General features: G+C 66.8%; 55 protein-coding genes and 2 tRNA genes (2 of these 57 cut by a window edge). 25 read left to right on the forward strand and 32 right to left on the reverse strand.

Annotation, left to right across the window (positions count from 1 at the left end; genetic code table 11):
• Window positions 1–182, forward strand: the final stretch of a protein-coding gene (pgi, locus tag JAN5088_RS08110; RefSeq protein ID WP_074962551.1) for a glucose-6-phosphate isomerase. The gene continues 1,408 nt to the left of window position 1, outside the view; 182 of the gene's 1,590 nt are visible here — the last part of the coding sequence; the start codon falls outside the window, past its left edge; its stop codon occupies window positions 180–182.
• Window positions 183–186: 4 nt separating this feature from the next.
• Here the strand turns inward: pgi and JAN5088_RS08115 are convergent, their stop codons facing one another.
• The 11 genes from JAN5088_RS08115 to JAN5088_RS08165 all read right to left on the reverse strand — a co-directional run bounded on the left by JAN5088_RS08115 (window position 187) and on the right by JAN5088_RS08165 (window position 10,622).
• Window positions 187–669: an acyl-CoA thioesterase gene (locus JAN5088_RS08115; RefSeq protein WP_055682328.1), complete on the reverse strand. Its 483-nt coding sequence runs from the start codon at window positions 667–669 to the stop codon at window positions 187–189.
• Between the two features lie 70 nt (window positions 670–739).
• Window positions 740–813: transfer RNA gene (locus JAN5088_RS08120), tRNA-Gly, on the reverse strand.
• A 43-nt stretch (window positions 814–856) separates the two neighbouring features.
• Entirely contained in the window at window positions 857–1,705 is an 849-nt protein-coding gene (locus JAN5088_RS08125) for a metal ABC transporter permease (RefSeq protein ID WP_055682329.1), read from the reverse strand.
• Window positions 1,702–2,592, reverse strand: coding sequence for a metal ABC transporter permease (locus JAN5088_RS08130; protein ID WP_055682330.1), 891 nt, complete (start codon window positions 2,590–2,592; stop codon window positions 1,702–1,704). The genes JAN5088_RS08125 and JAN5088_RS08130 overlap by 4 nt, the downstream gene beginning before the upstream one ends.
• The gene (locus JAN5088_RS08135; RefSeq protein ID WP_055682331.1) at window positions 2,589–3,500 is read right to left on the reverse strand and encodes a manganese/iron ABC transporter ATP-binding protein; all 912 of its coding nucleotides are present in this window, start codon (window positions 3,498–3,500) and stop codon (window positions 2,589–2,591) included. Before JAN5088_RS08135 ends, JAN5088_RS08130 begins: the two co-directional genes overlap by 4 nt.
• 77 nt (window positions 3,501–3,577) lie before the next feature.
• Window positions 3,578–4,486 carry a metal ABC transporter substrate-binding protein gene (locus JAN5088_RS08140; RefSeq protein ID WP_055682332.1) on the reverse strand — a complete coding sequence of 303 codons (909 nt, stop codon included), beginning with the start codon at window positions 4,484–4,486 and terminating at the stop codon, window positions 3,578–3,580.
• A gap of 84 nt (window positions 4,487–4,570) precedes the next feature.
• On the reverse strand, window positions 4,571–5,491 hold the full coding sequence (locus JAN5088_RS08145; RefSeq protein WP_233489741.1) for a DMT family transporter: 921 nt from the start codon (window positions 5,489–5,491) through the stop codon (window positions 4,571–4,573).
• Window positions 5,492–5,509: 18 nt separating this feature from the next.
• Window positions 5,510–7,012: a UxaA family hydrolase gene (locus tag JAN5088_RS08150; RefSeq protein WP_055682333.1), complete on the reverse strand. Its 1,503-nt coding sequence runs from the start codon at window positions 7,010–7,012 to the stop codon at window positions 5,510–5,512.
• Between the two features lie 15 nt (window positions 7,013–7,027).
• Window positions 7,028–8,656 (reverse strand): TRAP transporter large permease, encoded by a 1,629-nt coding sequence (locus JAN5088_RS08155; RefSeq protein WP_055682334.1) that lies wholly within the window; start codon window positions 8,654–8,656, stop codon window positions 7,028–7,030.
• Window positions 8,657–8,679: 23 nt separating this feature from the next.
• Entirely contained in the window at window positions 8,680–9,528 is an 849-nt protein-coding gene (locus JAN5088_RS08160; RefSeq protein ID WP_233489742.1) for a TRAP transporter small permease subunit, read from the reverse strand.
• A gap of 74 nt (window positions 9,529–9,602) precedes the next feature.
• Window positions 9,603–10,622, reverse strand: a complete 1,020-nt coding sequence (locus JAN5088_RS08165) for a TRAP transporter substrate-binding protein (protein ID WP_055682335.1) — start codon at window positions 10,620–10,622, stop codon at window positions 9,603–9,605.
• Between the two features lie 166 nt (window positions 10,623–10,788).
• Between JAN5088_RS08165 and JAN5088_RS08170 the strand changes: the two genes are divergently transcribed.
• Window positions 10,789–11,448 carry a GntR family transcriptional regulator gene (locus JAN5088_RS08170; protein ID WP_055682336.1) on the forward strand — a complete coding sequence of 220 codons (660 nt, stop codon included), beginning with the start codon at window positions 10,789–10,791 and terminating at the stop codon, window positions 11,446–11,448.
• 11 nt (window positions 11,449–11,459) lie between these two features.
• Here the strand turns inward: JAN5088_RS08170 and JAN5088_RS08175 are convergent, their stop codons facing one another.
• Window positions 11,460–12,341 carry an NAD(P)-dependent oxidoreductase gene (locus JAN5088_RS08175; RefSeq protein ID WP_055682337.1) on the reverse strand — a complete coding sequence of 294 codons (882 nt, stop codon included), beginning with the start codon at window positions 12,339–12,341 and terminating at the stop codon, window positions 11,460–11,462.
• A gap of 68 nt (window positions 12,342–12,409) precedes the next feature.
• On the opposite strand from JAN5088_RS08175, the gene JAN5088_RS08180 reads away from it, so the two are divergent.
• From JAN5088_RS08180 to JAN5088_RS08200, 5 genes are read left to right on the forward strand one after another with little or no spacing between them, the layout of a single operon-like run.
• Window positions 12,410–13,150: an SDR family oxidoreductase gene (locus JAN5088_RS08180; RefSeq protein ID WP_055682338.1), complete on the forward strand. Its 741-nt coding sequence runs from the start codon at window positions 12,410–12,412 to the stop codon at window positions 13,148–13,150.
• Window positions 13,151–13,192: 42 nt separating this feature from the next.
• On the forward strand, window positions 13,193–14,968 hold the full coding sequence (locus tag JAN5088_RS08185) for an IlvD/Edd family dehydratase (protein WP_055682339.1): 1,776 nt from the start codon (window positions 13,193–13,195) through the stop codon (window positions 14,966–14,968).
• Window positions 14,969–14,986: 18 nt separating this feature from the next.
• On the forward strand, window positions 14,987–15,835 hold the full coding sequence (locus JAN5088_RS08190; protein ID WP_055682340.1) for a fumarylacetoacetate hydrolase family protein: 849 nt from the start codon (window positions 14,987–14,989) through the stop codon (window positions 15,833–15,835).
• On the forward strand, window positions 15,828–16,784 hold the full coding sequence (locus JAN5088_RS08195) for a 2-hydroxyacid dehydrogenase (protein WP_074962549.1): 957 nt from the start codon (window positions 15,828–15,830) through the stop codon (window positions 16,782–16,784). Before JAN5088_RS08190 ends, JAN5088_RS08195 begins: the two co-directional genes overlap by 8 nt.
• Window positions 16,769–17,854, forward strand: coding sequence for a mandelate racemase/muconate lactonizing enzyme family protein (locus tag JAN5088_RS08200; protein WP_055682341.1), 1,086 nt, complete (start codon window positions 16,769–16,771; stop codon window positions 17,852–17,854). The genes JAN5088_RS08195 and JAN5088_RS08200 overlap by 16 nt, the downstream gene beginning before the upstream one ends.
• On the opposite strand, the gene JAN5088_RS08205 is transcribed toward JAN5088_RS08200, so the two are convergent.
• Window positions 17,851–18,981 carry an acetoin utilization protein AcuC gene (locus tag JAN5088_RS08205; RefSeq protein ID WP_055682342.1) on the reverse strand — a complete coding sequence of 377 codons (1,131 nt, stop codon included), beginning with the start codon at window positions 18,979–18,981 and terminating at the stop codon, window positions 17,851–17,853. The genes JAN5088_RS08200 and JAN5088_RS08205 overlap by 4 nt on opposite strands.
• Window positions 18,982–18,983: 2 nt before the next feature.
• Entirely contained in the window at window positions 18,984–19,484 is a 501-nt protein-coding gene (locus tag JAN5088_RS08210) for a glutathione peroxidase (protein WP_055682343.1), read from the reverse strand.
• 99 nt (window positions 19,485–19,583) lie between these two features.
• Between JAN5088_RS08210 and JAN5088_RS08215 the strand changes: the two genes are divergently transcribed.
• On the forward strand, window positions 19,584–19,982 hold the full coding sequence (locus JAN5088_RS08215) for a DUF1178 family protein (RefSeq protein ID WP_055682344.1): 399 nt from the start codon (window positions 19,584–19,586) through the stop codon (window positions 19,980–19,982).
• The gene (locus JAN5088_RS08220; protein WP_055682345.1) at window positions 19,982–20,608 is read left to right on the forward strand and encodes an SDR family NAD(P)-dependent oxidoreductase; all 627 of its coding nucleotides are present in this window, start codon (window positions 19,982–19,984) and stop codon (window positions 20,606–20,608) included. Before JAN5088_RS08215 ends, JAN5088_RS08220 begins: the two co-directional genes overlap by 1 nt.
• Before the next feature lie 13 nt (window positions 20,609–20,621).
• Here the strand turns inward: JAN5088_RS08220 and JAN5088_RS08225 are convergent, their stop codons facing one another.
• The 4 genes from JAN5088_RS08225 to JAN5088_RS08240 form a co-directional block, all read right to left on the reverse strand.
• Window positions 20,622–21,137, reverse strand: a complete 516-nt coding sequence (locus JAN5088_RS08225; RefSeq protein ID WP_055682346.1) for a DUF2244 domain-containing protein — start codon at window positions 21,135–21,137, stop codon at window positions 20,622–20,624.
• On the reverse strand, window positions 21,137–22,810 hold the full coding sequence (gene ctaD, locus JAN5088_RS08230) for a cytochrome c oxidase subunit I (protein WP_055682347.1): 1,674 nt from the start codon (window positions 22,808–22,810) through the stop codon (window positions 21,137–21,139). Before ctaD ends, JAN5088_RS08225 begins: the two co-directional genes overlap by 1 nt.
• Before the next feature lie 183 nt (window positions 22,811–22,993).
• On the reverse strand, window positions 22,994–23,644 hold the full coding sequence (lipB, locus tag JAN5088_RS08235) for a lipoyl(octanoyl) transferase LipB (protein ID WP_055682348.1): 651 nt from the start codon (window positions 23,642–23,644) through the stop codon (window positions 22,994–22,996).
• Window positions 23,645–23,685: 41 nt separating this feature from the next.
• Entirely contained in the window at window positions 23,686–23,901 is a 216-nt protein-coding gene (locus JAN5088_RS08240) for a hypothetical protein (RefSeq protein WP_055682349.1), read from the reverse strand.
• A 201-nt stretch (window positions 23,902–24,102) separates the two neighbouring features.
• Between JAN5088_RS08240 and JAN5088_RS08245 the strand changes: the two genes are divergently transcribed.
• Window positions 24,103–24,189 (forward strand) — tRNA-Leu (locus JAN5088_RS08245).
• A gap of 78 nt (window positions 24,190–24,267) precedes the next feature.
• Here the strand turns inward: JAN5088_RS08245 and JAN5088_RS08250 are convergent.
• Both JAN5088_RS08250 and pepN read right to left on the reverse strand, forming a co-directional pair.
• The gene (locus JAN5088_RS08250; protein WP_055682350.1) at window positions 24,268–25,140 is read right to left on the reverse strand and encodes a 1-acyl-sn-glycerol-3-phosphate acyltransferase; all 873 of its coding nucleotides are present in this window, start codon (window positions 25,138–25,140) and stop codon (window positions 24,268–24,270) included.
• A gap of 134 nt (window positions 25,141–25,274) precedes the next feature.
• Window positions 25,275–27,821 (reverse strand): aminopeptidase N, encoded by a 2,547-nt coding sequence (pepN, locus tag JAN5088_RS08255; RefSeq protein ID WP_055682351.1) that lies wholly within the window; start codon window positions 27,819–27,821, stop codon window positions 25,275–25,277.
• A 113-nt stretch (window positions 27,822–27,934) separates the two neighbouring features.
• On the opposite strand from pepN, the gene JAN5088_RS18240 reads away from it, so the two are divergent.
• From JAN5088_RS18240 to JAN5088_RS08275, 5 genes are all read left to right on the forward strand, one after another.
• A complete protein-coding gene (locus JAN5088_RS18240) occupies window positions 27,935–28,117 on the forward strand; it encodes a DUF2256 domain-containing protein (protein ID WP_074962547.1) in 183 nt (60 codons plus the stop codon).
• Window positions 28,118–28,149: 32 nt separating this feature from the next.
• A complete protein-coding gene (locus tag JAN5088_RS08260; protein WP_233489744.1) occupies window positions 28,150–30,312 on the forward strand; it encodes a malate synthase G in 2,163 nt (720 codons plus the stop codon).
• A gap of 4 nt (window positions 30,313–30,316) precedes the next feature.
• Window positions 30,317–30,772, forward strand: coding sequence for a methyltransferase family protein (locus tag JAN5088_RS08265; RefSeq protein ID WP_055682352.1), 456 nt, complete (start codon window positions 30,317–30,319; stop codon window positions 30,770–30,772).
• 39 nt (window positions 30,773–30,811) lie between these two features.
• On the forward strand, window positions 30,812–31,240 hold the full coding sequence (locus JAN5088_RS08270) for a GlcG/HbpS family heme-binding protein (RefSeq protein ID WP_055682353.1): 429 nt from the start codon (window positions 30,812–30,814) through the stop codon (window positions 31,238–31,240).
• A 107-nt stretch (window positions 31,241–31,347) separates the two neighbouring features.
• The gene (locus JAN5088_RS08275; RefSeq protein ID WP_055682354.1) at window positions 31,348–32,118 is read left to right on the forward strand and encodes a gamma-glutamyl-gamma-aminobutyrate hydrolase family protein; all 771 of its coding nucleotides are present in this window, start codon (window positions 31,348–31,350) and stop codon (window positions 32,116–32,118) included.
• Here JAN5088_RS08275 and JAN5088_RS18595 read toward each other — a convergent pair.
• Genes JAN5088_RS18595 through JAN5088_RS08300 form a run of 5 tightly spaced genes read right to left on the reverse strand, consistent with a single transcriptional unit; the run spans window position 32,052 to window position 36,960 of the window.
• Window positions 32,052–32,582 carry an NUDIX domain-containing protein gene (locus tag JAN5088_RS18595; protein WP_143114730.1) on the reverse strand — a complete coding sequence of 177 codons (531 nt, stop codon included), beginning with the start codon at window positions 32,580–32,582 and terminating at the stop codon, window positions 32,052–32,054. The genes JAN5088_RS08275 and JAN5088_RS18595 overlap by 67 nt on opposite strands.
• On the reverse strand, window positions 32,582–33,460 hold the full coding sequence (locus tag JAN5088_RS08285; protein ID WP_055682356.1) for an amidohydrolase family protein: 879 nt from the start codon (window positions 33,458–33,460) through the stop codon (window positions 32,582–32,584). Before JAN5088_RS08285 ends, JAN5088_RS18595 begins: the two co-directional genes overlap by 1 nt.
• Before the next feature lie 37 nt (window positions 33,461–33,497).
• Window positions 33,498–35,096, reverse strand: a complete 1,599-nt coding sequence (locus JAN5088_RS08290; RefSeq protein ID WP_055682357.1) for an ATP-dependent DNA ligase — start codon at window positions 35,094–35,096, stop codon at window positions 33,498–33,500.
• Window positions 35,093–35,950 carry an alpha/beta hydrolase gene (locus tag JAN5088_RS08295; protein ID WP_055682358.1) on the reverse strand — a complete coding sequence of 286 codons (858 nt, stop codon included), beginning with the start codon at window positions 35,948–35,950 and terminating at the stop codon, window positions 35,093–35,095. The genes JAN5088_RS08290 and JAN5088_RS08295 overlap by 4 nt, the downstream gene beginning before the upstream one ends.
• Window positions 35,947–36,960: a ligase-associated DNA damage response exonuclease gene (locus JAN5088_RS08300; protein ID WP_055682359.1), complete on the reverse strand. Its 1,014-nt coding sequence runs from the start codon at window positions 36,958–36,960 to the stop codon at window positions 35,947–35,949. Before JAN5088_RS08300 ends, JAN5088_RS08295 begins: the two co-directional genes overlap by 4 nt.
• A gap of 240 nt (window positions 36,961–37,200) precedes the next feature.
• On the opposite strand from JAN5088_RS08300, the gene JAN5088_RS18880 reads away from it, so the two are divergent.
• On the forward strand, window positions 37,201–37,362 hold the full coding sequence (locus JAN5088_RS18880; protein ID WP_158448473.1) for a hypothetical protein: 162 nt from the start codon (window positions 37,201–37,203) through the stop codon (window positions 37,360–37,362).
• A 76-nt stretch (window positions 37,363–37,438) separates the two neighbouring features.
• Here the strand turns inward: JAN5088_RS18880 and JAN5088_RS08305 are convergent, their stop codons facing one another.
• The 4 genes from JAN5088_RS08305 to JAN5088_RS08320 form a co-directional block, all read right to left on the reverse strand.
• Complete coding sequence (locus tag JAN5088_RS08305) at window positions 37,439–38,473, reverse strand: FliG C-terminal domain-containing protein (protein ID WP_074962545.1); 1,035 nt, start codon at window positions 38,471–38,473, stop codon at window positions 37,439–37,441.
• Window positions 38,474–38,581: 108 nt separating this feature from the next.
• A complete protein-coding gene (locus tag JAN5088_RS08310; RefSeq protein WP_143114726.1) occupies window positions 38,582–39,019 on the reverse strand; it encodes a hypothetical protein in 438 nt (145 codons plus the stop codon).
• A 95-nt stretch (window positions 39,020–39,114) separates the two neighbouring features.
• Complete coding sequence (argC, locus tag JAN5088_RS08315) at window positions 39,115–40,026, reverse strand: N-acetyl-gamma-glutamyl-phosphate reductase (RefSeq protein ID WP_055682362.1); 912 nt, start codon at window positions 40,024–40,026, stop codon at window positions 39,115–39,117.
• A gap of 70 nt (window positions 40,027–40,096) precedes the next feature.
• Window positions 40,097–41,062, reverse strand: coding sequence for a nuclear transport factor 2 family protein (locus JAN5088_RS08320; RefSeq protein ID WP_055682363.1), 966 nt, complete (start codon window positions 41,060–41,062; stop codon window positions 40,097–40,099).
• Between the two features lie 197 nt (window positions 41,063–41,259).
• Here JAN5088_RS08320 and JAN5088_RS08325 point away from each other — a divergent pair, with 197 nt between their 5' ends.
• The 6 genes from JAN5088_RS08325 (at window position 41,260) to JAN5088_RS08350 (ending at window position 47,823) form a co-directional block, all read left to right on the forward strand.
• Window positions 41,260–42,477: an ABC transporter substrate-binding protein gene (locus JAN5088_RS08325; RefSeq protein WP_055682405.1), complete on the forward strand. Its 1,218-nt coding sequence runs from the start codon at window positions 41,260–41,262 to the stop codon at window positions 42,475–42,477.
• Between the two features lie 54 nt (window positions 42,478–42,531).
• Window positions 42,532–43,551: a carbohydrate ABC transporter permease gene (locus tag JAN5088_RS08330; RefSeq protein WP_055682364.1), complete on the forward strand. Its 1,020-nt coding sequence runs from the start codon at window positions 42,532–42,534 to the stop codon at window positions 43,549–43,551.
• Between the two features lies 1 nt (window position 43,552).
• A complete protein-coding gene (locus JAN5088_RS08335) occupies window positions 43,553–44,707 on the forward strand; it encodes a carbohydrate ABC transporter permease (protein WP_055682365.1) in 1,155 nt (384 codons plus the stop codon).
• A gap of 74 nt (window positions 44,708–44,781) precedes the next feature.
• The gene (locus JAN5088_RS08340) at window positions 44,782–45,594 is read left to right on the forward strand and encodes a TIGR00282 family metallophosphoesterase (RefSeq protein ID WP_055682366.1); all 813 of its coding nucleotides are present in this window, start codon (window positions 44,782–44,784) and stop codon (window positions 45,592–45,594) included.
• Window positions 45,591–47,369, forward strand: a complete 1,779-nt coding sequence (locus tag JAN5088_RS08345) for an SLC13 family permease (protein WP_055682367.1) — start codon at window positions 45,591–45,593, stop codon at window positions 47,367–47,369. Before JAN5088_RS08340 ends, JAN5088_RS08345 begins: the two co-directional genes overlap by 4 nt.
• A 19-nt stretch (window positions 47,370–47,388) precedes the next feature.
• Window positions 47,389–47,823 (forward strand): hypothetical protein, encoded by a 435-nt coding sequence (locus tag JAN5088_RS08350; protein ID WP_055682368.1) that lies wholly within the window; start codon window positions 47,389–47,391, stop codon window positions 47,821–47,823.
• 7 nt (window positions 47,824–47,830) lie between these two features.
• Here the strand turns inward: JAN5088_RS08350 and JAN5088_RS08355 are convergent, their stop codons facing one another.
• Window positions 47,831–48,814, reverse strand: a complete 984-nt coding sequence (locus JAN5088_RS08355; protein WP_143114724.1) for a phosphoadenosine phosphosulfate reductase — start codon at window positions 48,812–48,814, stop codon at window positions 47,831–47,833.
• A gap of 368 nt (window positions 48,815–49,182) precedes the next feature.
• Between JAN5088_RS08355 and JAN5088_RS18250 the strand changes: the two genes are divergently transcribed.
• On the forward strand, window positions 49,183–51,411 hold the full coding sequence (locus JAN5088_RS18250; RefSeq protein WP_082429899.1) for a glycosyltransferase family 2 protein: 2,229 nt from the start codon (window positions 49,183–49,185) through the stop codon (window positions 51,409–51,411).
• Window positions 51,412–51,425: 14 nt separating this feature from the next.
• Here JAN5088_RS18250 and JAN5088_RS08365 read toward each other — a convergent pair whose 3' ends face one another.
• Both JAN5088_RS08365 and JAN5088_RS08370 read right to left on the reverse strand, forming a co-directional pair.
• Window positions 51,426–52,415: a M48 family metalloprotease gene (locus JAN5088_RS08365; RefSeq protein WP_055682370.1), complete on the reverse strand. Its 990-nt coding sequence runs from the start codon at window positions 52,413–52,415 to the stop codon at window positions 51,426–51,428.
• Window positions 52,412–54,040 (reverse strand): AMP-binding protein, encoded by a 1,629-nt coding sequence (locus tag JAN5088_RS08370; protein WP_055682371.1) that lies wholly within the window; start codon window positions 54,038–54,040, stop codon window positions 52,412–52,414. Before JAN5088_RS08370 ends, JAN5088_RS08365 begins: the two co-directional genes overlap by 4 nt.
• Window positions 54,041–54,126: 86 nt before the next feature.
• Between JAN5088_RS08370 and JAN5088_RS08375 the strand changes: the two genes are divergently transcribed.
• Window positions 54,127–55,029 (forward strand): DMT family transporter, encoded by a 903-nt coding sequence (locus tag JAN5088_RS08375; protein ID WP_055682372.1) that lies wholly within the window; start codon window positions 54,127–54,129, stop codon window positions 55,027–55,029.
• A gap of 142 nt (window positions 55,030–55,171) precedes the next feature.
• A protein-coding gene (locus JAN5088_RS08380; protein ID WP_055682373.1) for a Hint domain-containing protein crosses the window boundary here: on the forward strand, window positions 55,172–55,510 show its 5' portion. Its footprint extends 237 nt past the window's final position; 339 of the gene's 576 nt are visible here — the first part of the coding sequence; its start codon is at window positions 55,172–55,174; its stop codon lies beyond the right edge, outside the window.

The raw sequence follows: 55,510 nt of genomic DNA on the forward strand, positions 1-55,510 counted from the left end.
ACGAACACCGGGTGTTCGTCGAAGGCGTGATGTTGGGCATCAACAGCTTCGACCAATGGGGCGTTGAGTTGGGAAAGGAGCTTGCCACCTCGCTCGGCCCGCTGGTCGAGGGAGAGGACGCAAGCGCCAAGGACGCTTCCACGCAGGCGCTGCTTGGGCAGTTGCTCGACTGGCGGGCCTGAGAGGTCAACCTTCGAATACTGCGCCGTCGCGGTCGCGGAAGGCCGCGACATAGGTGTCGGGCAAACGCTTGCGGGTGACGAAATCGCGCTCCATCAGCACGATCACCGCCTCAGACGTGGCGCAAAGACGGCCAGCGGAGAAGACGGCATATTCCATCGTCCAGGATGTGTTGCGATAGGCGCGCGTGCGGCCGGTGACGATGTAGACGTCTTCCAGGTAAAGCGGCGCGCGATAGTCCACGGCGACCGAGCGGAGCACGAGCACGGGGCGCCCCGCCGCGTCGGCGTAGTCGCTGATGCCGTAGCTGCGGAGATAGGCGATGCGGAACGTCTCGAACCACGACAGATAGCGGGCGTTGTTCACATGATCGAGCGCGTCGAGTTCGTGAAATCGCACGCGATCCGCCTGACCGAAGGCGAAGGGCGCAGGCACGCCTTGGGCCCGCAGGGTGGGAACGTCGAGGGGGGTAAGGAAGGGAAGCGTCATGCGATGCTTCTAGCCCGTGGCCGCGGCGGCGCAAGCACCTGAAGATCGACCTGCATACATCTAAAATCGTTGGAGCGGGTAACGGGAATCGAACCCGTAACTAAAGCTTGGGAAGCTGCCGTGATACCTTTTCACCATACCCGCCACGCCAACGCGAACCGATCTTTGCCACAGGCCGCGCGCGACCTCAAGTCTGTTCCGCAATGGCCGCGCGGGATGCGCGACGGGCCTGACGGGTGCGCCGCAGGAACGCCAGCACGAAGATCGCAGTCAGGATCAGGACGATGGTGGCCGCCGGTGCGCTGTCGATGAAGAAGCTCGCGTAGGTGCCCGACAGCATGGCGAACAGACATACCCCCACCGATACGAACAGCATCGGCCCGAAGCTGCGGACGGTCAGGAAGGCGATGGCCCCCGGCGTCACGAGAAGGGCGACCGCGAGGATCAGGCCCGTGGCCGAGAGGGTCGAGACGATGGAGAGCGACAGGACCGAAAGCAGGGCGTAGTGCAGGAAGCCGGTGTGAAGCCCGCTCGCCTGCGCCTGCGCCGGGTCGAAGGCGTGCAGCAGCAGGTCCTTCCACTTGAGGATGAGAAAGGCGCAGACAACGACTGAGATGATCCCTGCGGTCAGCAGGTCTTCGTTACCCACGCCAAGCATGTTCCCGAACAGGACATGGTCGAGGTGCTCATTCGTCGTGATCGAGGTGTACATGATGAGGCCCACCCCGAACATGCCGGAGAAGACCACGCCCATCACCGTATCCTGCTTGACCCGGCTGTTGTGCGACAGATAACCGGTCAGCAGCGCGCAAGTCATGCCCGCGCCAAAGGCCCCCACGATCAGCGGCAACCCGGTGATCCAGGCCAGCACGACACCCGGCAGGACGGCATGGCTGACCGCATCGCCCATCAGCGCCCAACCCTTGAGGACGAGGAAGCAGGACAGCAAGGCCGTCGGCGGAGCGATCAGCAACGCGATGTAGAACGCGTTCTGCATGAACGGAAAACCGAAGGGTTGCAGCAAGGCGTCGATCACGGGCCGACCTCCGTCGCGGGCGGAGCGGTGCGCGTCCGGCCGAGCGCGGCCTGCGCCTTGCGGCGGGCGGCCAGCGTGCCGTGCTTGGGCGCGAAGACGAAGGCCAGCAGGAAGATCACGGTCTGCAACGTGACGATGATGCCGCCCGTCGCCCCGTCGAGAAAATAGCTGGCATAGGCGCCGAGGAAGCTCGTGACGGTGCCGATCAGCACCGACACGACGATCAGGCGCGGAAACCGGTCGCAGAGCAGATATGCGGTGGCCCCCGGCGTGACGACCAGCGCGATGACCAGGAACGCTCCCACTGTCATCATGGCGGCGACGATGGCGGCCGACAGCAGGACGAAGAACACTCCGCGCAGAACCTCCGGGCGCAGGCCGATGGTACGGGCGTGCGTCTCATCGAAGAAGACGACCATCAGATCCTTCCATTTCGCCAGCAGCACGACCAGCGAAACGACGCCGATGATGGCCAGCTGCAGGATGTCCCCCGGCGCGATCGCCAGGATGTTGCCCATCACGATGGTCTGGATGCTGACCGACATGGGCGAAAGCGACACCATGAACAGGCCCAGCCCGAAGAAGGACGTGAAGATGATGCCGATGATGACGTCGATCTTGAGGCCCGACCGCTCCGACAGGAACAGCATGGCCCCGGCGGCAAGGCCGCCCGCCACGAAGGCGCCGAGTGCGAAGGGCAGCCCGAGGATGTAGGCGCCCGCGACGCCCGGCACGACCGAATGGGACAACGCGTCGCCGATCAGGGACCACCCCTTGAGCATGAGGTAGCACGACAAAAAGGCGCAGACGGCGCCGACAAGTGCCGACACCCACATGGCGTTGAGCATGTATTGATAGGTGAACGGCTGGAGCAGCGTCTCGATCACGACCGGTTTCCCTTGTCCGCGGCCTTGCGCGCGCGGCGTTCGCCATACTGAACGAAGGGGCGTTCGTCGTCGGTTATGATGCGCACCTCGCGCCGGTCGTCGTCGTCGTGCAGGTCTGTCCCGCCCAGGGTGAAGTGCCGCAGCACGCCGCCGAAGGCGTGTTCCAGGTTGTCGTGGGTGAAGGTCGTGGCGGTGAGGCCGTATGCCAGCACCGTGCCCTTGACCAGGATGGTACGGTCGCAGAACTCCGGCACGGACCCGAGGTTGTGGGTCGAGACCAGCATCACGCGCCCTTCGTCGCGCAGCTCACGCAGAAGGGCGACGATCTGCTCCTCCGTCCTGACGTCCACGCCTGTGAACGGCTCGTCCAGCAGGATGACCTGACCGTCCTGCGCCAGGCTGCGAGCCAGGAACACGCGCTTGCGCTGGCCACCGGACAACTCCCCGATCTGGCGGTGGCGATAGTCCTGCATGTTGACGCGGCGAAGCGCCTCGGCCACCGCGTCGCGGTCTGCCTGTCGGGGGCGGCGCAGGAAGCTCATGTGCCCATAACGGCCCATCATCACGACATCTTCCACGAGAACCGGAAAGGACCAGTCGACCTCCTCCGCCTGGGGAACGTAGGCCACGAGGTTTTCGCTAAGCGCCTGCTTCACCGTTCGGCCCAGCAGGCGGATCTCGCCGCGCGCGGTCGGAACGAACCCCATGATCGCCTTGAACAGCGTCGATTTTCCTGCGCCGTTGACGCCCACCAGCGCCGTGATCGTGCCGCGCGGGATCTCGAAGCTCGCATCGTGCAGGGCGGTGTGGCCGTTGCGATAGGTGACGGTCACGTCGCGCACCATGATGCCGCCCGCCGGTCCATCCGCGCGGTTGGCGTCGATCGCGTCGGGAGATCGGTCGAGCATGTGGGGTTCCTTGCTTCGATGTGCGGGCACCGGAAACGGTTCGGGGCGTCACCTTGTTCTACGCGTGCGGCGCCGGATCAGTTCGTCTGCGGCGCCAGCGCGTCGGCAATGGTTTCGGCATCGACCCGCAGCAGGTCGAGGTAGGTCGGCACGGGGCCGCTCGCCTCGGTGAGCGAGTCGACGTAAAGGACGCCGCCGTATTCGGCCCCGGTCTCGCGTGCGACCTGTTTGGCGGGGGACTGGTTGACGGTGCTTTCGCAGAAAACCGCCGGAATGTCATTTTCGCGCACGGTGTCGATGACACGGCGGACCTGTTGCGGCGTGCCGGTCTGATCGGCGTTGATCGGCCAGAGATAGGCTTCCTTCAAGCCGAAGTCGCGGGTCAGATAGCTGAACGCGCCTTCGCAGGTGACAAGCCAGCGGCGGTCTTCGGGCAGGGACTGGATGCGCGCGCGCAGCGGCTCGATCGTGTCGCGGATCTGCTGTTTGTAGCGTTCGGCATTGGCAGAATAGGTCTCGGCGCTATCAGGGTCATGCTCCGAAAGGGCGTCGCGAATGTTGTCGACGTAGATCAAGGCGTTATCCAGGCCCATCCAGCCATGCGGGTTTGGCAGCCCCTCGTATTCCCCGGCCGAGATCGACACGGGCTCGATTCCCTCGGTCAGGACGGCGGAGGGCATGTCGCCCAGGTTGTTCACGAACTGCTCGAACCAACGCTCCAGGTTCAGGCCGTTCCACAGGATCAGGTCGGCATCCGAGGCGCGTACGATGTCCTGCGGCGTCGGCTCATAGCCGTGGATCTCGGCGCCGGCCTTGGTGATCGACACGACCTCGGCCGCGTCACCGGCCACGTTTTGCGCCATGTCCTGCAGGATGGTGAAGGTCGTCACCACCTTGAAGAGCGCGTCGTCCTGTCGTGCCGCAGCACCGAGCGGAAGGAGCGAGGCCGAAGCGATCGTGGCTGCCAGAAGGGCGGAACGTATCATCGTCGAAACTCCTGATCTATCGATGTCAGGTAGTGTGAATGCGAAGCAATCGCAAGTGTCAAAGGAGATGCGAGTAGACCGCAATCAAGATCGTGCCGCCCTGCGAACCGGCCGTTCCCGCCACCAGATCGTTAGTCCGGCCAGCGCGATCACTGCCGCGCCCGTGAGCGTCATGACGTCAGGGACGGTGCCGAACACCAGAAAGCCGCTGATGGCGAGGTAGATCAGGAAGGAATAGCTGAAGGGCATCAGGACGCTGGCCGGAGCATAGCCGTGCGCGCGGCTGAAGAAGTGATGCCCCGACCACGCGAACAGCCCCACCGCGAACATCAGCCCCCAGTCGATCGGCGTCACCGGCGCCTGCCAGACCCAGATCGCCACCGGCAGCAGGACGACCGTGCCGACCAGCCCGCCATAAAGCTGCATCGTGCGCGGCGCGGCGACCCCGGCCAGCCGCCGTGTCAGGATCGAGAACAGCGCCAGCGACGTGGCAGAGATGACCGAGAGCATGGCGGCGGGGTGGAACTCCGCCGACCAGGGCCGCACCACGATCAGCACACCAAGGAAGCCGAGCACGATCGCTCCCCACCTCCATGGCCCTACCCGCTCGCCCAGCAGCGGAACGGACAGGGCGCAGACGAGGATGGGGGAGGAGAACTGGATGGCAGCCACGACGGTCAGGTCGAGATACCGCAGCGCAATGAAGTTGGTGGAGGTCGACACGAGCAGCAGCCCGCCCCGCAGCAGCATCAGCGCCGCCTGCGCGCGCGGCGCGGTCCAGCCGGAGTGGTCGCGGCCGAGCATCGGCCCGGTGGACAGCGCCAGATGAACGCCGAAGCGCATGAAGGCGAGTTGCATCGCCGGGATGCCCGCAAGGCTGAGCCATTTGACCGAGGTGTCGGTGAAGGAGAACAGCAGATAGGCCGTCAGCATCAGCGCAATGCCCTTGCCCGCGTTGTCCTCGCGCGGGCGGGCCAGGTGCGACACGGGGGCGGGGTTTGCCACGGGGTCAGCCTGTGGCCGTCACATCACCGCGCCGATCTGCCAAGGCACGAATTCATGGTCGCCCAACCCCTGTGCCTCGGACTTCGTCGCCTCGCCCGAAGCGACGCGCAGGAACATTTCGTAGATCTCGCGCCCCTTTTCCTCGACCGTGCTGCCGCCCGTCAGGATATCGCCTGCGTTGACGTCCATGTCCTCCGGCATCCGGTCGAACAGCGTCTGGTTGGTCGCCACCTTGATCGTCGGCGCCGGCTTCGATCCGAAAGCCGACCCGCGCCCGGTGGTGAAGCACACGATCTGGCACCCGCCCGCGATCTGGCCCGTGACGGAGGCGGGGTCGTATCCGGGGGAATCCATGAAGGTGAAGCCCTTGGCCGTCACCTGTTCGGCGTATCTGTAGACCCCGGTCAGGGGTGTCGTCCCCCCCTTGGCTGCCGCGCCGAGCGACTTTTCAAGAATGGTCGTCAGCCCGCCCTTCTTGTTGCCGGGGCTCGGGTTGTTGTCCATGGAGCCCTTGTTCCGGCGGGTATAATCCTCCCACCAGTCGATCAGACCAACGAGCCGGTCGCCCACCTCGCGCGTGGCAGCGCGGCGGGTCAACAGGTGTTCGGCGCCATAGATCTCGGGCGTCTCGGCCAGGACGCCCGTGCCGCCCTGCGCGACCAGAAGGTCGCAGGCATGGCCGAGCGCGGGGTTCGCCGTGATCCCCGACCAGGCATCCGACCCGCCGCATTGCAGCGCCACCTTCAGCTTCGACGCGGGGCAGGGCGTCCGCCGGGCCTCGTTGGCGATGGGCAGCATGGCGCGGACCTTCTCGATGCCAAGCTCGACCGTGCGGCGCAGGCCGGCGACGTTCTGGATGTTCATCGTCTGGAACGTCGGCCCCTGCTTCAGGCCCCAGGCGTCGAGCAGCCAGTCGATCTGGTTCATCTCGCATCCCAGCCCGACCATCAGGACGGCGGCGTGGTTCGGATGGCGGGCATAGCCCCACATGACGCGCTGCAACGCTTCGAACCCGTCCCCGTCGCCCGCCATGCCGCAGCCGGTGCCGTGGACGAAGGCGCAGACGCCATCGACGTTGGGATAGGCGGCCAGCTCCTCCGGGCCGAAGGCATCCGCGATACGCCGCGCCGCCGTTGCCGAACAGTTCACCGAGGTGACGATGGCGACGTAGTTCCGCGTCCCGACGTCGCCGTTGTCGCGCTGATAACCCATGAAGGTGTCGCCCGCTGCGGGGGCAACGGGCCGCAGATCGGTGCCGAATTCATAGGCGTGGTCGGTCGCCGCGAAGGCGCAGTTCTGCGTATGGACATGGTCGCCGGGTGCCACGTCGCCGCTGGCATAGCCGATGACCTGACCGTATTTAAGGATCGCTTCGCCACGCGCTATGGGCGCGATGGCGATCTTGTGCCCCGAGGGGATCAGCGTCGCCGTCGCCACGCCGTCGACGGTCGTTCCCGCCTCCAGCGGCCGTGTTGCGGTGACGACGTTGTCGCGCGGGCTCAGTCTGATGGTGTGGTGCATGGGGGACTCGCGGGGTCAGTCGAGCAGCAGTTCGACGATGGGGGGCCAGATCAGCAGGACGGAGAGCGCGCAGAGCTGGATGCAGATGAAGGGCAGGAACCCTTTGAAGATGTCGGTCAAGGAAATATGCGGCGGCGCCACGGATTTCAGGTAGAACGCCGCCGGGCCAAAGGGCGGCGACAGGAAGCTGACCTGCATGTTCATGCAGAAGAGCACCCCGAACCAGACCGAAAGGTGCTGCGGGCTGGGCGAGCCGAGGAACCCGATCTCCTCGATCGGCAGGCGCTGCACGATGGGCAGGAAGACGGGGATGATGAGGAGGACGATGCCGACCCAGTCCATGAAGGCGCCCATGAACAGCAGGATCAGCATCATCACCAGCATGATGCCCATGGTCGGAAGGTCGGCCGAGACGATCAGGTTCGCCACATAGGTCGGCCCCCCGGCGATGGTGTAGGCCCCGGCCAGCGTCGCCGCGCCGATGGTGACCCAGATGATCGTGCCCGTGGATTTCAGGGTCCGCATCAGGCTGTCCCAGACCAGTTCCACCGACGCCTCGCCCCGCAGGATCGAGATGACGAAGACGGCGACCACGCCCATGGCGGCCGCTTCGGTGATGCCCGAGATGCCGCCGTAGATCGACCCGAGCACGACGCCGATGACGACGATGGGCGCGACCAATCCCTTGCCCATCGACCAGGCGCGGGCGGAGCGGGCGCGACCGAAGGCGAAGAAGATCAGGCCCAGGAACACGACCGCCGCGATGCCGAAGATCAGCGCATGGCGCGGTTCGCCGTAGGCGATGGGATCGACGTTCTCGATTGCGACGTTCTGGCCCGTGACGGTGAAGAAAGCGGCCCGCACGAACAGCGCGGTCGAGAAGCCGGCACCCAGGATGGACAGGAAGGCGGCGAACAGCGCGCCCTTTTCGCGGCTGGGCGGATCGTTCGGACCGGGTGGGGGCAGGGGGGCGAGCGAGGGGTTCATCTGGGTACGGATGATGATGTAGACGATGATGAACGACGCCAGCATGAACCCGGGCACGAAGGCCGCCGTGAACAGCGCCTTGATCGACGTCTCGGTGATGAGGCCGTAAATGATGAGGACGATGGACGGCGGGATCATCGTGCCCAGCGACCCTGACGCGCAGATCGTGCCGATGGCGAGGTTCTGGTCATACCCCAACCGGAGCATCTGCGGCAGCGCGATCAGGCCCAGTAGGACGACCTCGCCCCCGATGATGCCCGACATGGCCGCCATGATGACCGCCATGATCGACGTCACGATGGCGATGCCGCCGCGCATCCGGCTCATCCAGACGTTGAGGGAGGAATACATGTCCTTGGCGATGCCCGAGCGTTCCAGAAGCGCGGCCATGAAGATGAACAGGGGAATCGAGATCAGGACGTAGTCGGTAAGCAGCCCGTAGATCTTCTGCGCGAGAATGTTGAGCGGACCCGTCCCGAAGCGCCCGGTCAGGATGCCTTCGCCGAATTCCCAAGGCGCGGTCAGCAGGTTCGGCTCGAACTTCATGACGAGGACGAGAACCGCAAGGATGGCCGATGCCATGCCCAGCGGCATCCCGATGGCCAGAAGCAGCATCAGCGCGACAAGCAGCACCAGAGAGATGGTTCCGACGTCCATTCCGTTCGCTCCCTTCCGGGTTTCTAGTCAGACCCGACCTGCCGGCGAAGCCGTTCCAGCTCCTCGGGGTCGATGTCGTCGGCGGCGGTGTGGATCACCGGCACGGCGTTCCAGTCGCGGATCAGGTTGGCGATGGCCTGGATGGCCACCAGGGTGACCACCACCAGCACCATCGGCTTGATCGTCGCGGGGATGGGGGGGTCGAAGGCGGTGCCGAACGTCTCCCACCGCAGGAACTTCTGGCTGGCCTCGCCCCAGGCGCCGTAGAACAGGGCAAAGGCGAACAGACAGATCAGTGCGGTCGAGGTCGTGTCGCAGACCCGCTGCATCCAGCGCGGCATGAGGTCGTAGAGGATAAAGATGCGGATGTGGCTGCGCTGCTGCATCGCGTAGAGCCCGGCGAGCAGGAAGATGAACCCGGCGAGCCAGAGCGACATCTCGTTGGCCCAGAGGGTCGGGCGCTCGAACACGTAGCGGGCGACCACCTCGAACGTCATCACGGCCACCAGGCCGACGATCATCACCATGGTGATGCGGCCGATGAAGACCGACACCCGGTCGAACAGCCCCCAGTCCTGCCATTCCGACGGGGCGCGGCGTGCCGTGGCGACGCCGATCACGAACAACGCGACCGATGCCAGCACCGCCAGCCAGTCGAACATGTTCGGCGCGCCGTACCGGCGGGCCAACGCATCCACCTCGGGCCCCGGCGCGCGCAGCGCCATCAGATAGGCCGGCCCGTTCCAGACGACCCAGCCGAACGCCAGGATGAACAGGATCGGCACGACGATTTCGACCGCGCCGGGGCGATAGACCGCGGCGCCGGCATCAGCGCTCGTCTCGACGGGTGTGGGCGAAGGCGTCTGGCTCATCTCGGACCTCGCGTCGCGGGCAGGGGCGGCAAACGGCGGCTCCGGCGCGGGACGGTCCCGCGCCGGAGGTGAGCTTACTTGTCGGACACGAGGCCCAGATCGCTCAGGTAGGCGAGGTGGCTTTCGACCAGCGCCTCGGCTTCGGGCGTCGTGGCGAACTCGGGCCAGGTCGCCTGCGCCGCGTCGCGGAACGCCTGCTTGTCCTCGTCGCTCCAATTGCTCAGCGTCACGCCGTTCTGGCGCAGACGCGCGGCGGCCTCGGCGTTCAGCTTCTCGAACTGAAGCGCGGTGCGGAGGGCGAGGCTCTCCATCGCGGTGGACATGATCGCGCGGTGATGTTCGGGCATCCCGTCCCAGACGGCCTTGTTGCAGGCCAGGTGGTCCGACGGCATCGAATGGAAGCCGGGGTAGTTGGCGAACTTCACGAGGTCATAAAGACCGATGCTCTCGTTGTTGGCGAGGCCGGAATAGTCCGTGGCGTCGATGATGCCCGTTTCCAGCGCGGTGAAGACCTCGGTGAAGTCCATCACGATGGGCGAGGCGCCGAGCTTCTCGAAGATCTTGGTCTCCATCCCCGGCGGGGAGCGGAACTTCCAGTTCTGGAGGTCTTCGATGCCCGCGATGGGCTTCTTGGACGACAGGCTCTCCTGACCGTAGATCCACCAGCCGACGAGCTGCATGTCGTACTGGTTATAAAGTTCCTGCGCGGCCTCCAGCCCGCCGCCGTAGTAGAGCCACGACAACTGCTGATAGGGCGTATCGTAGCCGCCCATGATGTCGCCCACGAACTGGAACGCGGGGTTCTTGCCGGTCTGATAGGCGCCTCCGGTGAAGTCGCAGTCGAGGATGCCCGTGGCGGCCGCGTCGAACGTCTCCACCGTCTTGACGACGGAGGAGGAGAAGAACAGCTCGATGTCGATCTCGCCGTTGGACATGGTCTCGACGTTGTCGACGAACTGCTGCGCCAGCTTCCCGCTCGTCTGTTCGGGGTTGTAGTGCGACTGGATGCGCAGCGTCGTCTGCTGCGCCATGGCGGTGGTGGCAAGCAGCGCGGTTCCGGCAGCCATCCCCAGCGTAAGCGTTTTCATGGTCATCCTCCCATTGTGTCGTGTCCCGCCCCTCGGGGTCCGTTCCCGGACCTCCCACCCGGGAGCGCGTGCCGGAAGCGTAGCCGGGAATCGTGACCGCGCAAGAAAAAAATGAAAATATGTGGACAGCGCGCTATCCGGCGGAATATCAAAATTCGGGGGAGGAGTAGCCATGCCCGACAGCCGGATCGAGCAACGTGTCGGCACGCCCGACATCTACGCCGACCTGCAACGGCGGCTGATGACGGCCGGGTTCGCGCCGGGCGCGAAGCTGATGCCCTCCGCCCTTCAGCATGAATACGGCTGTTCGGCCAACACCGTCCGTGACGTCCTGCTGCAACTGTCCAAGGTCGGGTTGGTCGAGTTCGAGATCCAGCGCGGCTTCCGGGCCCGCCGCGTCAGCGCGGAGCGGCGGTCCGACGTGGCGCGCTTTCGCGTGCTGCTGGAGCAGGAGGGTGCGGTGGCGTCGATGGCGCGCGGCGGCCTCGCATGGGAGGCGCGGCTGACGGCGGCGCATCATTCGCTGAGCCATATCGAGCGAGAGATCGGTCGGCAGGGCCGGGTCGGCGCGCTTCTGCCGCTCTGGTCCGATGCCGAGCGCGCGTTCCACGAGACGCTGATCTCGGACTGCGGGATGCCCCTGCTGATCGAGACCTATGCAAGCGTCTACATGCAGTTCCGCCAGCAGATCGTCGGGTTGGAGGAGGCCTATGCCCCCGATTTCCTGCACCGCATCGTGGCCGAGCATCAGGCCATCCTGGATGCCGCGCTGTCCGGTGCCGAAGGGCCGCTCCGGCAGGCCATCCACGACCATCAGAAGCGGCACCTGTGATGGCACGGACGTCATGTCAGGCCGTTGCGGTCCTTCAGCTCAAGAAACAGGGCAGAATGGTCCATGTCGCCGCCGCCCATCTCGTCGCGCAGCCGCTTGAAGCGGTCGGTGATCGCCTCGACCGTCGGCAGATGAAGCGACAGCGACGCGGCCTCGGTCAGCACGTTGTCGAGGTCCTTGATCTGGAACTTCGTCAGCCCGCCGGGAGCGAAGTCACCCTCGGTCATCCGCGCGCCGTGCTGTTGCAGGACGATGCTGTCGGCGAACCCACCCTTCAGGGCGTCGCGGACGGCGGCCGGATCGGCACCGCCCTTTTGCAGCAGCAGCATTGCCTCGGCCACGGCCCCGATAGCGCAGCCGACGATCGCCTGGTTGGCAAGCTTGGAGAGCTGCCCCGTGCCAACCGGTCCGACATGCACCGGGCGCCCCATCGCGGAAAGCACGTCGCGCACGCGGTCGAAGGCGTCGGCCTCGCCCCCCGCCATGATCGCCAACGTGCCGGCCTCCGCCCCCTTGGTGCCGCCCGACACCGGCGCATCGACATAGCCGATGCCGCGCTTGGCGAAGCGTTCGGCGTGGGCGCGCGCTTCTTCTGGTTTGATCGACCCCATCTCGACCCAGATCGTGCCATCCGCCATGGCGTCGATCGCGTCCTTCTGGACGGCGTCGGAGGCAGGCCCGTCGGACAGCATCGAGATCACGATGTCGACCCCCGCGACGGCCTCGGCCGGCGTGTCCGCGACGGTGGCGCCCGCGTCGGCGAGGGGCGCGGCCTTGTCGCGCGAGCGGTTCCAGACCGTCAGGTCATGCCCAGCCGCCAGCAGGTTGCGGGCCATCGGCCCTCCCATAAGACCCGTCCCCAAAAGCGCCAAGCTGGTCATGCGTCCCTCCATCTTTGCGCCGACACTAGGAACACACCGGCCCCGGACACAAGCGGGCCGATCATCAGCGGGAGACTACGATGACCGATCGACTGAAGGGCAAGCGCGCCCTGATCACCGCCGCGGGGCAGGGCATCGGCCGGGCCACGGCCGAAATGTTCGTGGCCGAAGGAGCCGAGGTCTTCGCCTCCGACGTCAATCCCGACCTTCTGTCCGGCCTCGATTGCGAGGTGCTGACGCTCGACGTGCGCGACGATGCCAGCGTGCGCGCGGGGGTGGACCGGGCGCAGCCCGACATCCTGTTCAACTGCGCGGGGTTCGTCCATCACGGCACGGTGCTGGATGCGACCGATGAGGAATGGGATTTCGCTTTCGACCTGAACGTCACGGCCATGTTCCGCACGATCCGCGCGACGCTCCCGGTCATGCTGAAGCGCGGCGGCGGCTCCATCGTCAACATGTCGTCCGCCTGTTCGTCGGTGATGGGTGCGCCCAACCGCTTCGTCTATGGCACGACCAAGGCGGCGGTCATCGGGCTGACAAAGTCGGTCGCGATCGACTACATAAAGCAGGGCATCCGCTGCAACGCAATCTGCCCCGGAACGGTGGAATCGCCGTCCTGGCTCGATCGGGTCGACGCGCTGGGCAAGCAGCTCGGCAGCCGGGACAAGGCGATGGAGCAGTTCGTATCGCGGCAACCGATGGGCCGAGTCGCGACGGCTACGGAAATCGCGGCGCTGGTCACCTACCTCGCGTCCGACGAATCGGCCTTCACGACCGGTCACCCCCACATCATCGACGGCGGCTGGTCGGGCCAGTGACCGCCACGCCCACCGTCGCCTGACACCCCGAGAGGACATGCCATGACCAAGCTCCGCTCCCGCCTGTGGTTCGACAACCCGGACAACCGCGAGATGACCGCACTCTATCTGGAGCGCTATCTCAACTACGGCCTGACGCGGGAGGAGTTGCAGGGCAACAAGCCCATCATCGCCATCGCCCAGACCGGCAGCGACCTGAGCCCCTGCAATCGCCACCATCTTGAACTGGCCAAGCGGGTGCGCGACGGGATCATCTCGCAGGGCGGGGTTCCGATGGAGATCCCGGTCCATCCGATTCAGGAGACGGGCAAGCGGCCGACCGCGTCGCTCGACCGCAACCTTGCCTATCTGTCGCTGGTCGAGACGTTGAACGGCTATCCGGTCGATGGCGTGGTGCTGATGATCGGCTGCGACAAGACCACGCCCGCGCTTCTGATGGCGGCGGCGACGGTGAACATCCCGGCCATCGCCCTGTCGGTCGGGCCGATGCTGAACGGCTGGTTCAAGGGCGTCCGCACCGGGTCGGGCACCATCGTCTGGAAGGCCCGCGAACTGCACGCGGCGGGCGAGATCGACGACGCCGGTTTCATGGAGATCGTCGCATCCTCCACCTCCTCCGTCGGCTATTGCAACACCATGGGCACCGCCTCGACCATGAACTCGCTCGCGGAGGCGCTGGGCATGCAACTGCCCGGCAGCGCGGCCATTCCCGCGCCCTATCGCCAGCGCGGGCAGATCAGCTACCAGACGGGGCAGCGGATCGTCGAGATGGTGCATGAGGACATGAAGCCCACCGACATCATGACGCGCGAAGCCTTCGAGAACGCCGTCGTGGTGAACTCCGCCATCGGCGGCTCGACCAATGCGCCGATCCACCTGAACGCCGTGGCGCGTCATCTGGGCGTGCCGCTCGACAACGACGACTGGCAGAGGTTGGGGCACAAGGTGCCGCTTCTGGTGAACCTTCAGCCGGCGGGTGAATATCTGGGCGAAGACTACTATCACGCGGGCGGTGTGCCGGCCGTTGTGGCCGAATTGATGGCCGCCAAGATGCTGCCCCACCCCCGCGCGATGACTGCGAACGGGCGGACCATCGGTGACAACTGCGGCGAAACCCGCAGCCATCAGCCCGAGGTCATCCACCGCGTCGATCAGCCGATGATGGCGGAAGCCGGGTTCCTGAACCTCAAGGGCAACCTGTTCGACAGCGCCATCATGAAGACCTCGGTCATCAGTCCCGAGTTCCGCGACCGCTATCTTTCCAACCTGGATGATCCCGAAGCCTTCGAGGGGCGGGCGGTCGTATTCGATGGGCCGGAAGATTATCACTTGAAGATCGACGACGAAGCCCTTGGAATAGATGAAAACTGCATCCTCATCATGCGCGGCGTCGGGCCCATCGGCTACCCCGGCGCGGCCGAGGTGGTGAACATGCGGCCGCCGTCGTACCTGCTGCGAAAAGGCATCACCGCGCTGCCTTGCATCGGCGACGGGCGGCAGTCGGGCACATCCGGCAGCCCCAGCATCCTCAACGCCTCGCCCGAGGCGGCGGCGGGTGGCGGGCTGGCGCTGGTGCGGACCGGCGACCGGATCCGCATCGACCTGCGCCGGGGCACGGTGGACATGCTGGTGGACGACGCCGAACTGGAGGCGCGCCGCGCCGCCTTGCCCGACCGCCCCTTCACGCCAGATAGCGAGACACCCTGGCAGGAAATCTTCCGCGAACGGGTGGGTCCGCTGTCCGAGGGCATGATCCTGCGCGGGGCCGACGCCTATCGCGGCACTGCGCAGAAGGGTACGTCCCGCGACAACCATTGAACAACAAGGAGATACGGAATGAAGCTCTGCCGCTTTGGTGAACCGGGCGAGGAACGTCCCGGCATGATCGACCACAATGGCGACCTGCGCGACCTGTCCGACGAGATCGCGGACATCGGGCACGAGGCGCTGACGGACCTGTCGCTCGACATCCTGTCCAAGCTCGACCCGATGAAGCTGCCGCTGATCGACCATCCGGTCCGCTACGGCCCCTGCGTCACCGGGATCGGCAAGTTCCTGTGCATCGGGCTGAACTACTCCGACCACGCGGCCGAAACCGGCGCGGCGATCCCCGAGCATCCGATCCTGTTCCACAAGGCGACCAGCGCCGTTGTGGGCCCGAACGACGACGTGGTGATGCCGCGCGGGTCGACGCATACCGACTGGGAAGTCGAATTGGGCGTCGTGATCGGCAAGCCGTGCAAATACGTCACCGAGGAGGAGGCGCTCGACTACGTCGCGGGCTATTGCATCGTCAACGACGTGTCCGAGCGGCATTTCCAGACGCAGCTGACCGGCCAGTGGACCAAGGGAAAAAGCTGCGACACCTTCGGCCCCATCGGCCCTTGGCTCGTGACGCGGGACGAGGTAGGCGACCCGCAGAACCTTGCCATGTCCTGCGACGTGAACGGCAAGCGGATGCAGACCGGCAACACCTCGACCATGATCTTCACTGTCGCGCAGTGCATCAGCCACCTGAGCCAGCTCATGACCCTTCACCCCGGCGACGTCATCAGCACCGGCACCCCGCCGGGGGTCGGCATGGGGATGAAGCCGGAGCCGGTCTATCTCAAGACGGGCGACGTGATGGAGCTTGCCATCGACGGGCTGGGAACCCAGCGGCAGGAGGTGCGGGCCGATGAGTAAGGCGAAGCTTCTCCAGATCGGGGACATCACCGACCGGATGCACGACGCCCTGTCGCCGCATTTCGACGTCGACGTGCTGTTCGCGCAGGACGACCGCGACGCGTTCCTGCGCGAGCATGGGGCAGATTATCCGGCAATCCTGACCAACGGCCATTGGGGTGTGCCCGACGACGTCTTCGCCGCGACCCCGAACCTCAAGGTCGTCAGCAGCTATGGCGTGGGCTACGACGCCATCGACGCCGGTGCCTGCGCCGCTCGCGGCATCCTCGTGGCGCATACGCCCGACGTGCTGAACGACGAGGTGGCCAATACCTTCGTCATGCTTTGGCTCGCCGTCTCGCGCAGCCTGATCCCCGCCGACCGCCATGCGCGGTCGGGCGACTGGGAGCGGGACGGGAGCTTTCCTCTGACGCGGTCGGTGCAGAACCGGCGCGTGGGTATCCTGGGGCTGGGGCGGATCGGCCAGACCATCGCCGACCGCTGCGAGGCGTTCGGAGCGGAAATCCACTATCACTCCCGCTCGAAGAAGGACGTCGACTACACTTATCACGACAGCCCCCTGAAGCTGGCCGAAGCGGTCGAGGTTCTGGTCGCGATCACCCCCGGCGGCCCGTCCACCCATCACATCGTCGATGTCGATGTCCTCGGGGGCCTCGGTGCCGACGGGCTGTTCTTCAACGTGGCGCGTGGGTCCGTGGTGGACGAGGCGGCGCTGGTCAAGGCCTTGCAGGACGGGACCATCGCGGGCGCGGGCCTCGATGTCTTCGAGGAGGAGCCGAAGATCCCCGACGCGCTCAAGTCGAGGGATAACGTCGTCCTCACGCCCCACGTCGCATCCGCCACGCATGAGACGCGGCAGGCGATGGGCGATCTGGTGGTCGAGAACCTGACCCAGTGGCTCAAGGAAGGAACGGTGAAGACGCCGGTTCCCGAATGTCGGAACCTCTGATCGTCTCGGTCGGGGCGCGTCTGTTCGACGTGCCCCTGGACGAGGTTCTGGTCGATGCGAAGCACGGCGACCATACGCATTTCCAGCTCGTCACCTGTACCATCCGCACCTCCGACGGTGTGGAGGGGACAGGGTACACCTATACAGGCGGCAAGGGCGGCACCGCGATCCTCGCCATGATACGCGACGATCTGGCGCCGATGCTGACGGGGCAGGTGGCCGAGCCGGAGGCGCTGCACGACGCGATGCAATGGCATGTCCACTATGTCGCGCGGGGCGGCATCGCTTCCTTCGCGATCTCTGCCGTGGACATTGCCCTATGGGACATTCGCGGCCGCCGGTCGGAACGCTCGCTGGTGGCCATGGCCGGGGGTACGTCCGACAGGTGCCGGGCCTATGCCGGCGGGATCGACCTGGGGTTCGACCTGCCGAAGCTGCTGAAGTCGGTCGAGGGATATCTGGAGCGCGGCTTCGACGGTGTGAAGATCAAGGTGGGCCGTGCGGACGATCAGGCGCGCGCCGCTGCCGTGCGTGACCTGATCGGGCCGGACCGGGCCTTCATGGTGGATGCGAACTACTCCCTGACCGAAACGCAGGCCATCGACGCGGCCAAGGGGTTCATGGACCACGACATCCTCTGGTTCGAGGAGCCGGTAATCCCCGACGATTACGACGCCTATGCGCGCATTCACGCGGCGACCGGCTGCCCTCTGGCCATGGGCGAGAACCTGCACACGGAGCATGAGTTCGGATATGCGCTGGCCCGGTCGCACCTGTCCTATATGCAGCCCGACGCGAGCAACTGCGGCGGCATTACCGGGTGGCTGCGCGTGGCCGGCATGTGTCGGGAGGCCGGCCTGCCGGTGTGCAGCCACGGGATGCAGGAGTTGCACGTCTCGCTCGTGTCGGCCCAACCGAACGCCGGGTTGATCGAGGTGCACAGCTTTCCCATCGACCGCTACACCACCCGTCCGCTGGTGGTCGAAGACGCACGGGCCGTCGCGCCGGACGTGCCCGGCATCGGCGTCACCTTCGATTGGGAGAGGCTCGGCCCTTTCGAGCGGCGCTAGAGCCACCGCCCGGGTATCGCCCCGATCCTGGCCGAGAGGCTGGCCACGCGGTCCGTCACCTCTGGCTTGACGGGGCCGAGGCGGGCGGTATCGCGCAGGGCCGTGAACCAGTGGTCCGGCGGATTGCGCCCGCGCGAGTTGCCGTCGAACCGCAGGCCCCGCAGCACCTGCTCGGCCTCGGGCGGCAGGCGGTCGGGAATGTCCTGCCCGGACAGCACGGCCCATGCCCCGGTCCAGAGCCGCCCCACCGACCAGGGGTTGTAGCCGCCCCCGCCCAGCAGCAAAAAGCGCGGGGCAAGCGGCAGCAGCGCGCGCAGCATGTCGAGATGCGCATTGTTCGAGAGCGAAAGGCGCGACAGCGGGTCCTCCTCGACGGCATCGGCGCCGCATTGCAGGACGATGGCATCGGGGGCAAAGGCTTCCACGGCGGGCAGGATCAGCCGGTCGCGGGCCAGCGCCATCTCGTCATCGTTCAACCCGCGCGGCAGGGGCAGGTTGAACACCTCACCCAGGCCCGCGTCGTGCAGATGGCCGGTGAAGGGCCAGCGCCGCTCCTCATGTGTTGAAATGAGCAGGACGTCAGGGTTCTCGGCAAACGCATGCTCGACCCCGTCCATGTGATGCGCATCGATGTCGACATAGGCCACGCGCGGTGCGCCGTTGCGACGCAGCGACAGGATGCCCAGCACCGCATCGTTGAGGTAACAGAACCCGTTTGCGCGGTCGGGCATTCCATGATGCGTCCCGCCGCCGGGGTTGTGGATGCGCCCGCCGCCGGCCAGCATCTCGCCCGCCAGAAGCGAGGCGCCGGCGCCGGTGGCGGGGCGGCGGAACATCTCGGGGAAGACCGGGTTCGACGCGGTCCCGAGGCCATGACGGTCGCGCGTCGGGGGGTCGACGGCTCCGGCACGTTCCGCAGCCTCCAGCGCGGCCAGATAGTCAGGGGTGTGCCACGTGGCCAATGCGGCGGGCTTGGCGCGGGGCGAGACGCGGAACCGGTCGGGCGGCAGCCATCCCAGGGCGCGCGATAGGTCCAGCACCGTGGATACGCGCGGCACGCGCAATGGATGCCAGCCGCCATAGCTGGACCCGCGATAGATTTCCGACCCGAACAGAAGCGGTCCCAGGGTCAGGGGAGCGCGCCTTCGACGACGGCGACGAAGCGCGGCGACAGGGGACCGATGCCCGAACCCTCGAACGCGACCAGCGCACCGTCCGGTCCCAGAAGCGCCTTGTTGAAGTTCCAGCGCGGCGTACGGCCGTGGGTCGTGGCGAGCCAGCGATAGAACGGATGCGCGTCCGCACCCGTGACTTGCGTAATCGAGGTCAGGGGAAGCGTCAGATCATAGGTGACCTCACAGAAGCGCGCGACCTCGTCCTCCGTGTCCAACTCCTGCCGGAAATCGTTCGACGGAACTGCGATCACCGTGAGGCCGGCGCGGCCATAGCGATCCTGCAGCGTCTGCAGGTCGGCATATTGGCCGGTGAAAGCGCAGAGCGAAGCGGTATTGACCACGAGCACCGCGCGCCCCCTCAGATCGTCCAGGTCGATCGTGCCGCCGTCGATCGCCTCGAATTCGAAGGCAGCGGCGGGAAGGGCGGTCATCAGAAGGGCCAGAAGCGCGCGCATCCCGTAACGATAGCGGTCCTGCCGTCCGCATCAAGGGTCGGACCTGTTGCGCGGAACGGGAAAGTCCCTAGATTGATTTGCCCAACCACCGGAACGCCGATGATCCGATACTCCCTCAAATGCGCCGATGGCCACGCCTTCGATGGCTGGTTCCGGTCGGCCGACGCCTTCGACGATCTGGCCGCGGGAAGACGGGTCGAATGTTCCGTCTGCGGTTCCACCGATGTGCAGAAGACGATGATGGCCCCCCGCGTGGGAGGCCTGTCCGCGCCCGCGTCGGAGGTCGAGAAGAAGATCGCGGCCCTGCGCCGCAAGGTCGAGGCGGAGGCCACCTATGTCGGCGGCCGTTTCGCGCAGGAGGCGCGGGCGATCCATGACGGTGAAGTTCCTGACCGCCCCATCTATGGCGAGGCCAATGCTGCCGAGGTCCGCGACCTGCTGCGAGACGGCGTGCCGGTGGCGCCGCTGCCGTTCCTGCCGAAATCGCGGGCGAACTGATGCGGACGCTCGTTACCGGGGCGGCGCGCGGTATCGGCGCGGCACTGATGGCGGAGGGGCGGGCCCGTGGTCATGATATTTTCGGTACGACGCGGACGGGCGACGGGCTGCAACTGGACGTGACCGATGCTGCGGCGCAGGCCCGGGTCGCGGCGAAGGTCGGGCTGCTCGACCTGCTGGTGTGCAACGCCGGCATCTTCATCGACCGGGCGATGACGGTCGAGACGCTGACCGCGGATGCACTGACGCGGACCTTCGCGACGAATGTGACTGGCGTGTTCCTGACGGTGCAGGCGCAGTTGAAGAACCTGCGTCCCGGTGCGCGGGTGGCCATCATCGGATCGCAGATGGGATCTTCGGCGCGCGCGGGCGGGAACGGGCTGGCCTATCGTGCGTCGAAAGCGGCCGTCGCGAACCTGGGTCTGTCGCTGTCGGTCGCCCTGCGCGACCGGGGCATCGCGGTCGGCGTCTACCACCCCGGTTGGGTGCGGACCGACATGGGCGGCGGGTCCGCGTCCGTCGACACCGTCACGTCTGCGAGGGGCCTTTGGGACCGGTTCGCGGAGCTGGACATGGACCGATCGGGCGAGTTCTTCGAATACGATGGGTCGCCGCTGCCGTTCTGAACCGGCCCGCCGGTCAGGGGGCCTTGGCCCGGCTCAACGCGACGAGGAGACGACCCTCCAGCGCACGCCGTTCCTCCGGGGTGAGGAATGCGCCGAGTTCCACCACACGCTCACCCCCCGTCAGGGTCAGGTAATCCTCGACCTGTCCGACCTTCTCGTGACGTTCGACACGCACCCAGTAAGGATTGGCCTTCCACGCCCGCTCCGTCCCGTCGGGGTCGCGGCGGACGAGCATGGCGGCGTCGGGGGTCAGGCTGAACGTCTCGAGGATGTCGCGGTCGCGCCAGTTCCGGTGCAATGACAGCCACAAAAGAGCGACAGCTCCCATGGCGAACGGCAGGATCCCCCACATCACCACGGTTCCGACCAGCGCGATGAGGGGCAGACTGATCAGCCCGAAGAACAGGCCCATGACCCAGACGAACCCCGTTCCGGTCAGCGACTGGTGCGGCCAGAGTTGCACCTGAAACAGGAAGGCCCCCGGCGATGCGGGGGCCTGCTGCAGGTCGGTGAGGACCTTGTAGGGCATCAGTTATGCGGATGCCTGTCCCACATCTCACGCGTGGGAAGCTGTTCGAACGTATGCTCCGGCGGTGGGTTGGACAGGGTCCATTCCAGGGTGTCGGCATGTTCTCCCCAATAGGCCGGGGCCGCGACTTTCTTGCCGGCGAAGATCGTGTAGAAGATGACGCCGATGAAGAACAGGAACGACGCGAAGGAGATGAAGGCACCCCAGCTCGACACATGATTCCAGAGCGCGAAGGCGTCGGGATAGTCGATGTAGCGGCGTGGCATGCCCTGACGGCCGAGGAAGTGCTGCGGGAAGAACGTCAGGTTCGCACCGATGAAGAACACCCAGAAGTGCAGCTTGCCGGCCCATTCGGGATACTGGCGGCCCGACATCTTGCCGATCCAGTAGTAGATGCCGGCGAAGATGCCGAATACGGCGCCCAGCGACATCACATAGTGGAAGTGCGCGACGACGTAGTAGGTGTCGTGATAGGCCCGGTCGATGCCGGCCTGCGCCAGAACGACGCCGGTCACGCCGCCCACGGTGAACAGGAAGATGAAGCCGACGGCGAACAGCATTGGCGTCTTGAAGTCGATCGAGCCGCCCCACATCGTTGCGATCCACGAGAAGATCTTCACCCCCGTCGGCACCGCGATGATCATGGTCGCGACCATGAAATACGACTGCTGCGAGAGTGACATGCCCACGGTGTACATGTGATGCGCCCAGACGACGAAGCCGAGCGCGCCAATGGCGATCATGGCATAGACCATCGGCAGATAACCGAAGATCGGCTTCTTCGAGAAGGTCGAGACGACGTGGCTGACGATGCCGAAGGCGGGCAGGATGACGATGTAGACCTCCGGATGACCGAAGAACCACAGGATGTGCTGGTAGAGCACCGGGTCGCCACCGCCGGCCGGATCGAAGAACGTCGTGCCGAAGTTACGGTCGGTCAGCAGCATGGTGATCGCGCCGGCCAGCACGGGCAGGGCGAGAAGGATCATCCAGGCGGTCACGAAGATCGACCAGGCGAACAGCGGCACCTTGTGAAGGGTCATGCCCGGCGCGCGCATGTTCAGGAAGGTGGTGATGATATTGATCGACCCCAGGATGGACGACGCGCCCGAGACGTGGACGGCGAAGATGGCGATGTCGGTGGAAAGCCCCGCCTCGGTGGTCGACAATGGCGGATAGAGGACCCAGCCGATGCCCGACCCGGCCTGACCGTTTCCGCCCGGCGCCAGGACCGACACGACGGCGAGTGTGGTGCCCGCCACGAACAGCCAGAACGACAGGTTGTTGAGACGCGGGAACGCCATGTCCGGTGCGCCGATGTGCAGCGGCATGAAATAGTTTCCGAAACCGCCGAACAGCGCGGGAATGACCACGAAGAACATCATCAGGATGCCGTGGCCGGTGATGAGCACGTTCCAGAGGTGGCCGTTCGGCGTGCACTCACCCGCCGCGGCCGCCGTCAGACGCGCCCCTTCGAGGCACATGTACTGGACGCCGGGGTCCATCAGCTCCAGCCGCATGTAGACGGTGAAGGCGACCGAGACGAAGCCTGCCAGTCCGGAGACGAGCAGATACAGGATCCCGATGTCCTTGTGGTTGGTGGACATGAACCAACGCGTGAAGAAGCCGGGCTTCCCGTGCGCGTCGTGTCCGGTGTGTGCGGCGTCGGCCATGCGGTCGCTCCCGTGACGTGAAAATCGAATCTGTCCGGGTACACGCGGGCGCACCCTCTCGGATCCCGTTCTAGCCCCCGTTCCGGCGGTGGGCAACGGCACAAGAGCGCATCCCGCCGGGGAAAATTGACGCAGGCGCGCGCGAGCGGACGTCCAGCCGTCGACAGCCATCGCGCTGGCGGGTCAGGGAAAGCGCTGAACGAACGTCCGTTTCAGCGCATCGTCAAGATCGGCGAGCGTCACCGGCAGCCCCAGGTCGACGAGCGAGGTGACGCCATGGCCACGGATGCCGCAGGGGACGATGCCGTCGAAATGCGACAGGTCCGGCTCCACGTTGATCGACAGGCCGTGATAGCTGATCCAGCGGCTCAGGCGGATGCCGATGGCGGCGATCTTGTCCTCGCGCGCCGTGCCGTCGGGCAGGGGCGGGCGGTCAGGGCGGGAAATCCAGACGCCGACGCGCCCGTCGCGGATCTCGCCCTTCAGGCCGAACTCGGCGAGCGCGTCGATGACCCAGCCCTCCAGCGCCTGGACGAAGGCCCGGACGTCGCGTCCCCGTGCGCCGACGTCCAGCATCACATAGGCGACGCGTTGGCCGGGCCCGTGATAGGTGTATTGCCCGCCCCGTCGCGCCTCATGCACCGGAAACCTGTCGGGGTCCTTCAGGTCGGCGACCCTGGCGGAGGTTCCGGCGGTATAGAGCGGCGGATGCTCCAGCAGCCAGATCGCCTCGTTCGCCGTGCCGGCCCGGATCGCGGCGACGCGCGCCTCCATTTGCCGCAAGGCGTCGGCATAGGGGACGAGGGCGTCCGAAGTGATCCAGTCGGGTTGCATCGGCTTCGGTCTAGAGACGGCGACCGAAGCGAACAAGCGGTCTAGAGAACAAGCGCGGCGATGAGGGCAAAGGGCGCCAGCGCCGCCGCAGCAAGGCAGACGCCCATCAGCGGATCCAGCTCCGGCGGGTCGCGCAGGGAGGGTGAGGCATCGATGTCGGCGGTCGAGTCCCGTACGACTCCCCCAATGTCCCGCGTCGTATCGCAGAGCATGGACCTCAGTTCGAGGTCGGCGACGTCTTCGGCAAGCTCCCTCATGAAAGAACCATGCCACGATTCGGCCGGTGTCGGAAGAACTATTAACAACTGGTTAACGCCAAGGCGCAGCCGGTCGGAACTGCGACCCAAGGGACGACGGGACAAATTACGGAGTTGGCGGAGGTATGGACGCTTCGATCGAAAAAGCCTCTTTCCTTTCGTGCGACGCCTCGTTATCTCGCGCGTCATCCGGCAGGCGATGCGGTCGTGGCGGAATTGGTAGACGCGCAGCGTTGAGGTCGCTGTGGGGTAACACCCGTGGAAGTTCGAGTCTTCTCGACCGCACCATCCTTCGGATGCAGAAACGCCGCCCCTGACCCGGGGCGGCGTTTTGCGTCTAGATCCCCGGGGGTCAGGCCCTGGACGTCAGGCCGCCCGCGCACCCCGTCCGCGCCATCCGGGGCGCGTTTCGGTCAGCTTGATCTCGCCGTGCCGTTCGGACCCGAGGCGCAGCGTCGCATCGCGCAGCACGGCGATTCCCTCGTTTGCGTCGCGCGGCAGGCTGGCGCCGTCGATCGGGCGCCCGAAAGTCAGGTGATAGGGCTGCACGTCCTTGTTCAGCGTCTCGTGGAACAGGGTGATGTCGCGAAGCGTGGGGTGCAGCGCGTCGAAGGTGTAGAACATCGCCGAGTTGCGCGCCCGGATGTGCAACGGCACCACCGGGAGGTCGAACTTGCGCGCGATCATCGCCGCCGAAGCCATCCATGGACGCTCATGCAGACGCAGGCCGCGACGCTTTGCCAGCCGGCCGGACGGGAAGATCACGCCGATGCGCCCGGCTTCCAACGCGGTGCGGGTCAGTTGCATCGTCTCGCGCGTCTTGGTGACGGTGCGCCTGTCCTCGCGCCATTCGACGGGGACGATGATGTCGGAAAACTGCGGCAGCACGCGCAGGATGTCACTGTTGGCGTAATAGAACGCGTCGGGGCGCCGTTGCAGGATCCGGTCGTGAAGGATGATCCCGTCGGCAATGCCCGTGGGATGGTTCGCCACGATCAGCGCGGGGCCCGACTGGGGGATATGTTCGAGGCCGGTCGCCGTGACCCGTCGGGCGATGCGGCGGGCAAGGTCGGCCATGATCCGGTCCACCGGCAGGTCGAGGTAATGCGTCCCGATCTCGACGCACCGCTCATAGGCCAGGATCCGGTTCAGCCCGGCTCGCGCGGTCCGTGCCGAAAGCGTGGGCTCGAACAGCCACGGGGCGCGTTCGGCGATCAGCGGGTCGAGACGGTCGCGCATGGCGCTTCCTCACCGGTCTGCGGGCGCGGTGCCACGGCGGCGCCGACTGTATAAGGAGTGAGATATAGCGACAGCGCGGGGGTTTCCACCGCGTTCTGCACCCTGTCCCGGCCCAAAGGCAGATCGCCGCCGGCCTAGGCCGCCCGCATTCGGGCGACCATCTCCGCCAGATCGCGGCTCGGATCGGCGGCCGCCATCCGGTCGAGTTGTTCGCGGACGAGGGCCTGACGGTCGGCGTCATAGCGGCGCCAGCTGTCGAAGGCGGTGGACATGCGCGCGGCGGTCTGCGGGTTCGACGGGTCGAGCCTCAGCAGCCAGTCCGTCACGAAGGCATAGCCGCTGCCGTCCGCCCGGTGAAAGCCCGCCGGGTTGCCGGTAGTCAGGCCGCCGATCAGCGCGCGGAAGCGGTTGGGGTTCGATGGGTCGAAGTCCGCGCGCTTGGTCAGCCGCTCCGCCACGCCCACGGCATCGACAGGGGTGGCGTGTGCGACCTGCGCCATGAACCACTTGTCCATCACCAGCCGGTCATGGGACCAATCCGCCTCGAACTGCGCCGCGACGTCGGGGTCGCCCACGTCGAGCAGGCAGGCGAAGGCGGCCATCCTGTCGGTCATGTTGTCCGCCGTGTCGTAGACCCGGCGTGCCGCAGCACCGCCATCGCGCATGGTCTGCAACTTCAGCAGGCTGGCCGACAGCGCGCGCTTGCCCGCGTCTTCGGCGGCAGGGGAGTAGGCGCCGGGGGTGGCCATCGCCGCGCGCAGGTCCGGCAGCGCGTTGGCCAGACGCTCCGCGACGGCCATCTGCGCCGCGCGCCGTGTGAGGTGAATGCGGTCGGGGTCGGGCACGATGCCCGCCTCGTGCAGCGACTGGGCCAGGTCGTCCTCCGACGGCAGGGCCAGCGCCAGGGCGCGGAAGGCCGGCTCGGCGTTGTCGTCCTGCGCGAGGGTCGCCACGGCGTCGAGCCATCCGGCGTCGAACTCCGCGTCCTCCGAAATGGCGCGCATCAGGCGATCCTTGGCGAGGACGCGCCCCGCTTCCCACCGGCTGAACGCGTCGGTGTCATGCGCGAGCAGGGTCAGACGGTCGGCATCGGGACGGTCGAACTCGAGGATGACCGGAGCGGAGAAGCCGCGGAGGATCGACAGGACCGGCTTTTCGGCCAGATCGAACGTCAGGCTGTCGCCGGCCGTGGTCAGCTCGCGCACCTCGGTCGGACGGATCTCGTTGCCCTCTCGGTCCAGCAGGCCGAAAGCCAGCGGAATGACCATCGGTTGCTTGTCGGGCTGACCCGGCGTTGGCGGGACGGATTGTGCAAGGTCAATGCGATACAGGCCGTCGCTGAAGTGCTCCGTCACCCGGACGCGCGGGGTGCCGGCTTGCGAGTACCACAGCTTGAACTGCGTCAGATCGCGCTCCGCCGCTTCCTCGAACACGGCGAGCCAATCCTCGATCGTGCAGGCCTCGCCGTCGTGACGCTCGAAATAGAGGGCGACGCCCTGGTCCCACGCCTCCGCGCCGATCAGGGTGCGAAGCATCCCGATCACCTCGGCGCCCTTTTCGTAGACCGTCGCAGTGTAAAAGTTGTTGATCTCGACAAAGCTCTCAGGCCGGACGGGATGCGCGAGGGGGCCCGCATCCTCGCGGAACTGGCGGGCGCGCAGGTTCATCACGTCGCCGATCCGCTGCACGGCGTAGCCGCGCTGATCCTGGCTGAATTGCTCATCGCGGAAGACGGTCAGTCCTTCCTTCAGACACAGCTGGAACCAGTCGCGGCAGGTGATGCGGTTGCCTGTCCAGTTGTGGAAATATTCGTGCGCGACGATCCGTTCGATGTTGGCATAGTCCGCATCGGTCGCCGTCTCGGGCGAGGCGAGGACATAGCGCGAGTTGAAGACGTTGAGGCCCTTGTTCTCCATCGCGCCCATGTTGAAATCGTCTACCGCCACGATGTTGAACACCGACAGGTCATAGGCGCGACCATAGACCTCCTCGTCCCAGGCCATCGACCGCTTGAGCGCGTCCAGGGCATAGGCGGTCCGATCCTCGTCGCCCGGCCGCACCCAGACGTTCAGCGCGACGTCTTTCCCCTCCATCGTGGTAAAGCTGTCGGATGTGGCGACCAGATCGCCCGCCACCAGCGCGAACAGATAGGTGGGCTTGGGCCAGGGATCGTGCCAGACGCCCGCCGCCCGCTCGTTGCCGTTCGACAGAAGGACCGGCAGGTCGGAGTCGATGGCGACATCGTAGGTCGCCATCACGTCGGGTCGGTCGAGCATCCATGTGATCCGGCGGAACCCCTCGGCCTCGCACTGGGTGCAATACATTCCGTTCGACATGTAAAGACCCGACAGCGCCTTGTTGTCGGCAGGAGCGATCTCGACCACCGTCTCCAGTAGGAACTCGTCAGGCGCGTCGTGCAGGGTCAGCGTCCGGTCGCCGAGGGTGTGGCGGTCCGCGTCCAGCGGCACGCCGTCGAGCGTGACCGACAGGGTCTTCAGCCCTTCACCGTTCAGGACCATCTCGCCCGGACCTTGCCGCTTGCATGTCAGGCGGCTGCTGACGCGCGTGGCTTTGGGATCGAGCTGGAACGACACGTCAAGATGCGTCACCGTCACCGGGACGGGGGCGTAGTCGGCCAGATGGACGGTCTCGGGGGTCTGTTCGGGGGTCGCGTCGCGCATGGGGAGCTCCTGTCTGGCGGCAAAGCTAGGGCCTGCGGCGTGCGACCGCCACCCCCCGGAATGGCCACCGGGCGGGCCGGCGCTATGGTCCGGAGCGTGCAAGGGGGGGAGCGATGGCGAAAACGGTTCGCAAGGGCGATCTGCCGACGAAGATCTGCGCCGCCTGCGGCCGTCCGTTCGTCTGGCGCCGGAAGTGGCAGCGGGACTGGGAGGCCGTGCGCTATTGCTCGGACCGATGCCGGTCGGCCAGGCCGCCCCGATCGGCCCCTGTTGCCGAGGATGGACCCGCAGGGTAGAGCGGCTGCTGAAAAACGAACGGAAAGGCCAGATGATGACCACCACGACGCCCCGCATCGACAAGTCAGGCCTTCAGGTGTCGGCCGATCTGGCCCGGTTCATCGACGAGCAGGCCCTTCCCGGCACCAGCGTCGATGCGGCCACGTTCTGGAACGGGTTTTCCGCGCTGGTTCACGATCTCGCCCCTCGCAACGCCGACCTGCTGGCCCGGCGCGAGGCTATCCAGACCGAGATCGACGACTGGCATCTGCGCCACCGGGACCGGCCTTTCGATGCGGATGCCTATCGCGCCTTTCTGTCCGAGATCGGGTATCTCGTCCCCGAGGGCGAGGATTTCGCCATCGACACCACGAACGTCGACCCCGAGATCGCGCTGGTCCCCGGACCACAGCTCGTCGTGCCGATCACCAACGCGCGCTATGCGCTCAACGCCGCGAACGCACGCTGGGGCAACCTCTATGACGCGCTGTACGGGACCGACGCGCTGGGCGACCTGCCGACGGGTCAGGAATACGATACGTCGCGCGGTCAGCGGGTGATCGACTGGGCCAAGGGTTTCCTCGACCAGGCGGTGCCGCTTTCTGGCGGGGCCTGGCGCGACGTGACCGAAGTGACGATCGACGGCAACGACCTGGTGCTGAAGGTGGGTGACGACACGGCGTCGCTGTCGGACGGCGCGGCCTATGAGGGGTGGGTCCGCGACGGCGGCACCCTGCGCGTCTTGCTGCGGCACAACGGTCTGGGCATCGTCCTCGTCATCGCGCCGGACGGGACGATCGGCAAGGACGACGCGATGGGACTCGACGCCGTTTATCTGGAGTCGGCCGTCTCCGCGATCATGGACTGCGAGGATTCGGTCGCCTGCGTCGATGCCGAGGACAAGATCGTGGCCTATGGCAATTGGCTGGGCCTGATGCGGGGCGACCTGTCGGTCGAGGTGTCGAAGGGCGACCATACATTCACCCGTGCGTTGAACCCCGATATGGAATTCAACGGCCCGGACGGTCTGGTTACCGTCAAGGGCCGGGCGCTGATGCTGATCCGGAACGTCGGCCACCTGATGACGAACCCGGCCATCCTGATGCGCGACGGGTCCGAGATCCCCGAAGGTCTGATGGATGCGGCAATCACCACGCTCATCGCCATGCACGACCTGTCCAAGACCTCCGGACCGCGCAATTCGGTCCGCGGGTCCGTCTATGTGGTCAAACCCAAGATGCACGGGCCCGAGGAAGTGGCCTTCGCCGACGAGATTTTCACGCGTGTCGAGACGATGCTGGGCCTGCCCGCGAACACCGTCAAGCTGGGCATCATGGACGAGGAGCGCCGCACCTCGGCCAACCTGAAGGAGTGCATCCGCGCCGCGAAATCTCGTGTGGCCTTCATCAACACGGGCTTCCTCGACCGCACCGGCGACGAGATCCACACCAGCATGGAAGCCGGGCCCATGCTGCCCAAGGGCGAGATGAAGTCGACGCCCTGGATCAATGCCTATGAGGACCGCAATGTCGACATAGGCCTGGCTTGCGGCCTGCAGGGGCGGGCGCAGATCGGCAAGGGGATGTGGGCGATGCCCGACCGGATGGCCGACATGCTGGCGCAGAAGATCGAGCATCCGCGCGCGGGCGCGAACTGCGCCTGGGTGCCGTCGCCCACCGCCGCCACGCTGCACGCGACGCATTACCACGCCATCGACGTGCTGGCCCGGCAGGAGGAGTTGAAGGAAGGGGGGCCGCGCGCCTCGCTCGGCGATCTTCTGACGATCCCGGTGATGGACGGTCGCAACCTGTCGGAAGACCAGATCGCGGCCGAGATCGAGAACAATGCGCAGGGCATCCTCGGTTATGTCGTCCGCTGGATCGACGCGGGCGTCGGATGCTCCAAGGTTCCCGACATCAATGACGTGGGGCTCATGGAAGACCGCGCGACCTGCCGGATTTCCTCGCAAGCGCTGGCGAACTGGCTGCACCACGGTGTCATCTCGCGCGACCAGGTCGAGAGCGCGATGCGAAAGATGGCTGCCAAGGTCGACGCGCAGAACGCGGGCACGCCCGGCTATACGCCCATGGCACCCGGCTTCGATGGCCCTGCCTACAAGGCGGCGCAGGATCTGGTGTTCGAGGGGCGCGTCCAGCCTTCGGGCTATACCGAGCCGGTGCTGCATCGCCGCAGGCTCGAACTGAAGCACGGCTAGGGCAGTGTCGATCCGCCGCGATTTCCCCGACCTGCCGCCGATCTGGGCGGTGGGAACGCTGGCGATCCAGTGGCTCGCGGCGACGTGGCTGCCCATCCTGCGGTTCGACGCCGCGTGGACCGACTGGCTGGGCGGGGTGGTCATTGCGGGCGGACTTGCCCTCATGGTCTGGTCCGCCGTCTGGTTCCGCCGCAAGCGCACCGCGATCGAGCCGCGCGAGACGCCGGCCGCCCTGATCGTCGAGGGGCCGTTCCGCATTAACCGCAACCCGATCTATACCGGCATGACCGCAGTGCTGGTCGGCGCCGGCCTTCTGTTCGGCGCGCTGTCGTCGTTGGCGCTTGCTTTGCTGTTCCCGGTCATTGTCACCCGTCGCTTCGTTCTGGGCGAGGAAGCGGCGTTGAAAGCGGCCTTCGGCACGAAGGCGCAGGCTTATTTTGCCGAGACCCGGCGCTGGTAGGATGCCAAGCCGTAGCCCGATCACTGAAAGGACCGCATCATGGCCGAACTGACGTTGCGCCACGCAAGGCAGATCATCGAGGCGACCTTCGCCAAGGGTCGGGAGATGGGGCTGAAGCCCCTGACCGTCATCGTCGTCGATGCTGGCGGCCATGTTAAGGCGTTCGAACGGGCGGACGACACCGCGCCGGGGCGGTTCGGCATCGCGCACGGCAAGGCGCATGGCGCGATCATGATGGGGGCGGGCGGCCGCGCGTTGATGAAACGGGCCGAGGATCAGGCCTATTTCATCGCCGCCGTCAACGGCGTCTTCGGCGGCGCGCTGGTGCCCGTGCCGGGCGGCATCCTGATCCGCGATTCCGAGGGCGCGATACGGGGCGCGGTGGGCGTGACCGGCGACACCTCGGACAACGATGCCGAAGCGGGGCTGGCCGGGATCGAGGCGGCGGGACTGACCGGCGAGGCGTGAGCCCATCCTGCGACGCCACCCTGCGTCAGCGCGCAGATCGCCTGCGCGCAGGGGATAGGCGAAAGGCCGCCGGGTCGCTATCTTCGGCCAAACGCCGGAGGACCTGAATGCGACCGATCGTCGGGATCATATCGAACAGCTATCTCATCAACGACCAGTATCCGGCACATGCCAACGGCAAGATGAACACCGACGCTGTGGCGCAGGTCTGCGACGCCATTCCCCTGACTTTCGCGGCCGATCCCGCCGTCACCGATATCGGGGAGTTGCTCGACGTTTTCGACGGTTTTTTGCTGACCGGCGGGCGGCCGAACGTCCACCCCGAAGAATACGGGCAGGAGGAGACGGAGGCCCATGGCGCCTTCGACCGGGCGCGCGACCGCGTGGCCCTGCCGCTCGTGCGGGCCTGCGTCGAACGGGGACAACCTGTGCTGGGCCTCTGCCGTGGCTTCCAGGAGGTTGCGGTGGCCATGGGCTCGACCCTGCACCCCGAGATCCGTGACCTGCCGGGGCGGATGAATCACCGGATGCCGCCCGATGGCTCCATCGAGGAGAAGTTCGCCCTGCGCCACGAGGTCCGGTTCACCCCCGGCGGTCCCTTCGCATGCCTGATGGGGGCCGACGTGGTGATGACCAACACGCTGCACGGACAGGGGATCGACGTGCCGGGGCCGCGCATCCGGGTCGACGGCGTCGCGCCCGACGGCACGCCGGAGGCGATCTGTGTCGATGGCGCGCCGGGCTTCGCGCTCGCCGTTCAGTGGCACCCCGAGTACAACGCCGCCGCCGACCCGGTGTCGCGCCCCCTGTTTCAAGCGTTCGGCGACGCCTGTCGGGCATGGCGGGCGCAACGCATGGGGCTGCGCCGCGTGTCCTGAGCGGGGTGTTTTCGGACCAGCAGCCGATTTACCTGCCGCAGCGCGTGGACGTGCGCGAGGTGCCATTCGCGACCGCCGCCTGCCCCCAGGGGATGCCAGAAGAAGCGGAACAGGTGGCCGCCGTCATCGTCGCAGTGGTGCGCGAAGCGGTCGGGGATGATGCCACCTTGCATCAGTACGAAATCCCAGACCATGCCCGGCACGGCAACGGGAAGGCGCCCGAGGTGACGCAGCGGGGTGAGGGTCAGGCCGCTTTCCTCTCGCAATTCGCGGCTGGCGGTACAGACCGCCGTCTCACCCAACTCCGGCGTGCCCTTGACGAGCTGACACCCCGCCCGCGGATGGCGGAAGGCGAGGATGGCCCCGTCGCGCAGGACGACCGGGCAGACCTTTCGCACCGGTCCGGGGAGCCGCGTCAGGCCAGGCTCGATCCCCGCACCATGCGTCGCGCCCGGCGCGGGCATCAGAACCCGTAGAGACGTTCGGGATTGTCGACCAGCACGGCCTGCCGGACATCGTCGTTGGGGCACACCCGGTCGAAGGCATCCAGAAGCGCGCCGGGTTCGGCCCGCGCGGCACCGTTGAGCATGATCTGCGGCCAGTCCGACCCCCATAGGCATCGTAGGGGGTTCGCCTCCAGCAAAGCCGCGACATGACCGTCCACCGCATCGAACGGGGCCGCGCAATGACGGTAGAGACCCGACAGCTTCACCCAGACCTTTCCCTGTTCCATCAGGGACAGCAGGCAGCGGAACCCCGGCTCCTCCAGTCCCGCCGTGACATCGGGCCAGGCGATATGGTCCAGAACGACCGGCACGGGCATCGCGGCGATCCGGGGGGCGAGCGGTTCCAGGTGCCGATGCGCCATCAGCAGCATCTGGACGTGCAACCCATAGTCGGCGAGGCGGGGGGCCATCGCCTCCACCCCGTCCCAGGACAGCACGCCGCCATGGACGTAGTTCAGGCGCACCCCCTCGAAACCCGCAGTCGACAGGTGGTCGAGATCGCCGTCCGTGGCGTCGTCAGTCACCAGCCCGATGCCCCGCGCACAGTCTCGGCCCAGGTCGTCGATGGCGCGTGCCGTCAGGGTGTTGTCGGTGCCGTAGAGGGTCGACTGCACCACGACCGTCCGCTCGATCCCGAGCGCTGCCATCTGCGCGCGGTAGGCGGACAGATAGTCGCCGTAGCTCCACCCCTCGGCTGGGTCCTCGACCCGGTCGGGTGACAGATGGCCGTCGGAGGTACCGCCGAGGATGTGGACATGCGTGTCGCACGCACCCGGGGGCGCCGCGCGGCGGGGCGCAGTCGCAGACGGCGGGGGGGCGGATCGGGGCAAGGTCATGGTTCAAGTCTAGAACTCAATGTGCCACCCGGCAACGTCAGCCGTAGAGGTCGAGCATTTCGAGCAGATCGTCGTGCGTGTTCGCCTGGTCCACGGTCTTGTCATGACGCCATCGAAGCATCCGGGGAAACCGCAGCGCGACGCCGGATTTGTGCCGGGTGGATTTCTGGATCCCCTCGAACCCGATCTCGAACACATGGTGCGGCGGAACGCGACGCACGGGGCCGAAGCGTTCCAGCGTGTTGCGGCGCACCCAATGGGTGATCTTGCGAAACTCCTCGTCGGTCAGGCCGGAATAGGCCTTGGTAAAAGGCACGAGGTCCGGCCCCTTCCACACGGCGAAGGTGAAATCGGTGTAGAGGTTCGCGCGCCGTCCGTGCCCCGCCTGCGCGTAGACCATCACCGCGTCGATGCTGAGGGGATCGAGCTTCCACTTCCACCAATCGCCCCGCTTGCGGCCGACGTGATAAGGGCTGTCGGCGCGCTTGAGCATCAGTCCTTCGGCCGCGTGGTCGCGCGCCGTCGCGCGGATGTCGCCGAGCGCGTCCCAGCCATCGAAGGGGATCAGGGGCGACGGCTGCACGGGCGCCTCGGGCGGCAGGTCGCGCAGCACATCCTCCAGCCGTGCCCGGCGTTCGGCGAAGGGGCGCGCGCGAATGTCTGTGCCGTCATGTTCCAGTAGGTCATAGGCACGCAGGATCGCCGGCGCGTCGGCCAGCACCTTCTTCGGCACGGTCTTGCGGCCGATCCGCGTCTGAAGGGCCGCGAAGCGCATGGGCTGTCCGCTCGCCGCGTCCCAGGCCAGGACTTCGCCGTCGATGACGGTGCCATCGGGCAGGAAGTCGCGCACGCGCGCGAATTCGGGAAAGCGGTCGGTCATCAATTCCTCACCCCGCGACCAGAGGTGATGCTGACCGCCACGCAGGATGAGCTGCCCCCGGATGCCGTCCCACTTCCATTCGGCAAGCCAGTCGTCGGGGGGGCCGAGAACCGCCGGGTCGCCCTCCACCCCGTGCGCCAGGCAGAAGGGATAAGGGCGGCTCAGGTCCGCGTCGGGGTCGGGCGCGGTGATGAGGGCCGCGTAGCTCGTGGTCTCGGGCGTCCAATTGCCCATGAGCCGGTGCGCCAGTTCGGGCTCCGCAATACCGGTCGCCTGAGCCAGGGCACGTGTCATCAGCTTGCGACTGACACCGACGCGGAAGCCCCCGGTGATGAGCTTGTTGAAGACGAACCTTTCGGTCCCGCCAAGGCGCGTCCAGGCGTCCAGAACAGCGGCCTTGCGGTCGGCCTCGTCCTGCGTGGACAGGGCACGGATGTCCGCGATCCAGTCCGACAGGCTCCGGTCGCTGGTCCGCTCGGGTTCGGGCAGGACAAGGTGAATCGTCTCGGCCAGATCGCCGACCACGTCATAGCTCGACTGGAACAGCCACATCGGCAGTCCCGCCACCTCCGCCGCCCACTCCGACAGGCGCGCGGCGTTCACCGTCCGTTTTGGCCGGCGCCCCGACAGGAGCGCAATGGTCCACAGCCGGTCCGCATCGGGCGCGTCGCGGAAATACTCGGCGAGTGCCACGGTCTTGGCCGAGGTCTTCGTCGTTTGGTCGAGGGTAATGAACAGGCGCGAAAAACGTTTCATGACAGGAACTCCGCCATGGCTGCGACGGCGCTGTCCGCCTTGGGCGTCCGATCCGCAAACAATTGCCAGACATGCGGGACGCCGCCGGTCTTCTGCATCTCCACCGCAGCCCCGAACGACCGGAGGCGTTCCGCGATGAGGTCTGCATCCTCCTCCAGGATCTCGCCCTCCGCACACTGGATCAGGACCGGGGGCGCGCCGTCGAAGCGCGCATGAATCGGAGAGATGCGGGGGTCGGACGGGTCGTTCTCCGCCACATAGGTGCGGGCGATGCGACGAAGCGTGGCGATGGGGAACAGGATGTCGTCCCGTCCGTCCGGGGCGGGGCGACCGGGGTTCAGATCGACGGCGGGCGAGGCGAGGATCAGGCGTTCCGGCCCGGCCCGTTCAGGCAGGAGAGCGGCCAGCGTGGTAAGGGCGAGCGTTCCGCCCGCGCTGTCGCCCCCAAGCGCGAACGGTCCCCCGGCCGCGATCCCGCGCACGACCGCGATACAGTCATCATGACCTGCGGGGAACGGATTTTCGGGTGCCAGTCGATAGTCCGGCACGATCACGCGCCGCCCCGTGCGCCGCGCAAGTGCCCGTGCCAGGCCCGCATAGCTGCGGGAGGAGCCGAGGATGAATCCGCCGCCATGCAGCCAGACAAGGATGCCCTCCGCGTCGCGCGGCGTGAAGACGCCACAGGACACGCCGGCGATGTCGGACCGATCCATGCGGACATCGCAGTCGCCGGAGGTGGGCGGCGCAACCAGATGGAACGCCTGGCGCAGGACGGGCCAGGGCACGGGGACGGCCAGCGCCGGCTTGACGAGGCGGCGGCACAGGGCGACCAGCGCGCGGTCACGCCATGTCATGCAGCGGTCTCCTCGGCGTCGTCCTCGTCGATCAGGTCGTCGCCGAATTCCGTCTGCACGATCTGCGCGTCGTAGCCCTGCGACTCGAGCCACTGGCGGAACACGGTCGTATAGCCGTGGGTCGCGAAGATGCGCGTCGCGCCGGTTTCGGCGATCGCCGCGTTCAGCCCCTTCCAGTCCGCATGGTCGCTGACCACGAAGCCGCGATCGGCCGCCCGTCTGCGTCGCACGCCACGCAGCGCCATCCACCCCGACGCGAAAGCCGTCGACAGGGTGCCGAACCGGCGCGTCCAGTTGCCGGCAAGAGCCGAAGGCGGCGCGATGACGAGGGCGCCCGGATGTGTCTTTGCCGTGACCTCCGGCGTCACGCGGATGGTCTCGGGCAACCGCAGGCCCTGGGCGCGCATCACCTGATTGGTGTTTTCCACCGCGCCATGGGTCAGGATCGGGGCGATGGAGGGATCGATCATCGTCAGCACCCGCTGCGCCTTGCCGAGCGAATAAGCCCCTATGGCGGACATGCGGCCGGCGTGGCGGTTGGCCTGCCACCATTCGTTGATCTGGGCGGCGAGTTCCTCTTCGGGGCGCCAGTCGAAGACGGGCAATCCGAAGGTGCATTCGGTGATGAAGGCGTGGCACGGCACCGGCTCGAACGGTTCGGACAGACCGTCGGACGTGGTCTTGTAGTCGCCCGAGACAACCCAGACCTCACCCCCGTGCTCAACTCTGATCTGCGCGCTGCCAGGGACGTGGCCTGCGGGATGGAAGCTGACGGTGACGCCATTGATGTCGCGCGTCCGACCGAACGGGATGCTGTCCAGGTCGATGTCGCCCAGCCGGTGCCGGATGACGGGCGCCGCGGCCTCGCTGGTCAGGTAGTGGCGATGCCCCGGATAGGAGTGATCCGCATGGCCATGCGTGACCAAAGCGCGTTCGACCGGTTTCCACGGGTCGATGTAGAAACGGCCGGCGGGGCAATAAATCCCCTCGTCGTGAAATTCCAGAACCATGTCCGACGATCTAGGCGTCGCGCGTCCCTGCGACCAGTGCGGGGGCCAACTTGGGCACTGAGAAGGCGCATCAGGGGCAGGAACTTCCGATCCCGTCACGGAGATCGCGCGGTTTTAACCATTCGGGTGAAGCAATGGCCCGGGGGGCGTGGGCATTGTCGGCGTAGGCTGAACAATCGTGCCTTTTTCTGGTCTCATTCCGGAGCGATACCCGACAAGAGTATGAACGGAGGAGTAACCATGAATATCTGTCTCGACGGTCTGAAATCCGGCTCCTTCTGCTTCGGGGACAGCCTCGCCCGGTTGCACGGAACCGAATACGGGTTGACCCACACCGGCCTCGGCATGCTCGCGCTCATCGGTGTGGCAATGGTCGTTTACGTGTTCCGCGATCCGGCTTGATCCTTCGTAAGGTCGCATCCGAATGGACGCTTCGGCACCGCATGCTGCGGACCTGTCGAGGGCGGGGTGGTGACCGTCAGGTCTCCGGCGTGCTGAGGATGAGCTCGCCGTCCTCCTCCATCTGACGGATTACGGCGACGATGGCGGACATGGCCGTTTCGGCCTCCTCCGCGGTCGGGGGTGAACGCTCGGCCACCTCATCGCGCAGTTGCTCGGCCAGGCGTTTGGAAATCGCACCCAGCATGAATTCCGATATCGCGCTCATCTCTGGCGGAGTTCCCGCTATGGCGGTGACAAGCACGGTGTTCTCCACCCCTCGCAGGACGCGGGGCAGGTCGCGCGGATCGACCCGGTCGGCGATGTTCTCATAGCTGAAGACCGTTGCACGGACGCGAGCCGCGAAGGCGGCATCCACGGCGTCCAGACTGTCGAGAATGCTCCGCCGTACGCCTGACGTGGCTGCGTTGAGGATATTGCCCACCCGCTTGACCCCATCGGCATCGAAGGCCGGCGTCCTGCGCGTAGCGCTCTGCCGCCCGAGCGCCATGCCGATCTGCGCGACGGCGGCGGGGGTCACATCCTCGGTCCGGGCGAAAGCCGCAGCAATACTGTCGGCCCGGTCGCTGGGCAGCGATCCGATGATCTCGGCCGCACGGGCCGCCGGAAGTTTCGACAGCAGGACCGCCGACACCTCATCGGATTCCCCGTCCATCATCTGTCTGATCGCGGCCACGTCGAGTCCGGCGATTTGAGCCCACGGCCCGTCACCGGGCCGCGCGGTATCACCCAGTTCGGCCATCATTCCGTCGATCACGTCGAGGGAAAGCTGGCTTTCCAATGCGGCCAGCACCCGGGCGGGGTCGCGCGGGAAGTGCAAGCCGATGCTGTCGAGTTCCGAGGCGAACTCGGCAACCACACCGGCCAGCGTCTCGCGGTCGATGAATCGCAGGCGCGCGATCTCACGAACGATCAGACGCTGCTGGTCCGGCGGCAGGTCGCGCAGCCCAGGGTCCGCCCCGCCCGACACCAGCAGGTGTATGATGACGGCGGCCTTCTGACGGGGAGTCAGGGGAGCGGAGGGCGCCCGCGCGGGCAGGGAAGGGAACGACAAGACGGCAACCTCGGGGGTCGGGGGGATGCCCCCTTGTTGCCTTTGAAACGTTAAGAACCCGTTGCAAGACGGAACGATCCCGTGCGACGGCTTCCGGTCGCCGTTGCGTCAATCGCCGGTCGCGAAATCGTTCCAGCAGAGCGCATCTTCGTCTTGCCAGGTCGTGCCTGGATTGCATTCGCCCACTTCGATGTTGGCGGTTCCGGCCGGAATGATGGCGCCGGACGAGGTTTCGTCGGTGACACCCGCGCCCGTCAGGACGAGCACCGCCTCGCCGGATTCATCGACGATGATCCGCGAGATCATCGCATCCTTTTCACCCGTAAGCAGCACGGCCGACCGACCCAGGCCGGAGAACGCGATATCGGTGTCGTCGTTGATGACGATGCTCGCCGTTTGGCCGGTCGCAATTTGCGGCGGAGCCACGAGGTCCGCATCGGTCACTTCCGGATTATCCGCCGACGCAGTCGTCGTGGCGACGACGGGGTCGAGAGGGTCGATGGCGCTGACGAATTTCTGGGCGTAGGCGGCGCCGGGGGCGAGCATCAGGGCAACGACGGAAAGGCGGAGCATGGCAGGAACCTCGGTATTGGCAGACAACCGAAGGTTAAACAGGCAACGACGGCCGGAATGCGATGGCTTTATGTCAGACCGGCGGTTTCTTTGGCACCGATCATGACATTCAGGTTCTGCACGGCGGTTCCCGATGCGCCCTTGCCGAGATTGTCGAGAACGGCGGCCACCGTCACCCGCCCCTCGCCATCGCCCTGAACGGTCAGGATCATGCGGTTGGTGTCGTTGGCGGCCTGCGGGTCGATGCGGTCTCCGGGCTGCGCCACGGTCACGAAGGGGTCGCCCGCATAGAAATCGCGCAGGCAGGCCTCGATCCGGGCATGGCCCGCGACCTCGCCCGGCAGCATGTCGGCATGCAGGTGAAGTTGCACGATCATGCCCTGCGCAAAGGCGCCGACGGCGGGCTGGAACAGCGGTTTGCGGGTCAGGCCGCCATGGCGCATGATTTCGGGCACATGCTTGTGCGACTGGTGCACGGCATAAAGGTAGAAGCCCGGAGCAGCCCCCCCCTCATGCTCCGCGATCAGGGCCTTGCCGCCACCGGTATATCCCGACACGCCGGTCAGGACGACGCCGTGGTCCGCCGGCAGGATCCCGGCATCCGTCAGGGGGCGGAGCATGGCGATCGAGCCGGTCGCATAGCACCCCACGTTCGCCACCCGCCGCGCGTCGCGGATGCGGTCGCGCTGGCCTGGCAGTTCTGGCATGCCGTAGACCCACGTCGGATCGATCCGGTGCGCGGTCGAGGCGTCGATCAGCCGCGTGTTCCCCGCCATCCGCACGGCCTCGACCGCAGCGTCGTCGGGCAGGCACAGGATGGCAACGTCCGCCTGGGCATAAGCATCCCGCCGGGCGGTCCTGTCCTTGCGGTGCTCCTCCGGGACCGACACGATGCGGATGTCGTCACGCGCGCCCAGGCGGTCGCGGATGCGGAGACCGGTGGTTCCGGCTTCCCCGTCGATGAACACTGCGGTCGTCATGGCGTCGTCTCCGTCCTTCGTCCTTCCGCCGGGATACGCGACACTGCGGGAGGGAGCAACACGGAGGGGATCACCCAAGGATGTCGTGGCCCATCTGGCGGAACAGATCGACATAGTCGAGCAGCACCCAGTTCTCGGCGATCCGTCCGTCGGCGCAACGATAGAAATCCATGACCCGCAGGGTCAGATCCTTCCCGGTCGCCGGAAACCCGAGGTAATCGCCCCGATGCGTCATGGTCATCGACGGCCAGCCTGACACGGCTGCATAGTTCCCATCGCCCAGACGGCAATAGTGGTTGCCGCCCTTCCGGTCGGGAAAGGCGTGCAGGAAAGGCGCGCGGTGGTCGCGCACGAATCCGTCCCACAGGTAATTGGACCCGATGCCGCCGGGGCCATACCACAGCATGTCGTCGGCCCAGGTCCCGCCCTCGCCGGTCTGCCCCGCGGAGGCATTGGTCTCGGGATCGTAGACATGCAGGTCGCTCAGCATCCGTTCCACCAGCGACAGGCTCGCCTCACCGTCGCCTTCGGTCGGGCAGATGCCGTCGTGGGTGGCGGGGCCGGGGAACAGCATCTCGGTCCCCAGCTTCTCGGGCCAGGGGTCGCGGCCGGCCTGCCGCATCAGGTCGGGCAGGTCCATGATGATCCTCGACTCCGTGATGCGCCAGTCGTCGCCCAGCCGATGGAACTCCCCCCACCGCAAGAACGAGAGGCGCTGCGACGGTGCCACGCCCCACAGGGTGCCTTCGTGCATGCCCACGACATGTCCGAAGCCGGCGACCCAGCGGCCGCCCTGCGCCCGTCGGTTCATCCCGCCGATCCACAGCTCCGGCCGGCGCCGCGCCGCCGTCAGCGCCGAGCGCAAGGGCAAGATCACTTGCGCCAGGATGGCGTCGCGCCCCTCGACCCGGTCGAGCGGCGCCATCAGGTGCCAGACGGCATCCTCGGTCAAGATCCGTGGCGCTGTCTGCGCAGGATCGTCCGCCGATAACAGGTCGGCAAGGCCGGACATGGTCGCGGCGCGGAAATCGGTCATGTCGGGCCTCACTCGATGGGTAGATTCAGGCTTGCGCGGTTGGGGCAAGCGCGGCTAGCGTTCCTTGCAAGCGTATGCATCGCGGCGATCCTATTGGCATCGGGGCAAAAGAAAAGGTGCATTCGCAGGAAATTCGGCCGGTCGGCGTGGGGGAGGATACCGCGCGGCGGCTGCAACGGATCGACAGGGAGACGACGATGCTCATCAGGAAGCTTGTCCTTGCGGGGGCGATGGCGATGGGGGCGCAGGCCGCGGTCGCGGAATGTGCCTTCGAAAACGACGTGACGGTCAGGACGCTCAGCGCCGGGTTCGAGGCCTGGAAGGCCGTCACCGACGCGATGGCCGAATGCGGCGGCGTGCAGGCCGAACTGGATCAGGAGTTCCGCACCAAGCAGCCCGCGGCATTTGCGGCCAATCCCTCGCTCTATTCCGTCGGCGGAGTTTCGAACGGCACGATCACGCCCCTTCTGAACGAAGGCACGATCCGGCCGTTGGACGATCTGGTCGAGGAATACGGTCGGAACCTTGCGCCGAACCAGCTGATACGAGTCGATGGCAAGGTCATGGCCGTGGCCATGATGGTGAACACGCAGCACCTGATGTATCGCAAGGACATCTTCGAGGATCTGGGACTGGACGTCCCCACAACCTATGACGAGGTGCTGGAAGCCGCTGCCGCCATCAAGGAAGCGGGCGTGGTCGAATATCCGATCGGGGCCACGATGAAGGCCGGCTGGGACATCGCGCAGGATTTCAACAACATGTTCCTGGGCTACGGTGGCACCTTCTACAACGACGACAGCACGCCGGCGGTCAATTCGGAGGCCGGGTTGAAGGCGCTCGAGACGATGAAGGCGCTGACGGAATACATGGACCCCGAGTTTCTCGTCTCCGACAGCACCTATGTCCAGCAGCAGTTCCAGCAGGGCAAGATCGCCATGGCGAACCTCTGGGGGTCGCGCGGCGGCGCGATGGAGGATCCGGCAGAAAGCCAGGTCGTCGGCCTCGTCGGCTCGGCAGCGGCGCCGAAGGCAGTGGAGGGCGGCCCGCCCGCCACGACGCTCTGGTGGGACGGCATCGTGATCGCCCAGAACATCGACGACGCGACCGCCGAAGCGGCTTTCCGCGTGGCGATGGAGGGGATGGACAGCGAGATGGTCAAGAACCACCAGCGCGATGCGATCTGGCTGATCGAAGGCTATGAGCCCGACGAAATGGCCTCCGGTGCGATTGCCACCGCGATGGCCGATCCCGCGCCGCTCAGCTATCCGTCGACCAGCCAGATGGGGCTGATGCACACCGCCATCGGCAACGAGCTGGACGGCTACTTCACCGGCCGCCGTTCCGCCGACGAGACGCTGAAGGCGATCGAGGAGAGCTATATCTCCGCCGCCAGGGAAGCCGGGCTTCTCTAGTCGCGACGGGGGCGTCCGCTGCCGGGCGCCCCGCCTTCCCGGAGGGATCATCGGATGAAGTTCAAGACCTTCGCCATGTTCGTGGGACCGTCGATCCTGCTGATGCTGGTCTTCATCGCCTTTCCGCTGGTGACGGTCCTCGTCAACTCGTTCCAAGTGACGCAGCCGATCTTCACGACCCAGACGGTCGAGACCTGCACCCCTGGTTTCGTGACGCAGACCTGCACAACCTCGGTCAAGACCGTGCCCGTGCTGGACGAGGCGGGCAACACGGTCACGACGACGCGGTGGGTGGGTCTTTCGTCCTATGCCAACGTGCTGGGCGGCGACCGGCTGACACGGGCGCTGTCGAACTGGGACATCGGCGCGGTCCTGCGGATCGACTTCTGGAAGGCACTGCGCTTCACGTTGACGTTCACCCTCATCACGTTGCCCTTCGTGCTGGCGCTGGGCCTTGCCGTGGCGGTCGTCGTCAACAATGCGGCGCGGTCGATCAAGGGACCTGTGATCTTCGTGTCGCTGCTGCCCTTCATCATCACTCCAGTGATCGGGGCCCTGTCGATCCGCTGGCTGTTCTACGGCGATGGAATCGTGACGATCTGGCTCGAAGCGCTGTTCTCGACGGACCTGGCGGTCGCGGCGAACGGCTGGGCGGTGGAGTTCCTGATGATGTTCTACCGCGTCTGGCACGTCGCGCCCTTCGCCTTCGTCATCTTCTACGCCGGGCTCCAGACGGTGAATCAGGACACGCTGGAATCGGCGGTGATCGACGGCGCGTCCCGGTGGGAGAGGCTGCGCTACGTCGTCATCCCGCATCTGATGCCGCTGATCGTCTTCATCACCCTCATCCACCTCATGGACGCCTACCGCGCCTTCGAGGAGGTGATCGGGTTCTCGTCGCAGTCGCACCGCATCACGCTGCAATACCTGACCTACGATTTCCTGCAGCCCGACGATGCCGGCAACCGTCAGATTTCATCGGCTTCGGCTTCGGCCATGCTGACGATGATCGGGGTGGTCATCCTGCTGGCCGCACCGCTGCGTCGCACCTGGCGCGACCACAGGGGGGGCTGACATGTCGATACCACAGGCCATGCGGCAGCCGCCGTCGCTGAAGCTGGCGTCGAACCTGTTCCTGCTGTTCTGGCTGATCCTCGCGGCGTTCCCGCTGGTCTGGATCCTGGCCATGTCGTTCAAGTCGCCGGTCGACGCCTTCTCGGCCTCGGCGTGGGACGTGCTGCGGGGGCCGCGCACCCTGTCCGACGGACACGGGCTGTCGGTGGTGGACATCGTCCTGGGGGTCGCGGTGATCTGGCTGTCGATCAAGGCCGGGACGCGGTGGCTCGTGCCGATGGCGGCCGGCGAGGGCACCTTGCAGCGCATCTTCAGCTGGGCCGTGATCGCCCTGGGCTTCGCGCTCCTGTTCATCATCGGGTTCTTCGTCATCGTCCCATGGGTCGCGGAGCCTCTCAACGCGTCGCTCGGGCCGCTGGGCCGGCCGGTGCTGGGCCTCACGACGCAGCACTACGAATCCGTCTGGATCGACAACGCCTTCTACGAGAACCTCCAGAACTCGATGATCGTGACGTTCGGCGTGGTCACCGTGTCGCTGACCGTGGGGACGCTGGCGGGTTACGGCCTCGCGCGCTCCGGCTCGACGCTGGCGTTCTGGATCCTGATCATCGCGCTGATCTTCCGCGCGCTGCCGCATTCGGTGCTGGTTGCGGGCTATCTGCCGGTGTTCATCAACTCGGCCGAGATCCTGCGGCCTATCCTGGGTGACAACGCTCCGACGCTCTACGGACAGCCGCTGGCCGTGATCGCCGTGCTGGTATCGATCAACCAGCCGTTCACCATCTGGATGCTGCGCTCGTTCTTCCAGAGCATTCCCGTCGATCTCGATGAATCCGCCCGCGTCGATGGCTGCACCCACTTTCAGGCATTCCGCTGGGTCATCATGCCGGTCATGTGGCCGGGCGTCATAACCACGGGGCTGTTCAGCTTCCTTCTGGCCTACAACGACTTCCTCGTGGCGTCCCTCCTGCTCGATGCGTCGAACCAGACGATGGTTCCGGCCATCGTGGGCTATTTCAACCGCGAGACGACGACCACCGACCAGGTCGAGGCCATCGCCGCCGCCGTCAGCATCACGGCGCCGTTGTTCCTGCTCGTCATGATCTTCCAGCGCCAGATCGTGTCGGGCCTGACGGCTGGGGCGGTCAAGGGCTGAGCTTAGGCGCCGTTTCCGCGGCCGGTGGCGCAACGCCCGTTGCGCGCCCTTCGGACTGCGCGTAACCCGATGGCATGCGGATACTCTTCCTCGGTGACGTGATGGGGCGGGCAGGGCGACGGGCGGTGGCCGAGCGTCTGCCCGGCCTGCGCACGGACTGGCGCCTGGATGCCGTCGTGGTGAACGGCGAGAACGCCTCCTCGGGGCGCGGGCTCAACGCGGCGCAGGCCAGGGCCCTGTTCGAGGCGGGCGCCGATGTCGTCACGCTGGGGGACCATGCCTTCGACCAGAAGGACATGATGCAGGGGGTCGAGGCGGACCCCCGCATCCTGCGCCCGATCAATTACGCCAAGTCCGCGCCGGGGCGAGGCTGGCGGGTGTTCGACGTGGCGGGGCGCAAGCTGCTGGTGGCGCAGGTGCTCGGGCAGGTGTTCATGTCGCGCACTTACGACGATCCGTTCTCCGCCATCGAACCGGTGCTCAAGGCGCATCCCCTCGGGCGCGCGGTGCAGGCCACGCTGGTGGATGTGCATTGCGAGGCAACGTCGGAAAAGATGGCTATGGGGCACTTTTGCGACGGTCGCGCGTCGGTCGTCGTGGGCACCCATACCCATGTGCCCACGGCAGATGCCTGCATCCTGCCGCGCGGCACGGCGTTCCAGTCCGACGCAGGCATGTGCGGCGACTACGACAGCGTCATCGGCATGGACAAGGCCGAACCCCTGCGCCGTTTCGTGACCGGCATGGCGCGGGAGCGGTTCGAGCCTGCCGGCGGCGAGGCGACGCTTTGCGGTCTGTTCACCGAGACGGACGACGCCACCGGGCTCGCCCGCGAGGTCATGCAGGTCCGCGTCGGCGGCCGCCTGTCGCAGAGCGGCCCGAAGTGACCTGGATCGACCTGTCGCAACCGGTCGAGGCCTGGGTCACGTTGATGACCCTGGCCGTCATGCTGGCGCTGTTCGTGCGCGAGACCTATCCCACCGAGGTGGTCGCCATGGGCGGCGCGGCCTTCCTGCTGGTGGCGGGCATCCTGCCCTACGATGCGGGGCTGGAGGTCCTGTCCAACCCCGCCCCCTGGACCATCGCCGCGATGTTCCTGTTGATGGGCGCTCTGGTCAGGACCGGCGCGCTCGACTGGTTCACGCGGCTTGCCGAAGGGCAGGTGGGGCCGCGGCCGAAGCTCGCGATCGGGCTTCTGATGATGTTCGTGCTGATCGCCTCGGCCTTCGTGGCGAACACGCCCGTCGTCGTCGTCATGATCCCGGTCTTCGTGCAATTGGCGGGTGCGATGAAGGTGGCGCCCTCCAAGCTGTTGATCCCGCTGTCCTATGCGTCGATTCTTGGCGGCACGCTGACCCTGATCGGGACGTCCACGAACCTTCTGGTCGATGGCGTGGCGCGGACGAGGGGGCTGGAGCCCTTTTCCATCTTCGAGGTGACGCCGTTGGCCATTCCCGTGGCGATCGCGGGCATGGCCTATCTCTATCTTTTCGGCCGCCACCTGCTGCCCGACCGGACATCGATGGCTGCGATGCTGGGCGGCCGGAAGGCGGCCAAGTTCTTCGCCGAGGCGGTCATTCCGCCCGACTCCAACCTGATCGGCCGCGTCCCGACTGACGTTCAACTGTTCCAGCGCGAAGGCGTGCGCCTGATCGACGTGGTGCGCGGCGACACCTCGCTGCGCCGCAACCTCAAGGACGTGTCGCTACAGGTGGGCGACCGGGTGATCCTGCGGACCGAGATCGCGGAACTGCTGACGCTTCAGCGCAACAAGGATCTCAAGCGCCTCGATCAGGTCGGCGCGGTCGAGACCACGACGGTCGAGGTCCTCATCACCCCCGACGCGCGCATGGTCGGGCAGCGGCTGGGCTCGATGCGGCTGCGGCGGCGCTACGGCGTCTACACGCTGGCGATGCACCGGCGCGATCGCAACGTGTCGAGCCAACTCGACAGCGTGGTGGTCCGCGTCGGCGATACGCTGCTGCTGGAAGGATCGGCCGAGGACATCCACCGCCTGTCGCAGGACATGAACCTGGTCGAGGTCAACCAACCCCGCGACCAAGCCTTCCGGCGCGAACGCAGCTGGGTGCCGCTCGTCGCCGTGGCGGGCATCGTCATCCTCTCCGCGCTGGACCTCGCCCCCATCCTGGCACTCGCGGTGATCGCTGCGGTGGTCGTCCTGCTGACCCGGTCGGTGGACGCGGATGAGGCATTCGGCTTCGTCGACGGGCGCCTTCTGGCGATGATCTTCGCCATGCTCGCCGTCGGCGCCGCGCTGGAGGCGTCGGGCGCCGTCACCATGATCGTCGACGCGGTGGCGCCTTGGCTGACCGACCTCCCGGCGCCCCTTCTCGTCCTTGCGATCTTCCTGCTGACGACGACGCTGACCGAACTGGTCAGCAACAATGCCATCGCCGTCGTCGTCACGCCCGTCGCAATCGCACTCGCCCAGGCCCTTGGGGTCGACCCGCGGCCGCTGGTGGTCGCGGTCATGGTCGCTGCAAGCTGTGCCTTTTCGACACCCATCGGGTATCAGACGAACATGTTGGTCTATGGTCCGGGCGGCTATCGGTTTACCGATTTCCTGCGAGTCGGATTCGGCATGAACATCGTCGTCGCGATCGTCTCGTCGGCCCTGATCCCGTTCATCTGGCCGCTTTGATCCGACTTGAGAGGTCCATATGCGTTTCGCCGTCCTTCTTCTGCCCTTCGCGCTCGGTGCGTGCCAAGCCATCGAAACCGCGCTCGACGATGGCACGCCGCGCACGGGTGACGCCCCGCCGTCGGCCGAGGTGCGGGTGGTCGGCGTCAAGGCGCGCCCTGACCGGGTGACGATCCGCCTGTCGGACGGTGCCCGCTGCGTCGGAGAGCGCCCGGAAAACGAACCCGGCGGCTGGTCCGGCATCACGACCGGCTGCGGCTATCAGCTGCCCTATACCGTTGTGCTGAAGCAGGGCGTGGAAGGTCAGCGTTACACGATCGAGACGCCGACGGCCGGAACCGGCCCCCGGGCCGAGGTTCTGGTAACAGACGTCGACGGCATTCGCCGCCTCTTCACGTCGGCCTTCGGACCCGACGTGCGGTTCGAGACGTTGCCCCCCGCGCCGGCGGCCTGAGCCGAAGTCATTCCCCGGCGAGCAAAGGGCGAGGATTGTCGGGAGGTGGCGTGGGATGCAGGTGCGCCGGCGCCGCTCGCCCTTCCGCCGACAGTTGCGACAAGGCGGCATTCAGCCTGCGATGCGCAGCCGGAAAGCCGCCCTGCCGAACCATGTGCCCGGCGACGAGGGCCGACAGGAACGGTCGGTCCATCCTTTCGACCTTGCGCATCAGTCCGCGCACCCAGGTCGCGTCCTGCCGCCTCGTCCGCCATATCCGGGCGAAACGTGCGGGGTCGAGCGTTCCGGTCTCGGCTTCGACGATGAGTCGTCCGAGGGCGCCGGTGCTTTCGATCCGGCGCTGGATGTCCGACCCGGCATGGGGCGCGGGAAGGCGGACGACGTGATCCGCGTTGAACAGGCTGGCGTGCATCGCGTCGGCGACCTCGGTCGGGTCGGTCACGACATAGACCCGCCGTGCCGCGTCGATCATGCGCGCGGCGTTGCCGTAGCGCGGCCCGAACGGCAGCGACCAGGCGGAGCGGAACCGCCGCTCCCAAGGCGTCACGTCGCGGGCCAGCGTCGCATAGGGCTGCATGAGGAACACGGTCGCCCCCGGCGCAGAGACGCTGAACGCAGCGGCACCGTAGGCCCCCATGCCGCCGCCCACGAAGATCACGCTGTCGAAATCGTCGAAGAAGCCGTCGTAGGTAAGGCCATCGAAGAAATCGATGACCGCCTCGTCGCGGAACCATGTCCGTCCTTCGGCCAGGACGTCGAGGGTCGCCCAGCCACGCTCCCTTGCGAGGCCTGTCGACAGGGGTAGGCCGCCGTCCCTGGCACGGGTCACGTCCAGCATCTCGAACGTCACGATGAGGATGTTCGCAGCCGCGGCCGGGCGGTGCAGGACAAGGTGGTCATCACCGAGCTGACGCAGAAAGCCCAAGTCGCCCGCCGCGTCGGCCAGGACCGCACGATGATCGGCGGGGGGCATGGGTCGGGAATCTGCCATGGGAATCCTCTTGCAACGGTTCCAAGTAGCGTAACCCGAACATGCGGCGCGATCAGGCCCTAAAATTGCGCGTTCAGGCCGAAATTGTCGCCGTATTGTCGTGTTATCTTCGCAAATGGACGGCGTATCGACCGGAATGTTCCGTCAGAAGGGACATGAACGACCGTTCGTTTTGCTCGGCTTCGTCGACGATCCATGGGCGGGCGACGACCGACAGGCTTCGGCTCAGGATCACTCCGGAGGATGTCCGCCGGCACGGTGTGCCGGTTTCGGCCACCGACGGCCGACCGACCGCGCCGGGTCTTGGCCGGCACCTCGTTACCCTCTACTCGAGGGAAAAAGGTGCGGATATGATCGAAACGCGAACGATGAACGCAGCGGTTCACGGTGATGTCACCGTGCTCGATGCCGTAGGCGACGCCGAGGGGCTGCGGCTGTTCCTGGCCAAGGGGACCGATCCGGCCCGGCTTCGCGCCGATGCGGATGTCTTGCCCCATGACGTCGTGGACGTGAACGGCTCGCTCCGGGTGACGTGCCGCTGGGATGGGGGCGACAGGGCGCCGCTGCCGCTGACGGGCTGCACGGCGGAGGTGACCGTATCGGCACCGGAGCCGGAGCTTTTCGTCGGGGCCAACGTTCTCATGGGCATCCGCAACGGCGAGAGCATCGCCAACCTGCACGACTGGATGCGGTTCCATGCGGAAATGCAGGGGGTCGATGCAATCCTGATCCTCGACCGCGCGCGACCGGGGGAGCCTGCGCTCGCCCCCGTTCTGAACGCGGTGCTGGCCGACAGGCCCATTCCGGGGTTGCACCGCGTCGTCATCGTCACCTGCCCCCTGCCGTTGGGCGGTCTACGCCCCAGCGAACGGCATCCCGTCCATGCGCCCGACGCGCCCGGCAAAGGTCGGATGACGACGCCCGAATCCGACCCGTGGACGTCTCCGGTCGAACAGACGATCGTGCTGGAAGCGCTGCGCTGGCGGTTCCTGACCGCGGCGCGGGCGGTGGCGTTCATCGACGTCTGCGACCTGCTGGCGCCGGCCCCGCTGGGCCGCAGGGCCTTCGACCTGATCGACGCGGCCAAGACGGGCGTGATCACGCTATCCGGCGGGCGCATCTATCCCTGGCGCGTCCGCAAGGGTCAGCCGGCGACCTTCGGCGACCACGTCTGCGACCAGTTCGACAAGCCCGAAAGCAATCGTCGGTGGGTCGCAGCCCCCGGTCGCATCCCCGAGACGGAGCCGTTCCGGATGCTCCGCGTCGGCAAGCTGAAACCAGGTCCCCGTGACACGGCCCACTTCCATCGCGCGATGGCTGTCCGCATGACCGAAGGCGAAGGTCAGCCGCTCGCCGCAAGGGCGGGGCTGGTGCTCGATGACACGCTCCTGTCGCTCGCGCGAACGGCATTCGGGCATGACCCCGTCCTGCCGCCGGTGTCCGAGGTCCCCGTCGCCCGGGGGCTTGCGGCATCGTTGCCCGGCCGGACGGCAGTCGTGACCTGCATGAAGAACGAGGGGCCGTTCATCTTGGAATGGATCGCCTATCACCGTGCGATCGGTGTGGACGATTTCCTGGTCTACAGCAACGATTGCACCGACGGCACGGACCGCCTGCTGGACCTGCTGCAGGACCACGGCATCGTGGCGCACCGTCAAAATCCGTTCCGGGAAATGGACCTGAAACCACAGAACGCCGCGTTGGAGGCGGCGGAGGGCGAGGCGATCCTGGACCGGGCCGGCTGGGCCATCTGCATGGACGTGGACGAGTTTCTGAACATCCACGCAGGCGCCGGGCACCTTCGCGACCTCTATGCCGCAGTGGGCGACGCGAACATGATCTCGGCCACATGGCGCCTGTTCGGCAATTCAGACCTGCACGGGTTCGAGGACGTGCCCACCATCGCCCGGTTCGACCGTTGCGCGCCGCACAAGACGCGCAAGCCGCATCAGGCCTGGGGTTTCAAGACCCTGTTCCGCAACATGGGTATCTATCGCAAGATGGGGGTGCATCGTCCGAAGGGGCTGAGGCCGGACCTTTGGCAACAGATCCGCTGGGTCAACGGCTCCGGCAAGCCGATGCCCCGGACGATGCTGCGAAACGGCTGGCGGTCGACGAACGATACCTATGGCTATGACCTGGTGACGCTGAACCACTATGCCGTGCGCGACGCCGAGAGCTTTCTCGTCAAGCGCGACAGGGGTCGGGTAAACCATGTCGCGCGCGACCAGGGCCTGGGCTACTGGTTCCGCATGAACAACAACGCGGAACACGATACGTCGATCCAGCGGATGTTGCCCGCGCTGGAGGCGGAGCTTGCCCGGCTTCGCGCCTTGCCGGGGGTGGCCGCCCAGCACAACGCCTGCGTCGCCGCGCACCGCGCCCGGATCGCGGCGCTCCGGACGAGCGAGGCCTTCGGCGACTTCTACGCCGAGATCACCTCTCCCTGGATGGAGCGCCTGTCCCGCCTCCACGCGCACTTCAGCGGCAACGTGTTTCTGGCGGGGCCGGACTGCCTGCCCGATAGGGTGTGGCAGGGGGAGGTCGCGCCTGATGACTTCTTCGCCATGGAGGAGGTGGAGAAGACGGCGCGCTGACGCCTCCCATCGGGTCAGCCGCTGCAGATCTCGCGCAGCGCCTGCCACGAAGTGTCGTCCAGCGCCGGCGGCATGTCGGATGGCAGCGTTTCGCCCGGTGGCAGGCCTACCGCCTCGGCCCAAGGCGTCCAGGCCAGGCGGGCGGCGTCGAAGCCGGAGCGGAGCGTGTCGTCGGGCAGACGCGAGTGGCCGTTCGCCAGCAGCTTGTCGACATGGCGGTCGATGGTCGAGCCCGGCACGTCCCCGCGCGCCATCAACGATGCGATCCGAAAGAATCCCGCTTCGTCGAGGAATCGCGCCAAGGGCGGCTCGGCGCGGGCCGCCAGCGCAGCCGACAGGATGTGTCCGGCGGCGACGTTGGGGTCGTCCTGCTCCACCAGCACGGCGTCCGAAACGACGATCAGGCCGCCGGGGAGCGCAAGCGCCGGTTGCGGCAGGTCGCGCAGGATGACGAGGTCCGCGGGCGTCGCGGGCAGCAGGCGAGTCTTGAGCCGCGCCAGCGCCTCCGATCCGGTCAGCGTGCCGCAAGGCGGCCCCGTCAGCGCGGTCATGCGACCGAGCATCCGGGCCCCGATCTCGGCGCGCTGCGACGCGGGGATGATCGCCTCGGCTTGGCGGCGCAACGCGCCCGGCAACCACATGACCAGCAACCCGACTGCGAAGCCCAGCACCAGCCCCGTCAGCAGGCGGCGCAGCGATCCGGGGCGGCGGCGCCCTTTCTCGACCGCCGCGACCAGACGGTCCAGCGCGGCGACCATCTCGGGCTCGTCGATCTCCAGCTCCTCGTCGGCGCCGGCATTCGGGGCGTAGCGCGCGGGCATGACCCGCGGGTTCAGGCGCACCAGTGCGGGCAGGGACCAATGGCTCAGCGCCGTGCCCTCCCGGTCCTGCACGACCAGCTCAGCTTCTCCGATCGAGACATAGACGTTGCGCCGCGCGGCCGCCCCGTCCGCGCGCCAGAGACCCGACGTCTCGAACCGTTCGATACCGTCGAGCGCCGTCACGCCTTGGCGGCCTCGCGTGCCCTGTCGCGCAACGTGAATTTCTGGATCTTGCCCGTGGAGGTCTTGGGCAGCGGGCCGAAGACCACCGCCTTGGGCGTCTTGAACCCGGCAAGACGCGCGCGGGCGAAGGCGATGATCTCCTCCTCCGTCGCCGTCGCGCCGTCGCGCAATTCGACGAAGGCGCAGGGCACTTCGCCCCAGCGGTCGTCAGGCCGGGCGACGACTGCGCAGAGCGAAACGGCATCGTGGTGCATCAGCACGTTTTCGACTTCCACCGAACTCACGTTCTCACCGCCCGAAATGATGATGTCCTTCGCCCGGTCGCGGATCTGGACGTAGCCGTCGGCATGGCGCACGCCCAGATCGCCGGTGCGGAACCAGCCGCCGGCGAAGGCTTCGGCCGTCGCCTCGGGGTTCCGGTAATAGCCCTTCATCACCGCATTGCCGCGCATCACGATCTCGCCCTGCGTCTCGCCGTCGGCCGGAACCGGAACGTCGCCTTCGTCGAAGACGTCGATCCCCTCCATCATCGGATAGCCGACCCCCTGCCGGGACTTCAACGTGGCCCTTTCGTCGCCGGGCAGCGTGTCCCAGTCGCCCGGCTGCCAGACGTTCTCGACCACATGGCCGAAGGTCTCGGTCAGGCCGTAGACGTGGCTGACGTTGAAGCCCATCGCCTCCATCCGCGCCAGCGTGGCCGAGGAGGGTGGGGCGCCGGCGGTATAGACCTCGACGTGCTGGTCGAAGGGCCGCGGGGCGGTCGCGTTGACCAGCATGTTGAGAACGATGGGCGCGCCGCCGAAATGGGTCACGCCCTCATCCGCCAACGCATCGAAGATGGCGGCGGCGGTCACGTCGCGCAGGCAGACGATGGTGCCGCCGACCAGAGGCGTCATCCAAGCATGGCACCACCCGTTGCAATGAAACAGCGGCACCACCGACAGAACGCGAGGATAGAGCGTCATGCGCCAGCTGATGACCGTGCCCATCGTCACCAGATAGGCGCCCCGGTGATGACAGACGACGCCCTTGGGCCGCCCTGTCGTGCCGGAGGTATAGTTGAGCGCGAGGCTCTCCCATTCGTCCTGCGGCATGTGCCAGGCGAAGGTGGGGTCGGCCTCGGCCATCAGGTCTTCGTAGACCGGGTGCCGCCCGGTGGGCGGATGACCCGCGTCCGGATCGCCCACCTCGACGATCAGCGGCGGGTCCTCCATCGCGGCGCAGGCTTCCTCGGCCAGCGGCAGGAATTGCGTGTCGGCCAGAAGCACCTTCGCGCCTCCGTGGCCCAGGATATAGGAAACGGTGTCCGCATCGAGCCTGATGTTGATGGTGTTGAGGACCGCGCCGCAGGCGGGCACGCCGAACCCCGCCTCGACCTGCGCCGACACGTTGGGCAGGATGGTCGACACCACCTCGCCCGGGCGGATGCCCAAGCGATGCAACATGGAGGCGTGCCGCGTCACCCGTTCGCGGTATTCGGCATAGGTCCAGCGGCGGGGGCCATCGACCAGAGCCTCCCGCCTGGGCCAGATCAGCGCCGCCCGGTTCAGATGCGACAGAGGCGTCAGCGCCACGTGGTTCGCGGCGCAACGGTCCAGTCCGGTTTCGTCCGACAGCCAGCCCATGTTTCCATCCCTTTCGTCCGGAGCGTTGCCTGCGCCCTGTTTCGCACGCAATAGTGGCGTGACCGACGGGGGGAGGACAAGGGCACATGCGGAACAGACCCCTTGCGGCGACGATGTCGGTGCTTGGCGGCGTGGCCGTGCTGGGCTTCATCGACCAGTTCGTCCGACTGATCGCCGTGGAAAGCAGCCTCTGGACGTTCCATGCACTCCGCACAGCGATGATCTTCGCCCTTGCCGCGGGCTGGCTGATCCTGTCGGGCGGGCGATTGCGCGTCTTGAACTGGCGCGGGGTCATCGGCCGGTCGCTCGTGATGTCCACGGGCATGCTGGTCTACTTCGGCGCCCTCGGGTTCCTGCCGGTGGCGCAGGCGGCGTCGGGCCTGTTCTCCGCCCCGATCTGGGTGATGGTCCTGTCGTTCGGCCTGTTCGGCCTGCGGATCGGTCCTGTTCGCGTCGCCGCCGCGCTGGTCGGTTTCGCCGGCGTGATCCTGGTGCTGTCGCCCGACCCGGCGAACCTGTCGGTCCTGTCACTGGTGCCGGTCCTGTCAGGGGTGTTCTATGCCGTGGCCGTGATCGCCACGCGGGAATGGTGCGCGGGGGAGCAGGCGCTGACGCTGGCGCTCGGCAACTTCGCCTGCCTCGGGCTTTGGGGTCTGGGTGGGCTCGCGGTGATTTCGGCGACGGGCGCTGCTGGGTCGGACTTTCTGGACCGGGGATGGGTCACGCCGGATGCGGGTGTCCTCTGGTGGACCTTCGTTCAGGCCATCGGAAGCCTCGGGGCGGTCGTCCTCCTGACGCGGGGCTACCAGCTTGCCGAAGCGTCCAAGGTGGCGGTGCTGGAATATTCGATGTTCGGATTCTCGGCGATCTTTGGCTTTCTCCTCTGGCGGGATGTCCTGTCGCTCTCGGGCCTTCTGGGTCTCGCGCTCATCGCGGGGGCAGGCGCCTTGATCGCGTTGCGCGGCCGCGACGCGGCCCAACCCGCATGACGCGGACGCGCGCCTGGCCGGCATCGGCGGACCGGCGCCGATTATCTGCGCCCGTCTGTCGCCGTCTGCCGCGATCGGGCCATGCATGGCACCTGAGGCGAATGTCCGGCGCACGCCTGGACGGAACGGAAGACACAATCGCATGACCGACAACCCCATTTTCAGCCGTCCGGGGTTCGCGGCGGGCGCGGGCGCGTCCGATCCGCCGCCCATGTTCCTGCCCGGCACCCTGCTCGCGACGCCGGACGGGCCGCGCGCGGTCGAGACGCTGGCGGAAGGCGACATCCTGACGACGCTTTCGGGCCCGCAGGCGGTGACGGCTGTCGGCGTAGAGGTCGTGCCCCGCGCCGACTGGGCGTTCCGGCGCGAGATCTGGCCGGTTCGCGTGCCGGTGGGGTCGCTCGGCAACCCGCGCCCGATGCGGCTCGCGCCGGGGCAGCGGGTCGTCCTGTCGGGGTCGACGGTGGAACGGGTCTGCGGC

This window comes from Jannaschia rubra, from assembly GCF_001403735.1.
In the GTDB taxonomy this organism is placed as follows: domain Bacteria; phylum Pseudomonadota; class Alphaproteobacteria; order Rhodobacterales; family Rhodobacteraceae; genus Jannaschia; species Jannaschia rubra.

Excerpts from the sequence above, each read along its gene's own strand:
- JAN5088_RS08115 (WP_055682328.1), bottom strand. The coding sequence starts at position 669 with ATGACGCTTCCCTTCCTTACCCCCCTCGACGTTCCCACCCTGCGGGCC.
- JAN5088_RS08135 (WP_055682331.1), bottom strand. The coding sequence starts at position 3,500 with ATGCTCGACCGATCTCCCGACGCGATCGACGCCAACCGCGCGGATGGA.
- JAN5088_RS08140 (WP_055682332.1), bottom strand. The coding sequence starts at position 4,486 with ATGATACGTTCCGCCCTTCTGGCAGCCACGATCGCTTCGGCCTCGCTC.
- JAN5088_RS08150 (WP_055682333.1), bottom strand. The coding sequence starts at position 7,012 with ATGCACCACACCATCAGACTGAGCCCGCGCGACAACGTCGTCACCGCA.
- JAN5088_RS08155 (WP_055682334.1), bottom strand. The coding sequence starts at position 8,656 with ATGGACGTCGGAACCATCTCTCTGGTGCTGCTTGTCGCGCTGATGCTG.
- JAN5088_RS08160 (WP_233489742.1), bottom strand. The coding sequence starts at position 9,528 with ATGAGCCAGACGCCTTCGCCCACACCCGTCGAGACGAGCGCTGATGCC.
- JAN5088_RS08165 (WP_055682335.1), bottom strand. The coding sequence starts at position 10,622 with ATGACCATGAAAACGCTTACGCTGGGGATGGCTGCCGGAACCGCGCTG.
- JAN5088_RS08170 (WP_055682336.1), top strand. The coding sequence starts at position 10,789 with ATGCCCGACAGCCGGATCGAGCAACGTGTCGGCACGCCCGACATCTAC.
- JAN5088_RS08175 (WP_055682337.1), bottom strand. The coding sequence starts at position 12,341 with ATGGAGGGACGCATGACCAGCTTGGCGCTTTTGGGGACGGGTCTTATG.
- JAN5088_RS08180 (WP_055682338.1), top strand. The coding sequence starts at position 12,410 with ATGACCGATCGACTGAAGGGCAAGCGCGCCCTGATCACCGCCGCGGGG.
- JAN5088_RS08185 (WP_055682339.1), top strand. The coding sequence starts at position 13,193 with ATGACCAAGCTCCGCTCCCGCCTGTGGTTCGACAACCCGGACAACCGC.
- JAN5088_RS08190 (WP_055682340.1), top strand. The coding sequence starts at position 14,987 with ATGAAGCTCTGCCGCTTTGGTGAACCGGGCGAGGAACGTCCCGGCATG.
- JAN5088_RS08195 (WP_074962549.1), top strand. The coding sequence starts at position 15,828 with ATGAGTAAGGCGAAGCTTCTCCAGATCGGGGACATCACCGACCGGATG.
- JAN5088_RS08200 (WP_055682341.1), top strand. The coding sequence starts at position 16,769 with ATGTCGGAACCTCTGATCGTCTCGGTCGGGGCGCGTCTGTTCGACGTG.
- JAN5088_RS08210 (WP_055682343.1), bottom strand. The coding sequence starts at position 19,484 with ATGCGCGCGCTTCTGGCCCTTCTGATGACCGCCCTTCCCGCCGCTGCC.
- JAN5088_RS08215 (WP_055682344.1), top strand. The coding sequence starts at position 19,584 with ATGATCCGATACTCCCTCAAATGCGCCGATGGCCACGCCTTCGATGGC.
- JAN5088_RS08220 (WP_055682345.1), top strand. The coding sequence starts at position 19,982 with ATGCGGACGCTCGTTACCGGGGCGGCGCGCGGTATCGGCGCGGCACTG.
- JAN5088_RS08225 (WP_055682346.1), bottom strand. The coding sequence starts at position 21,137 with ATGCCCTACAAGGTCCTCACCGACCTGCAGCAGGCCCCCGCATCGCCG.
- ctaD (WP_055682347.1), bottom strand. The coding sequence starts at position 22,810 with ATGGCCGACGCCGCACACACCGGACACGACGCGCACGGGAAGCCCGGC.
- lipB (WP_055682348.1), bottom strand. The coding sequence starts at position 23,644 with ATGCAACCCGACTGGATCACTTCGGACGCCCTCGTCCCCTATGCCGAC.
- JAN5088_RS08240 (WP_055682349.1), bottom strand. The coding sequence starts at position 23,901 with ATGAGGGAGCTTGCCGAAGACGTCGCCGACCTCGAACTGAGGTCCATG.
- JAN5088_RS08250 (WP_055682350.1), bottom strand. The coding sequence starts at position 25,140 with ATGCGCGACCGTCTCGACCCGCTGATCGCCGAACGCGCCCCGTGGCTG.
- pepN (WP_055682351.1), bottom strand. The coding sequence starts at position 27,821 with ATGCGCGACGCGACCCCCGAACAGACCCCCGAGACCGTCCATCTGGCC.
- JAN5088_RS18240 (WP_074962547.1), top strand. The coding sequence starts at position 27,935 with ATGGCGAAAACGGTTCGCAAGGGCGATCTGCCGACGAAGATCTGCGCC.
- JAN5088_RS08260 (WP_233489744.1), top strand. The coding sequence starts at position 28,150 with ATGATGACCACCACGACGCCCCGCATCGACAAGTCAGGCCTTCAGGTG.
- JAN5088_RS08270 (WP_055682353.1), top strand. The coding sequence starts at position 30,812 with ATGGCCGAACTGACGTTGCGCCACGCAAGGCAGATCATCGAGGCGACC.
- JAN5088_RS08275 (WP_055682354.1), top strand. The coding sequence starts at position 31,348 with ATGCGACCGATCGTCGGGATCATATCGAACAGCTATCTCATCAACGAC.
- JAN5088_RS18595 (WP_143114730.1), bottom strand. The coding sequence starts at position 32,582 with ATGCCCGCGCCGGGCGCGACGCATGGTGCGGGGATCGAGCCTGGCCTG.
- JAN5088_RS08285 (WP_055682356.1), bottom strand. The coding sequence starts at position 33,460 with ATGACCTTGCCCCGATCCGCCCCCCCGCCGTCTGCGACTGCGCCCCGC.
- JAN5088_RS08290 (WP_055682357.1), bottom strand. The coding sequence starts at position 35,096 with ATGAAACGTTTTTCGCGCCTGTTCATTACCCTCGACCAAACGACGAAG.
- JAN5088_RS08295 (WP_055682358.1), bottom strand. The coding sequence starts at position 35,950 with ATGACATGGCGTGACCGCGCGCTGGTCGCCCTGTGCCGCCGCCTCGTC.
- JAN5088_RS08300 (WP_055682359.1), bottom strand. The coding sequence starts at position 36,960 with ATGGTTCTGGAATTTCACGACGAGGGGATTTATTGCCCCGCCGGCCGT.
- JAN5088_RS18880 (WP_158448473.1), top strand. The coding sequence starts at position 37,201 with ATGAATATCTGTCTCGACGGTCTGAAATCCGGCTCCTTCTGCTTCGGG.
- JAN5088_RS08310 (WP_143114726.1), bottom strand. The coding sequence starts at position 39,019 with ATGCTCGCCCCCGGCGCCGCCTACGCCCAGAAATTCGTCAGCGCCATC.
- argC (WP_055682362.1), bottom strand. The coding sequence starts at position 40,026 with ATGACGACCGCAGTGTTCATCGACGGGGAAGCCGGAACCACCGGTCTC.
- JAN5088_RS08320 (WP_055682363.1), bottom strand. The coding sequence starts at position 41,062 with ATGACCGATTTCCGCGCCGCGACCATGTCCGGCCTTGCCGACCTGTTA.
- JAN5088_RS08325 (WP_055682405.1), top strand. The coding sequence starts at position 41,260 with ATGCTCATCAGGAAGCTTGTCCTTGCGGGGGCGATGGCGATGGGGGCG.
- JAN5088_RS08330 (WP_055682364.1), top strand. The coding sequence starts at position 42,532 with ATGAAGTTCAAGACCTTCGCCATGTTCGTGGGACCGTCGATCCTGCTG.
- JAN5088_RS08335 (WP_055682365.1), top strand. The coding sequence starts at position 43,553 with ATGTCGATACCACAGGCCATGCGGCAGCCGCCGTCGCTGAAGCTGGCG.
- JAN5088_RS08340 (WP_055682366.1), top strand. The coding sequence starts at position 44,782 with ATGCGGATACTCTTCCTCGGTGACGTGATGGGGCGGGCAGGGCGACGG.
- JAN5088_RS08350 (WP_055682368.1), top strand. The coding sequence starts at position 47,389 with ATGCGTTTCGCCGTCCTTCTTCTGCCCTTCGCGCTCGGTGCGTGCCAA.
- JAN5088_RS08355 (WP_143114724.1), bottom strand. The coding sequence starts at position 48,814 with ATGGCAGATTCCCGACCCATGCCCCCCGCCGATCATCGTGCGGTCCTG.
- JAN5088_RS18250 (WP_082429899.1), top strand. The coding sequence starts at position 49,183 with ATGAACGCAGCGGTTCACGGTGATGTCACCGTGCTCGATGCCGTAGGC.
- JAN5088_RS08370 (WP_055682371.1), bottom strand. The coding sequence starts at position 54,040 with ATGGGCTGGCTGTCGGACGAAACCGGACTGGACCGTTGCGCCGCGAAC.
- JAN5088_RS08375 (WP_055682372.1), top strand. The coding sequence starts at position 54,127 with ATGCGGAACAGACCCCTTGCGGCGACGATGTCGGTGCTTGGCGGCGTG.